Consider the following 57671-nt stretch of genomic DNA (forward strand, 5'->3'; position numbering starts at 1 on the left):
CTCTCCCTATACCTCCACCATCGTCTTCCTGGTGCGCAAGGACAATCCCAAGCAGATCAAGGATTGGGGCGATCTGGTGCGCAAGGACATCGCCATAGTGACGCCGAACCCCAAGACCTCCGGCGGGGCGCGCTGGAACTACCTGGCGGCCTGGGGCTATGCCCTGAAGAAGAGCGGCAGTGAGGAGGGCGCCAAACAGTTCGTCGGCGATCTCTACAAGAACGTGAAGGTGCTGGATTCCGGCGCCCGTGGCGCCACCACCAGCTTCATCGAGCGCGGCCTCGGCGACGTGCTGCTGGCGTGGGAAAACGAAGCCCTGCTGGTGCTCAATCAGCCCGGCAACCGCGACAAGTTCGAGCTGGTGGTGCCGTCGGTTTCCATCCTGGCAGAGCCGCCGGTGGCCGTGGTGGACAAGGTGGCCAAGAAGCACGGCACAGAAGCGGTCGCCAAGGCCTACCTCGAGTACCTCTACTCCGACGAGGGACAGCGCATCATCGCCAAATACCATTATCGCCCCAGCAATCCGGCGATCCTGAAGGAGACGGCGGCCCAGTTCCCGCAACTGACCCTGTTTACCGTCAAGGATCTGGAAGGGGATTGGGACAAGGCCCAGAAGAAACACTTCGCCCAGGGTGGCCTGTTTGACCAGATTTACCAGCCGGGCGGCTAAGGCGCCCCGCTTCCTTGTGGCATGTTCACCCCGCACTGGCCCCTGTGCCAGCTGATAGGAGCACCAAGATGAACAAGATCCTCCTGGTTCCCGGTCTGCACAACAGTGGGCCGGATCATTGGCAGAGTCGCTGGCATCAATATTTCCCCCACTGGCAGCGCATGGTGGGCCTGCCGTGGGACAAGCCGGACCTGACGGTCTGGAGCGCCAAGCTGGCGAGCAAGCTGCGCAGCCGGCGCGGCCGGGCCCATCTGGTGGCTCACTCCTTCGGCGCCCTGGCGGCCATCACGGCGGCGCGCCAGCAGCCCGACAAGGTGGCCTCGCTGTTTATCGTGGCGCCAGCCGATCCGGCCCGTTTCGGCTTGCCTGACGAGCTGCTGGCGGGCTCGCTCAAGGTATCGGCCCAGCTGATCGCCAGTCGCAACGATCCCTGGATGAGCTTCGAGCGGGCCGAATACTGGAGTCGCCAGTGGCAGGTGCCGCTGTTCGATGCCGGCGAGGTGGGCCATATCAATGCCCAGTCCGGCCATGGGGAGTGGAGCCAGGGGCTCAACCTGCTCGGCACCCTCTACCGGCGGGCCGAGATGGTGGTCGAACCGGCGCCGGCCGTGTGGGAGCGGCGCGCGGCCCTCAGTTTCCGTTGATGTTTTCGCTGATCCAGTTCAATACGCCGACAAGGAGAGAGATAGCACCCGACACCACAACAGTTGATTTTTGATGGCTTGGTACATTGCACGACGCTCCATTTTTTAGGTCTTTTATTTATATAAAAGACCTTTTTTTCATTTTATGGCTCTAAAAGCCTGATCCGCCGTTGTTAGATAAAAAAGTGCTTAGCAAAGGCATTATTGGTGTTTGTTGCCCCTAACTGGAATGCGCAGAATCGCTCTATCGAATGTTTTTCATAACAAACGGAAGCGTTATGCGATTTGGTTCTTACTCCGTCCTGCCGGGCTTTGGCCCGACCCTCGGCTTCAGCCTGCTCTACCTGGGCGTGCTGGTGCTGCTGCCGATCTCGGCGCTGGTGCTGTTCGCGGTGAACAACCTCACCCTCGCCGAATTCTGGCAGGTGATAGGCTCCCCGCGGGTGCTCGCCTCCTTTCGCCTGAGTTTCGGGGCGGCCTTTATCGCGGCGCTGCTCAACAGCCTGTTCGGCCTGATCCTGGCCTGGGTGCTGGTGCGTTACACCTTCCCCGGTCGCCGGCTGGTGGATGCGCTGATCGATCTGCCGTTCGCCATGCCCACCGCCGTCTCCGGTATCGCCCTGTGCGCCATCTTCGCCCCCAACGGCTGGATCGGGCAGTGGGTCGCCCCGTTTGGCATAGAGCTCGCCTACAACCCCATCGGGGTGGTGATTGCCCTCACCTTCATCGGTCTGCCCTTCGTGGTGCGCACCCTGCAGCCCGTGCTGCGGGAAGCCGAGACGGAGCAGGAAGAGGCCGCCGCCAGCCTGGGGGCTGACCGCTGGCAGACCTTCCTGCGGGTGCTGTGGCCGACCCTGGTCCCTGCGCTGATCACCGGCTTTGCGCTGGCGTTTGCCCGCGCCGTGGGGGAGTACGGCTCCGTCATCTTCATCGCCGGCAACCTGCCGATGGTTTCCGAGATAGCGCCGCTGATGATCATGAGCCACCTGGAGGAGTACGACTATGCCGGTGCCTCCGCCATCGCCGTGGTCATGCTGCTCATCTCTTTCATTCTGTTATTGCTGATCAACAAGCTGCAGGCCTGGAGCTGGGCCCGTATCGGAGGGAGCCGCATATGAACGCCTCACATTCAAGCCTGGACCTTGCCCTCGACGTGGCACAGACCACCCCGGTTCGCCATCCCCCGGTGACCCGTGAACCCGTCTGGGTCAAGTGGCTGCTGATCTCCCTCGGGCTGGGCTGGTTTGCCGCCCTGCTGCTGCTGCCGCTGGCCACCGTCTTCATTCAGGCGCTGAGACCCGGGCTGGCCTTTTTCTGGCACGCCATCAGCGAGCCGGATGCCCTGAGTGCGCTCGGGCTCACCGCCCTGGTCACGCTCTGCGCTGTGCCCCTCAACCTGCTGTTCGGGATAGCGGCGGCCTGGGCCATAGCCCGCTTCCGCTTCCCCGGCCGGCAACTGCTCATCACCATCATAGATCTGCCGTTCTCGGTCTCGCCGGTGATCGCGGGGCTGATGTTCGTGCTGATGTTCGGCAGCCGCGGCTGGTTTGGCGACTGGCTGAGCGAGCACGACATCAAGGTCATCTTCGCCACACCTGGCATCATTTTGGCGACCACCTTCATTACCGTGCCCTTCGTGGTACGCGAGCTGCTGCCCCAGATGGAGGCGCGCGGCCCGGAAGAGGAAGAAGCCGCCATCATGCTGGGGGCGAGCGGTTTGCAGATGTTCTGGCGGGTCACCTTGCCAGGCATCCGCTGGAGCCTGATGTATGGCCTGCTGCTCTGTACCGCCCGGGCCGTGGGGGAGTTTGGTGCCGTCTCCGTGGTCTCCGGCCATATTCGCGGCCAGACCAATACCCTGCCGCTGCATATAGAGATCCTCTACAACGAGTACCAGACCGGCGCCGCCTTCGCGGTGGCCAGCCTCCTGGCGCTGTTCGGGATCTTCACCCTGCTGGGAGAAACCCTGCTGGCCCGGCTGCGTGGGCAGCCCACCAAGTCCCATTGATGTTATTGCGACACGGATCTGGCTGCGCAGTCAGCCCGATCCGGATACCCCATTGATATGGATTGGGGTGTGATGGCGAGCAGGACCGGCCGTACGGACTGGCCAGCTCGGAGACTCCATCCATCCCGATTTAACGGTTCAGAGAGGCAGCCATGAGCATTCAGGTTCAACAACTCAACAAGCATTTCAATCAGTACGCGGCCCTGGCCGACATCAACCTCGACTTTCACGACGGCGAGCTGGTGGCCCTGCTCGGCCCCTCCGGCTGCGGCAAGACCACCTTGCTGCGGATCATCGCCGGGCTGGAGCAGGCCGACAGCGGCAGCGTCATCATCCGCGGGGAAGATGCCTCGGATCTGCATGTGCGCGAGCGCAACGTCGGCTTCGTGTTCCAGCACTACGCCCTGTTTCGCCACATGACGGTGTTCGAGAACGTGGCGTTCGGCCTGCGGGTCAAGCCGCGCAGCGAGCGTCCGGCCGAGGCGACCATCCGCGCCCGGGTCAAGGAGCTGCTGGATCTGGTGCAGCTCAGCCACGTGGCCGAGCGCTATCCGACCCAGCTCTCCGGTGGCCAGCGCCAGCGGGTCGCCCTGGCCCGCGCATTGGCGGTGCAGCCCAAGGTGCTGCTGCTGGACGAGCCTTTCGGCGCCCTCGATGCCCAGGTGCGCAAGGAGCTGCGCCGCTGGCTGCGCGAATTGCACGACGAGCTGCACGTCACCAGCCTGTTCGTGACTCACGATCAGGAGGAGGCGCTGGAGGTGGCGGATCGGGTGGTGCTGATGAACGCCGGCCGGGTCGAGCAGATAGGCACCCCGGCCGAGGTCTATGACCATCCCGCCAGCTCCTTCGTCCACAGTTTCCTCGGCAGCGTGAACCTGTTTCGCGGCCGGGTGGCGGAGCAGGGCTTTGGCATCGGCGAGCAGCTGCTTGGCGGCCCCATCAGTTCCCATCAGCTGGCTCAGGGCAGTGCGGCCATCGCCTATGTGCGCCCCCACGAGCTGGAGATACTGCCGGCGGATGCGCCCGGCGGGATCAGCGCCACCATCACCCGTCTGCTGCCCATGGGGCCGCGCATCCGGGTGGAACTGCGTGGCAATGGGGATACAAACGGTGCACACTTCGAGGCCGAACTGAGCAAGGAGGCGGCCAAAGCCTTCGCGCCGGGGCAGGGGGTGCGACTGGTCGCCAAACAGGCTCAACTCTATCCGGACTATCAGATCTGACGGCCATCGCCGCTTGAAATGAACAGATAGGATGGCGGTGTGAGCCCGCCTGGGATACAAGGGTGTCAGGCCGTTGCCGGACTCGATGAGGAGTCCGGCCAGGCAGATAACAAGAAAACGGCGGCGGGTAACCCCCGACCGGCCAGTCAGCGCAGGAGGCGATGACGTGAATTTTCAGCAGTTACGTATTATCCGGGAGGCGGCGCGGCGGGATTACAACCTGACCGAGGTCGCCAATGCCCTGTTTACCTCCCAGTCCGGGGTCAGCCGCCATATCCGCGAGCTGGAAGAGGAGCTGGGGATAGAGCTGTTCATCCGCTACGGCAAACGGCTGCTCGGCATGACGGAGCCGGGCAAGGAGTTGCTGGTGATCGCCGAGCGCATCCTCAACGACGCCAACAACATCCGCAAGCTGGCCAGCACCTTTGCCAACCGCGAGTCGGGCCGGCTGCTGGTGGCGACTACTCACACCCAGGCCCGTTACGCCCTGCCGAGGGTGGTGAAGGCGTTTCGCGAGCAGTTCCCGCAGGTGCAGCTGGAGCTGCGCCAGGGCAGCCCGGAGGAGATAGTGCGGCTGGTGCAGACCGGCGAGGTGGATATCGGCATCAGCAGCGAGCAGCTCGACAAGAGCGAAGGCGTGGTGGCGTTTCCCTACTACCGCTGGCACCACAATATAGTGGTGCCCGAGCAGCATCCTCTCACCGCCGAACGGGAGCTGACCCTGGCGGCGCTGGCGAACTGGCCCATCATCACCTATCAGGCCGGACTGACCGGACGGGCACGGGTGGATGAGGCGTTTGCCGAGGCGGGAATTGCGCCGCAGATCCTGCTGACCGCCCAGGATTCCGACGTCATCAAGACCTATGTCGAACTGGAGATGGGGGTCGGCATACTGGCTGACATGGCGTTCGACACCCAGCGCGACAAGGGGCTGGTGCAGCTCGACGGCAGCCGGCTGTTTGCGCCGCACACCGCCTGGATCGGCCTCAAGCAGGGGCAGTTCCAGCACAACTTCGCCTGGCAGTTCATCCAGCTCTGCAACCCCGAGCTGGCGCTGGCAGACATCCAGGCTCGCGCCATGGGCGGCGAGCCCGCCCTCGACTTCCAGATCTGAGTCCTGCTGCGAGATAAAAAACAGGGAGCCATGGCTCCCTGTTTTGTTTACAGGCTCTGGATCAGTTCACGGCAATCCAGGCATCCTGCCAGTTGGAACCCACGCCGGGCTCATACTGGGTCGCTGTGCTCGACCAGATGGTGCACCAGCCACTGTAGGGGAAGGGCTTGCACTGATAGACCTTGCCGTTCTTGGGCTGCAGCACCTTGGTGCCCTTGGTGTAGGACTTGAGCCCCTCCGGGAAGCTGAACTGGTAGTCACCAGAGGACGGATCCTTGAGCATCAGATCCAGGGTCTGCTGCAGGGCTTCGCCACCCGCCTTCGGCTTGCCTTCGATCACCAGCTGATGATGACCGGCACTGAGCCCGGTCAGCGGCATGGTGAAGCTCTGGCTGCTGTCCTTGATGTCGGCGGAGGACTGGCCTTTGGCCACGCCACCGTGGTCATACAGGGTGTTGGTGACGGCAAGATCCCCTTGCGCCGTGACGCTGAAGTTCAGGGTGACCTTGCCGTTGTCGAGCAGGTATTCGCTCTCCAGACCGCTCACGCTGATGTCGTTGCCCACCGGCGGTTGCAGCTGTTCGAGCTGGATCTCGACCCGCTCCAGCGCGCTGCCTGCCTTGAGGTAGACAGGGTTCTGGCCGTAAACGGGGTTGAACTGGCCGTCGGCGTTCTGCTGACCGGCGCGGATCTGGCTCTGCTCTGCATTGATCTTGCTGGCCAGGGCATGAGCCCAGTTGTTCTTCTGGCCCTGCTCCGTGGTGGTGATGGTCAGCTCGGTCTGCAGATCGGGACGCACGCCATTGGCGTCGAATACCAGGGCTCTGGCCTTGTCACCGGCCGCCAGATCGGTGGAGGGATAGATGGTGCCGCCCTGGCTCCAGTTCAGCGGTGGCTGGGTGCCACCCTTGAAGTTGGCATCGATCAGGTTGTAGAAGCTGTTGCTGGTATCACCCACTTCCCACACGCCGAGGATCAGCTGATAGCCGGTGCGCTCTGGCAGGGTGCACTGGTGAGTGACCTGCTTGGGCGGCTGTACCATGTTGCCATCCACCACGCAGAAGGGGGTGAGATCGAAGGCGGCGCGGGTCAGCGGCTGGTTTGGATTCCAGTCCTGCTTGGTGAGGTAGTAACGCCAGTTGCTGGTCACGTGGTTGGCGGTGAAGGTCCAGCTGATGGCGAAGGGGCCGGCCTGCACTTCCCGGCGGGTCCAGCGATCGCTGGTCTGGGCATTCAGCTCGCTCCAGCGGGTGCTGCCCGCCGAGGCTATCTGACCATCCTGGGGGCCGGATTGCGGGAAGCCCGAGGGGCCTTCCACGCTCTGGGGTTCATACTGCACAGCACCACACTGGCTGTTGCCGCCGGTCTTGCACAGGTAGTTGCGACTCTCGGGCTGGCTGATGTAGCCGTGGGCGAGCACGCCGCCACTGGCCAGCAGCGCCAGCGCCGCCGCGACGTGATTGAGTTGGATTTTTGCTGCCATACATTCCTCTGTTCGATAGATGTGGGCAGTCAAGTTGGCAGGGGAGTTCCCCGATACACACTTGCGTGTGGCAACCCCGCTATCCTGGACGACGTGTCTTTAGACCGGAGGCTTTGCGTCCTGGCCTTTCAACCAGTTTGCCAAATGACTACATAAAGGGTCATGGTGTCGCGTTTGACGACAATCCCATCATGACTAGTTTTGATTAAATAATTAAGTGTAAATGTTTACAGCTTGACCTCATCGGAGTAGTGCAAACACTTAACTTTATGTTTTTTAATGTATATTTAATCTACGCACCTTGCTGAACATCCTTGGTTATGTCGATAAAATGCAAAAATACGACATTTTTTATCAATAAAAAAATCCCTGCCAGCCAGGCTGGCAGGGATGGTCGTTGCGACAGGGCGGGACGGATCAGTGGCGAGCGCGGGGGCGTTCGGCCTGATGGCTCTGCCGATGCAGCGGTGCCAGCCGCTGTTCCAGCTGTTGGTCGATGGCGCTGCCGAGCTTGAACACCGCCAGCCGCTCGTCCAGGCTGCGGGATAGGCCGGCCAGCAGCTCGCTCTCCCGGGCCAGTTGCGAGGCGGATTGGGACATCTCCAGCGCCGAGTCGTTGATGCCGCTGACGTTGCGGTTCATGTCCTCGGCCACCATGCTCTGCTGTTCGGCGGCTGTGGCTATCTGGGTCGCCATGTCGCTCACGTGCTGGATGTGGTTGACGATGAGGGAGAGATCCTGCCCCGCCTTCTCCGACTGGCTGACGCTGCTCTCCGCCAGCTTGCGGCTGGCATCCATGGCGCTGGCGGCGGTGACGGCCCGCTGTTGCAGCTGGGCTATGGTGCTCTGGATCTCCTCGGTGGACTGGCGGGTACGGCTCGCCAGCTGGCGCACCTCGTCGGCCACTACCGCAAACCCGCGTCCCTGCTCCCCGGCGCGGGCCGCCTCTATGGCGGCGTTGAGGGCCAGCAGGTTGGTCTGCTCCGAGATGGCGCTGATGACGGCGGTCACCTCGCTTATCTGCATCACCCCCTCCTTGAGTTGATTGACCTGCAGCGTGGCCTGCTCCACCTCGGTGGCCAGCGCCTGTATGCCGTGCACGCTGGCATGCACGTCCCGGTTGCCGAGCCCGGCCTCGCTGGTGGCATCCTGGGTATCGCGGGCGGTATTTTCCGCGTGGCCCGCCACATCCGAGATGGTCGCGCTCATCTCGTTCATGGCGGTGGCGAGCTGAGCCAGCTGATCCCGCTGGCTGTTGACCGCCTGATTGGTCTGCTCGGCAGAGGCGGCGATGCGCAGGGCGGCATCCGCCACGTTGCGGGCACCCTGGCTGGCCTCCAGCAGGGCGTGGCGAATGGCATCGAGCCCCTGGTTGGTGCAGGTGGCGACGACCCCCAGCTCATCCTTGCCGCGTATCGGTATGCTGACCACCAGATCCCCGGCCGCCACCTGCTGCATGGCGCGCTTGATCTCGGCCAGCGGATTGACGATGGAGCGGCTGATGGCAAACCCCAGCAGCCCCATCAGCAGGATCACCAGCAGGGTGGCGCCCCCCATCAGCTGGTACTGGGACCAGATGGTGGCCTCTATGTCCTGCAGCAGCACGCCGGAGCCCAGGATCCAGCCCCAGGGCTGGTAGCCCGCCACCAGCGACATCTTCTGGGCCGCCTCACCCGTGGGGGTAATCCATTGATATTCCAGCCGGCCATGCTGGCCCCCCTTGCCAAGATCCACCATGCGTTGCCAGTGCGCCCCGGCGGTTGCGCCGCTCTCTCCCATCTGCTGACCGACCAGCTCAGGCTTGGTGGGGTGTACCACCACGTGGCGGGTCTCATCGATCACGAACAGATAGTTGTCGCCATCGAAGCGCATGCTGTTGAGCATGGCCTTGGCTTCGGCCTGGGCCTGGGGGGCGGGCAGCGTGGTAGCGAGGGCCTGGATCCGGCTCATGGCGAGATCCAGCACGGCCTGCAGCCGTGCCTCCCGCTCACTCATCAGATTGCGATTCAAGGCACTGGCCGAGATGAGCAGCAGTGCGATGAAGCCGACCAGTGCCAGTGAGAGCAGCAGCATCAATTTGCGGCTCACGGAGATATCACCGAGCTTGAACATAATATCTTCCTTCTTTCCCGTGCGGGTCTGGTGGTGGCCAGTCATGACGATGGCCCTGATTATTTCATCATTAACATTTAATTAACTTTCAATAACTTGTGGTCACTAAACGCTAATTGAGTATTTTGACAACCAGTATAGCCAGCAGACAGAAACCCTCACTTTTGGTAGCGTGGTCGTGCGCATCCCGGCGCACCATTTGCCGTACAATTTGCAGAAAATGTGAATGAGTTGGCATTTCACCAAAAAAGGAGTGGGCGCCCCAGGGGGCAGCCCCATAACAAGAGGGAATTTATGAGTTCCATTGCCAGGAATTACTTGAACCAGCTCAACGCCGACTACCTGCAGGTACACAGGCGCAAGGAGGACTTGTTCTGGTCCACCTACATGGGCACCAGCGACGATCAGGCCGGCTTCACCGCCGCCGAGCAGGCCTACAAGGCCTTCTGTGCCGATCCTGCGCGCCTGCCGGTACTGCGGGAGATGCAGGCCCTGGCCGAGGAGACGGAACTCAAGCGGGGTCTGGGGGGCTGGATCGCCTTCTTCGAGTGCAACGTCATCGAGGATCCGGCGGCGGCCGCCCTGATGGATGAGCTGGTGGCCGCCGAGGCGGCGCTGTTCGCCCGTCGCCGGGAGCTGAAGCTGACGTTGCTGGACGAGCAGGGCCGCCAGGTGGCCGGCAGCCTGCCCGCCGCCAGCACGGCACTGGCTGCCAGCGCCGATGAAGCGGTGCGCCAGAGCGCGCTCGCCATGTTCCATACCCTGGAGCAGTGGGTGGTCGACAACGGCTATCTGGAGATAGTTCGGCTTCGCAACCGCTTCGCCTGCGCCATGGGCTATCGGGACTACTTCGATTACAAGGTGCGCAAGAACGAGCAGATGAGCCCGGCGCAGCTGTTCGGCGTGCTGGATGATTTCATCGCCCGTACCGAACAGCGGCTGCACCAGAGCCTGGCGGAACTCAAGGCGGCCAAGGGGGAGGCGGCGCTGCTGCCCCACAACCTGCGCTACAGCGTGAGCGGCGACGTGACCCGCCAGCTCGACCCTTATGTGCCGTTTTCACGGGCGCTGAAGGACTGGGTCGAGAGCTTCCGCCGGCTCGGCATCCAGTATCGGGACGCGACCCTGACCCTGGATCTGCTGACCCGGGAGGGGAAATACGAGAACGGCTTCTGCCACGGCCCGGTGCCGAGCTTCTGGCAGGAGGGCCAGTGGGTGCCCGCTGTGGTCAACTTCACCAGCCTGGCGGATCCGGCTCAGGTGGGCAGCGGCTGGAGCGGCCTCAACACCCTGTTCCACGAGGGGGGCCACGCCGCCCACTTCGCCAACGTGACCGGCAACGCCCCCTGCTTCTCCCAGGAGTTTCCGCCTACCTCCATGGCCTATGCCGAGACCCAGTCCATGTTCTGCGACAGCCTGCTGGACGATGCCGACTGGCTCAAACGCTATGCCAGAAACGCCGCGGGGGAGGCGATCCCCGATTCGCTCATCAAGGCCATGATAGAGGCGCGCCAGCCGTTTCGTGCCTTCAACGAGCGCCAAATTGCCCTGGTCTCCTACTTCGAGCGGGATCTCTACGCCATGGCCGATGGCGATCGCACCCCGGCCGCCGTGCTGGCGCTGGCCCGCCAGTGGGAGCGCAAGATCCTGGGGACAGAGAGCCCGCGTCCGCTGCTGGCCATCCCGCACCTGCTCAATCAGGAGTCGGCCTGTGCCTACCACGGTTATCTGCTGGCGCTGATGGCGGTGGAGCAGACCCGCGCCTACTTCCTCAGGCGCGATGGCTATCTCACCGACAACCCGCGCATCGGGCCGGATCTGGCCGCCCACTACTGGGGACCGGGCAACGGCATGACCCACGACCAGACGCTGCAGAGCCTCACCGGCGAGGGCTTCAGTGCCGCCCCCCTGGCACGGGCATGCAACCAGAGCGTGGCCGAGGCGTGGCAGCAGGCAGAGGCCTGCATGACGGCGGCACAGCAGCGGCCGCCGGCAGGCGAGGGCACGCCGCTCAATGCCCGCATCCGGGTGGTGCACGGGGATCTGCTGGTCGCCGACAACAGCCAGTCGGAGGCGGCCATGCTGGCCGACTTCGAGGCCTGGATCCGGCGCCATGGCGAGACAGAGCCCGCCACCCTGGGTTAGGAAACCCCGCCTGCAAAAGAGCCCTGCCAATTGGCAGGGCTCTCTCTTTATATGACGAGCGGGTCAGTCACATCTTCAGCAGGCTCACCGGCTTGCCCTTGAGGGCGACCAGCAGCTGCCTGCCCGGCAGCTTGTGGCCATCGATCATCATGCTGCTGTGGCTGAAGTTGGCCACCAGCCGGCTGCCGTCGGAGAAGCGGGTCTCCTGCACCCGGCCCACCCCGTCCCGCCAGCGAAACTCCACCAGCGCCTTGTCCCACAGCGCCTCGTGCAGCGGGCCGAACTGGCTGTTTAGCCTCACCAGCTCCGGCAGGCGACTGTCCAGCGTGCTGCGGCTCAGGTTGACCAGCGGCGGCGTGTTGTAGAGCAGGCCGAGCAGGGTGCGCTCCTCCTTGATGCCCGGGAACTTGAGGTTGTCCAGCAGCCAGTGGTGGCTGTTGAGCACAGAGTCGTGGAACACCGCCTGGTAGAGAGGTAGTCGGTCCGCCGGGTTGAACACGGTTTTCAGGTAGCGCGGCTTGAGCCGGGCGGGCTGGAAGAAGACCTGCGGCGCCTCGTCCGGCCACCACTTGCCGAGGTAGTAGGGTGACTTGGCCTGCTTGCGCATGGCGGCATCCTCCCAGCCGAAGCCCCAGCTCTGGATGCCGTGGGCAAACATCAGCGGCTTGCTGGTGAGGGCGTTGCCATCCTCCGAGCCCAGCACCAGCCCGAGCCGCTCCCCTACCCAGCTCATGCGGGCGTTGCGGTCGGCGATCATGGCCTGGCTGCCTTGCTGGTGGGCCGGGTTGTAATCGTTGGAGGCCATGGCGGTGCCGTCCACGTCGAGGAACAGGCTGTTGATGCCGCTGGCCTTGGCCAGCTCGCTCATGCGGCTCTTGGCAAACGGCAGGGTGCAGCCCGGGTTGAGGTAGACCCCCTCGCCGCCGAAGCCCGGCTTGGGTTTGCCATTGGCCTCGACGATGGCGCAGCGCTTGCCGATCTCGATCGGCAGCTGGGCGGTGAGCCAGCTGTCGTTGCTGCCGGGCGCGATGGCGGTATCGTAGGAGTCATAGCTGCCCACCAGATAGCCCTGGCGCTGGGCGGCGGTGAGGGCATAACCCTGCTGCAGGGCTGCCGTCCACTGCGGGGTGCCGAGCCAGAGCTTGCGCAGCCCCGCCTGTTGCAGCGCCTCGACCACAGGCAGCGACAGCCCCTGGCCCCAGCGCTCCTGCGCCACCAGCTGCTCGCCGAACCGGCCCTTGGCCCACTGCTGGCGCAGGGCCAGCACCTTGCTCTGGGCCAGGGGGCCCTGCTGGGCGGGCAGCGGCAGCTGGCTGGCAATCAGCCGGTTGAGGCCGGCCATGATCAGGGCCTGCTGCCAGGGCTCGGGTGCCTTGGCGGCCAGCGCCTCCCGCTCCTCGGCGTGAAAGTTTTGCAGCCACTCCGGCTTCTGCCCGAGTTTGGCCTGCAGGCCGGGCCAATCCGTCACGTCCTGCCGATCGAGCAGGGCATCGCCCCACAGATAGACATGGCTGGCGCCGATCAGCCGCCGACCGGCCGGGATGCGGGCAAACTTGTCGGCCAGGGACTGCCAGGCGCCTTCGCCCTGCAGCCACTCCCGGTAGCGGCGGGCGCCGGCCAGCCAGTCATCCCCCGCGCTCAGCCGCACCACCATGGGCGCCTGCTGGTTGAAGCTGCTGAACTCGTGGCGGGCGCTCAGCTGCAGCCGCCCCCCCTTGCGGGTGAAGCTGAGCTGGTTGTCGTAGGGGGTCTGCAGGATCCAGCTGTAGGTCTGCTTGCCCGCGTCCTGGCTCCAGAGCGGCAGCTTGAGGTCGTAATGGGTGTTGAGCTCGGCCAGCTCGTCGCCGACATAGCCGAGCCAGTCGCTGTCGCGTACCGAGAAGCGGCTGCCCTCGCCAAAGGCCAGCGACAGGTGGGTCTGGTTTTTCGGCAGGCTGTACCAGGCCAGCTGACGGGGACTGTCGCTGACCAGTGTCAGCAGCAAGTCATTGCCGTCCAGCTTGACCTCCACCCTGGCGTCCTGGGCTGGCCAGTGCCAGCTGGCCTGCTGTTCGCCTTGTTGCAACTGATCGACCTGGCGGGCGGGCTGGCCGGCGCTGACCGGGATCTTGTTGACCGAAATGGCCAGGGTGTCGGGATCTATGCGATAACTTTGCGTCTCACCCTGCAGCGTCAGGGGGGCGGCGGCCAGCGGCGCCGCCAGCAGTGAAATCAGCAGCCAGCCCAGTGCTGGCGCCTTTGTCTGTGAAGCCTTCATTCAACATCCTTGACCTGATTGATGGCATCAGGGTACGCCGTCGTCCGCTCTCCGGTACAGCCAAATCTGCTTAACCCATATGGGGTGAATGGCATCATGCCAGTCCTTTTTGGGGCCATTTTCATGTGCCAAAAAAGCATCATTCGAACCCTTTCTCAGCCCCCGCCAGCACTGGTTTCAGCGACTCGCCCAGAGGGCGTGAACGTCTACCTCCCATTTTTCGACGCCCCATATAGGGGGGTGTCAGCCTGCCCGTCGGTTTCTAGCATGCCCGCTCACTTTGAATGCAATTAATTGTTTTATAAGGATTGTTTTTGGCTGGAGTATCAGTATGAAGAGAGCGAAATGGGGGCTTTGGCTGGGATTGCTCGCCCTCTTGGCCGGGGTGATCGGCGGGTACCTGTGGCCGCAGCCGGCGGCGCCGGACCTGGAGGCCGGCCACAGCGGCGAGCCGTTGGCGGACTCCCCCGGGCAGATAGAGCCGGCTCAGCTTGCCGTGATGCCGACACCCGAGATCAAGCCTGCGCCGGCAGAGGCAGCCGCCAAGCCGAGCCGGCTGCGTGAGGACGGCAGCCAGCAGCTGGATGCCCCCTGGCAGGCGGCCGAGGTGGATGCCGACTTTCCGCTGGCGGAGCCCGGCGAGGGGGCCGAACAGCCCCAGCCGATCGCCCTGCAGGGCGGCGAGCTGGGACAGGCCCAGGTCGGCGACAGCGTGACCCTGCCGCTGCCGGATGGCAGCACGCTGGAGGCCAGAGTGACCAGGGTGGAGCTGCAGCGGGGCGGGGAGCGCAACTGGCAGGGCGAGATACGGGTCGACGGTGACAGCTATCCGGTCAATTTCACCGTTGGCAAGCAAGCCACCTTCGGGTTCATCGGCACGCCGCAAGGCAGTTACTCCGTCGAGACCCAGGGGGGCAAGGGCTGGGTTTACAAGAACCCGCCACTGGATCTGGGTCATGGCGGCAGCGATGCCCTGATCCCGACTCATCAATAACAACAGAAGAAGGAAAATCACATGCAGAAAACAACCTTGGGGATCATGATCGCGGGTCTGCTCGGCGCCACGCCCGTGCTGGCGGAAACCATAGATCTGATGGTGCTGCACAGCCCCGGGCTGGCGGCCCGTTATCAGGGGGATGCCCAGACCCGGATCCAGCACATGATCAACGTCACCAACCAGATCTATGCCGCCAGCGGCCTGGATCTGACGGTGCGGGCCGTGCACAGCCAGCAGGTGAACTATCCGGATGGCGGCACGGACGAATCCGCGCTTAATGCGGTGACCCATCAGAGCGACCAGGCCTTCAAGGCGGTGCCGACCCTGCGTACCCGCTATGGCGCCGACATGGTGGTGCTGATGCGGCCCAACACGGGTGACCACGGCAGTTGCGGGCTGGCCTGGGTGGGCGGTTCAGCCACCTATGCCGATGGTCGCAAGGCGTATGCCGACGGGGATGTTTCCAAGGAAGCCGGCAACATGTTCAGCCATGTCACCGCCACCGGCTGTGGCGACGTCGTGCTGGCACACGAGCTGGGCCACAACATGGGGCTCAACCACTCCCGGCTGCAGGATGGTACGGGCGGCACCTACCACTATGCGTTGGGGCACGGGGTGCAGGGCTCCTTCGCCACCGTGATGGCCTATCCCTCCAGCTTCGGGGTCTACAGCCATGAGTACAAGTTCTCCAGCCCGGATCTGGTCTGCAAGGGGCAGCCCTGCGGCGTGGATCACAGGGATCAGGCCAACGGTGCCGATGCGGTGCGGGCGCTGCGGGTCACCACGCCCCAGATCGCCAGCTTCTACCCCACCATGGTGACGGAGGCTATGCCGGATCTGGGCGAGCTGGAACACTCGCTCGAGGCGCGTCGTCAGGATCTGGCGACGGCCCAGGCCCACTACCGCCAGCAAGTGACAGCCAGTACCGCGCTGCAGGATCGGCAGCAGGCGCTCAAGGCCAACTTTGATCGCTACGATCGCGAGCTGAGAGCTCTGAACCAGCGCAACAGGCAGACGGTGCAGGAGATCAACCGGCTGGTGCAGGAGCACAACAGCTACAACGGCAGCTACAGTCCGGACGAGTATCGCCGGATCCGCGCCATCCAGGCGAGCCTGAGCACCCGCATCGATCAGCTGCACGATGAAAACAATGCCCTGATCAGCCAGTCCAACGAGATCAGCCGGCGCTTTAACGCTGAGGTGGCCGAGTACAACGGCAGCTGGGATCGCTACAACCAGCTGACGGCGGCGGTGAAGGGCGCCGAAGGCAAGGTGAACGAGGCACGCCGCGAGCTGGAGCTGGCCGAACACAGGTATCAGCTGGCGCTGGCCCTCCAACCGGGCGAGACGCTGCCGGCCTGATATGAGCCGCGCCCCTGGCTGCACAATGTCAGGGGCGTGTACCTACCTGTCATATCTTCGCCATTCTGCCATGGCGAAACTGCCCTCCTGATCCTGAGCTACCCCTCTGTCCCCACGGTACAGGCTGTATTGTTCCATTGTCCCGCTCCGGCCTGCCTTTCACCGCCGGTCTGTGGGTCAGCACTGGTGGGTTCGATCAAGTTTCGATGGTTATCACATGGATCTTTTTTGTGGTGGTGACGCTACTTGTCGTAGTCAGCAGGGAGTGGGTTCCGGGTGCGTCAAAGTTGGCGGCATGAACCTGCCTGGCAAGGAGAGGGACACAGTCTGCGGTGGACCTCTGATGCAGACCTGTCAAAACGGCGCCCAGCTCCTTTATTTGTCATGTAAAAGCGGCCGTCATGAGCAGAGTGGTGATGCCTCTGGCAGGGCGTTAGCGAGAATGGCTCCCATCTGTCTCGATTGACTAACTTGTTCGCCGCTTCACTATTGCTCACCTTGCCACCCCCGATGTGAATCGGGTTCGGAAAGTCACAGGTCTCCTCTTGGAGACAGCTGGACCGCGCATTGAGGAAGGCATCGGTTCATCCCTCGCCTTTCACCATCACAACGGCACATCCGTCAGGAAGTTACCCTGCTTTGCCATGGCAGCAGGGTCAGACACATGTGCGTAGCCGTCGGGGCATTCAAGGAGCGAGCTGCCCGATGGGTGTCAAAGGTGGAATGTTGCGAATGTATCGTATTGTGTTGTTGTTCACTCTGCTCCCGTTGCTGGCCCTTGCTGGCAGTGTGGATCAAGAGCGGGAAAACTGGGTCATCAAGGCGAGAGCGGGGGAGCTTGACGCTGCTGCGCAAGGACTGGATGCCCTCTATCGACAAACCGGCGACGGCAAGGTGCTCGATGACCTGATCGCTGTGCAGCTGTGGCGGGGGGATCGCAAGGGGGCGCTGGCCGCCTGTGAACCGTGCGAGTTCAGCCCCATCAGCAACAGTACGCTGGAAGCGGTGGCTCGTGCCGCCCGCGATGAAAAGCGTTATGCCGAGGCGATCAGCTATTACCGTATCTTGCAGGGGCGCGATCCCGCCAACCCCAATGGCTGGCTCGGGCTGTTTCTTACCGCCAGCGATCAGGGCAACCGCGAGTTGGCTCGCCGCGCAGCGGGTGAATATGACGCCCGTTTCGGCCGCGATCAGGCGATCCTTGATGCCCGCATCTATGCCGCTCGTCAGGGTGAAGATCCCATGGGCGAGCTGCTGGCCCGGCAGCAGTGGCTGGCGCTGGAGCCGGACAACCATGAGCAGGTGCTGGCCCTCTATCGAGTGGCGGTGAGCCTGGGAGCGGGGCCGGCGGCAGCGGATCTGATGAGCCGTTACCCCAAGCTGTTCAAATCGGTCGATCGGCTCTGGCTCGACTACTACCAGGCGGTCAATCTGCTGCGGATCTCGGCCCAGACCGAGGATCCTGTGCTGGCACGCCGCTCCCTCACTCACACACTGGCGTTGCAGGACAGGATCCTGGCTCGCGCGCCTCACGATCACGTGCTTTACATCAGCGCCCGCCGTGATCTGGTAGTGACCCTGGTGGCCCTCGGCGACGTTGCCCGGGCCGAACAGGAGTCCGCTGCGCTGCAGGGCGAGGGGCCGCTGCCCGATTATGTGCTGGAGGCGCGAGCCGATGCGCTGGCCGGGCTGGGGCGCGTGGATGAGGCCTCCCTGATTTACCGGCAACTGGCGACCCCGGCGCGAGCCAAAGACAAACGGCTGCTGGAGAAGCGCTTTTACGCCTATTCGGATGGCGAGCGCTATGGCGCGGCGCAGGGGCTGCTGGCCGGTTGGCGGGAGCCGCCGACTCGCTGGGATTTCACCGGCAACATGCGGATGGAGAATGATGACTACGAGAAGGTGTTGCAGCTGAAAACCCTGCTGCAGGCCTGGCGTGGTGAGGCGGGCGCGGCAGAGCAGCAGCTGGAAGGCTGGCTGAAAACCGCGCCAGCCAACCCCTGGCTCTGGCTGCAACTGGGGGATATCCGCCGCTGGCGTGGCCATCCCGATGGTGCCGGGCAGGCCTATCAGCAGGCCGTGCGCTGGTTGCCTGCCGGACGCACAGTGCTGGCCGAGCCCGGTCGCCTCAACGCCCGGCTCGACAAGGGCGATTGGCAGGGCACGCCACAGGCCGTGCGCGCCCTTGGCAACCTGACCCGGGATCGTCAGGAGCTGCAGCAGCGGCTGACCCTGGAGCAGGCTCCCCAGTTTGTCACCGAGCTGACCCATGGCCGAAGCGAAGGGGGCTCGGTGCAGGCCAGTCGTGACTGGCAGTACGACAGTCGTTTTTACAGCGGGCGCAGCGATGGCGGCGATCGGCTGTTTGTCCGTCGTCAGGGCAGCTTTGGCGAGTTCGACCAGCAGCCTGAGCGCGCCGCCTATACCGGGTTGGGGGCCGAGATCTCCTTCTATCCGCTGCAATTGACGCTGGAGGGGGGCTCGGGCAGCGAGCTCAACCACAAAGGCTATCTGTGGAGTCGCCTCGACTGGCGGCTGGGCGATCACTGGACGCAGGGCTTTGCCATCAACCTCAACAGTGCCGACACCCCATTGCGGGCATTGGCGCGCGGCAACTACGCCGATCAATACCAGCTCGATCTGGGCTGGCGTCAGGATGAGACCCGCGAGGGGGCGCTACGGCTGGAGCGGATGGATCTCAGCGACGGCAACCGGCGGCTGACGGCCTCCGGCTGGCTGCGTCAGGATCTCTGGCGCCGGGATCGCTGGTGGTTCGATACCACCTTGCGCGGCGCCACCTCCCGCAACGAGGCGGTGGAGGTCGACTACTTCAATCCCCTGCAGGATCGCAATCTGGAGCTGGAGCTGGCTGGGCGTTACCGGCTACCGCTGGATGGCCGTCGCGCCCTGCTGCAGAGCCTGATCATGAGTGGCAACCACTACTGGCAGCAGGGTTATGGCAGCGATCAGGGGTGGCAGCTCAGCTATCGCCACGACTGGATACTCTCCCCCACTCTCAGCCTGGGCTATGGCCTTGGCCGCCGTCAGGCCATCTATGACGGCAACCCCGAGTTCGGAAATTTCATCTTCGCCAATCTGCAATGGAGTTTCATGTAATGAGACGCTGGCTTGCTTCTTTCGTTCTACTGCTTGCACTGCTGCCTTCATTGACGCAGGCGGCCCGGCAACCCGATGACTATGTGGTGCTCTGCTACCACGACATCGTCGATCTGAAATTGACCCCCAACCTCAAGCTTTACCCCCAGACCATCCGGCGCGATACCCTGATCCGCCACTTCAACTGGATCAAGCAGCAGGGCTATCACCCGGTCAGCTTCCAGCAGATCCTGGATGCCAAAGCGGGCAAGACACCGCTGCCGGAGAAGGCGATCCTGCTCAGCTTCGATGACGGTTACGAGAGCTTCTACCGGCTGGTCTACCCGCTGCTCAAGCTCTACAACTACCCGGCGGTCTTTGCGCTGGTGGGCAGCTGGCTGGACGTGGCGGATGACAAGATGGTCCCGTACGGCAATGACAAGCTGCCGCGCAGCTACTTCGTTGGCTGGCCGCAGATCCGCGAGATGCAGGCCTCCGGCCTGGTGGAACTGGCCTCCCACACCTTCACCTCCCATTACGGGCTGCTCGCCAACCCTCAGGGCAACGTGCAACCGGCGGTCACCACAGCTGGCTGGAGCCAGAATGGCTACGAGAGCATGGCCGGCTACCGGGCACGGATAAAAGCCGACTTCGATGCATCGGCCAGTCAGCTCAGGGAGCAGACCGGTCGGGCGCCACGGATCCTGGTCTGGCCCTACGGCGCCTTCAACCAGGCCGCGCTGGAGCTGGCAGATGCGGCAGGGATGCCCTACACCTTCACGCTGGATGAGGGGCTCAACAAGCTGAGTGACTCGGGCAGCACTGTGCGCCGCTATCTGCTGGAGGAGGACACCAGCCTCGAAACCCTGGATGAGATCATGGGGGGCAATACCTGGGATCGGCAGGTGGAGCGGCTGGTGCACGTGGATCTGGACTATGTCTACGACCAGGACCCGCAGCAGATGAACAAGAACATCGACATGCTGCTGGACCGGATCAAGGGCTACGGCATCACCACCGTCTATCTGCAGGCCTATGCCGATGACAATGGCGACGGGGTGGCGGAGGCGCTCTACTTCCCCAACCGCCATATGCCGGTCAAGGCGGATCTCTTCAACCGGGTCGCCTGGCAGCTCAAGACCCGGACCGGGGTCAAGGTGTATGCCTGGATGCCGGTGATGGCCTACGACATGGGGCCCAATCACGCTTATGTCACCGACAGACGCACCGGTGCCCCCGCCAGAGGACAGTATCTGCGCCTTTCGCCCTGGGATCCCGCCAGCCGTCAGCTGCTACTGGATATCTACGAGGATCTCGGCTTCTACACCAAGTTTGATGGCCTGCTGTTCCACGACGACGCCTTCTTCAGCGACTACGAGGGGCCCATGCTGCTGGCACGCACCCCGGATGCGCTGCAGGCGCAAGGAGAACAAAAAACGGATCTGCTGATCGACTTCACCATGGCGCTGCGCGATGCCGCTACCCGTTACCGTCAGGGGGGCGCCGGCGAGCTCAAGACTGCCCGCAACATCTATGCAGCGCTGGTGACCGAGCCGCAATCCCAGCAGTGGTTTGCCCAGAGCATGGCGGCGTTTGCCAGGGCGTATGATTACACGGCCGTGATGGCCATGCCCTACATGGAGCAGGCGGAAAACCCCGATGAGTGGCTGGCCAGACTGGCAGAGGATTCACTGGCACAGGTGCCAGCTAATCGGCTGGTGTTCGAGTTGCAGAGCCGCAACTGGCGTACCGACCAGCCCATCCCTGATGCCGAGCTGGCGCGCTGGATGCAGATCATCCAGCGCAAGGGGGTGACCAACTTCGGCTACTACCCGGATGATTTTCACAACAACCAGCCGGATCCCGCCGTGCTGAAACCCGTCTTCTCGGTACAGACCCAGCCTCAGCCAGCCCAGCAGTCAGTGGCCCAGGTCAATCCGCTGCCCCTGAGCGCCACCCCGGCCACACGGGAGGCGTTACAGTGAGCGCCTTTCTCTCAGGTATTGCCGTCTTCACCCTGGCCTATCCGAGCCTGATGGCACTGGTGTGGATCTGTGGCGGCCTCTATTACTACTTCCAGTGGGAGCAAGGGGACATCACCCTTGCCAGAACCGGGCTGGTGCTGCCTCACTATCCCAAGGTGACCCTGATGGTGCCTTGCTACAACGAGGGAGCCAACGTGGAGGAGACCATCAGCCACCTGCTGCGCCAGCGTTATCCCGATTTCGAGGTGCTGGCCATCAACGATGGCAGCAAGGATGACACAGGCGAGCGGCTGGATCGGCTGGCGGCCCAGAACGGGCGGCTGACCGTGCTGCACCAGCACAATCAGGGCAAGGCGATGGCGCTCAACAATGGGCTCAAAGTGGCAACGGGGGAGATACTGGTCGGCATAGACGGCGATGCGGTGCTCGATCATGACGCTGTGCGTTGGATGGTGAAGCAGTTCATCGAAAGCCCCAGGGTGGGGGCGGTCACCGGCAACCCGCGGGTGCGCACCCGCTCCACCATCATCGGCAAGATCCAGACCGGCGAGTTCAGCTCCATCATAGGCCTGATCAAGCGGGCCCAACGCATCTACGGCACCGTCTTCACCGTCTCCGGCGTGGTGGTGGCGTTTCGCAAGGCGGCGGTCGAGGCGGTGGGAGGCTGGAGTACCGACATGGTCACCGAAGACATCGACATCAGCTGGAAGCTGCAACTGGTGGGCTGGCGGATCCATTATCAGCCCCAGGCACTCTGCTGGGTGTTGATGCCGGAAACGGTGCGCGGCCTCTACAAGCAGCGGCTGCGCTGGGCGCAGGGGGGCGCCGAGGTGTTCTTGCATTACGGTTTGCAAGCCTTGCGCTGGCGCAACCGCCGCTTCTGGCTGTTGCTGCTGGAGTATCTCTCCAGCGTTGCCTGGTGTTACAGCATCTTGCTGCTGGCGCTGATCTGGCTGACCCGGCCCGATCTGAGCGGATTGGCCGGGGGACATCTGTTCCAGTGGACCGGGGTCATGATGACCCTTATCTGCCTGCTGCAGTTCGGGGTCAGCATCTTCATCGACAACCACTATGACAAGACCATGGCCCGCAGCTTCGTCTGGTGTATCTGGTATCCGCTTATCTACTGGCTGCTCAATCTGGTGACGGTGATCGTTGCCGTGCCCAAGGCGATCCTGCGTCGACGTGGCCAGCTTGCCGTATGGGAAAGCCCTGACAGAGGAGAGTCCTTCCGTGACAAAACATAAGCTCGGCCGCGAGATGATCATTCGCAACGGAGCCCGGCGCAGTTGGCAATACAAGCTTCGGGATCTGTTGATCCTGCTGGTGACCTGGATTGGCTGGCTGTTTCTGGCGTTGCAGCCGGTGCTCAACTATCTGGACAACCAGGAAGGCGAGAGCTTTATCGGTTCGCTGGATGCGAAGAGCGCGGGGCAACTGTTCCTGGCCCTGCTGCTCGGCATCTTCCTGCTGATCCACTCCTGGGCCAACTACAATCGGTTGCTCTATCGCCTGATGCGCAGGCGGGCATTGCGCAAAGGCGGTTAACTATGGGGCCATAAGGCCCCATTTTTGTATCTCCTCTCTTGTCACACTCTGTCACCAAGTCGCCTGTGGCTGGCAACGTCTTGTCATGGCACTGGCGTGTAATGGGGCAAGGATACCGGCGTGGCCATCGAGCGAGCCGGATGAGCAATGCATGATATGACGGGACAAGGAGCAACAAATGGTGACCAAGCGGGCGTTATGGCTGCTGCCGGTGCTGGCGACAGTGATCTGGTGGGCGGGATATGCAGGAGATGCCAACGGCGTCTGGCCCTGGCGCCATGAGATGTTGCTGCTGACCGGCTTGCTGGGGCTGGGTTACATGGCGCTGACCCTGTTGCTGGCACTGCGCCTGCCGAGACTGGAAGTCTGGTGTGGCGGGCTGGATCGCATGTTGCGATTCCATCGTCACAGCGCCATGGCCGCGACCCTGGCCCTGACCAGTCACTGGTTGCTGGTGGAAGCGCCCAAGTGGGCAGTGACGGCCGGCTGGTTGACCCGGCCGGCCCGTCGGGGGGCTGGCAGCGGGGCCGGAGCGGGTGCCGGTAATGGCCTCTCCCTGCATGCCCTTGGCAATACGCTGGGGGAGTGGAGCTTCTATCTGCTGATCGCCCTGGTGGTGGTGAGCCTGTTGTCACTGGTGAGTTATGGCCGTTTTCGGCTGATCCACCGTCTGGCACCGCTCATCTATCTGGCTGGGTGGATACACGGTCTTTGCCTGTTGCCCCAGGTTGGCCTGCTGACACCCGTGGGGCTCGGAATAACTCTGCTGGGTGGCGCAGGGGCTGTGGCTGCCATCTACTCCCTGCTGGGCTTGACCGGTCAGCGGGAGCGTCATCAGGGCCGCATAGTGGCGCTGCGCACCCTGGCGGACAGTACCCGTGAATTCACCTTGCAGCTGGAGACGCCGTTGTCGCACTACAGGCCAGGCCAGTTTGCCTTCTTCGAGTTTGATGCGAGTGAGGGCCCTCATCCCTTCACGCTGGTGCGGGTGTCGCCCGACAAGCGTCAGCTGGTGATCGCGGTGCGGGCGCTGGGAGACCATACCCGTCAGCTGGTCGAGGCGGCCCGGATCGAGGATGCAGTGACCGTGACAGGGCCTTATGGCGCCTTTGTCTGTCCCGCTCGACATGGGCAGTCGCTCTGGCTTGGCGCCGGGATCGGCATTACGCCCTTCGTCGCCTGGCTGGAGGGGTTGGTAGCCCGTGGTGAACGAGGGGAGGGGATCACCTTGATCCAGTGTGCACCGGATCTGGCCGGCGCCGTCTATCACCAGCGATTGGCCGAGTTGTGTCAGCGTACCGGGGTTCGCTATCAGCTGCATCTGGACAAGCAGGCGGGGCGGCTGGACTTGGCCAGCCTTGCGCAGAACAAGCCCGCAGACGTCTGGTTCTGCGGGCCGGAAGGGATGGCAGACGCCCTGGCCCGGCTGTTGCCGGGTGGGCGCCTGCACCGCGAGCTATTTCGCTTTCGCTGACAACTGGGCGAGGGCGGCCTGCACCGCGGCTTCCAGCTGGGGATCGCGCCCCGCCAGCATGTCGGCCGGGGTCAGTGCCACCTGCACGTCCGGGATCAGCTCCTGATTTTCGTAAAGCGTGCCGTCCGGATTGCGCAGTCCCAGGGTCGGGATGCCGTAGGCAAGCCCCGGGATCAGTCTGGATTCGTGGCCATAGACCATGGTGCCCGTGCCCGGCACTGGCTCGCCGATGATGGGACCCACCTTGAGGGTGCGGTAGTACTGGGGGAAGGCCGAGCCTTCCGAGTAGCTGCCCGCGTTGACCAACACCACGGAGGGCTTGGTCCACTGGCGGGTGGCGGCGTCCGTCTCCCCCTTGCCGAGCCGTGGCCAGCTGCGGGCCATCCCCTTGGCGCTGCCGTTGCCGGTCAGAAACTCCACCAGGGTGTTGGCCAGGTAGCCGCCCTTGTTGAAGCGCACGTCCACTATCAGTGCCTCGCGATTGCGCTGACGGCCGAGGGCATCGGCAACCATCTCCTCATACACGGCGCTGCTCATCTCCGGCAGATAGACGTAGCCGACTCGACCCTGACTCAGCTGCGCCACCTGGGCGCGGCGCTTGGCGACCCAGCCATCCAGCTGCAGGCGATACTCCTGCGGCAAGTCCATGGCGGTGACATCGAGCTGCACCGGATCCTTGCTTCCCTTGGGCAGCAGGGTGAGGGCCAGTCGCTGGCCTGCCTGGTGATTGAGCAGGGCATCCAGCTCGTTCAGGCTGTGCAGCTCTGCGCCGTTGATGGCCAGCAGGCGGGCGCCCGGCACCAGATCCGTCTCCTGATCCAGCGGGCCGCCGGCCAGCAGGGCCGTCAGTTCGACCCCGTGTTTGTCTTCGCGCCAGTAGCCGCCGAGGCTGGCGGTGTCATCGGGCAGCCGCGGGAAGGGCGCCGGGCCATAGCCCCAGGTGTGGGAGACGTTCAGCTCGCCGGCCAGCTCCGCCAGCAGGTTGCCGAAGTCCCGACCATTGCCGATGCCGGGCAGCTGGCGGCGATAGGCGGCCACATAGCCATCCCAGTCCACTCCGTTCATGTCGGCCCGATAGAATTCGTCCCGGGTGAGCCGGGTGATCTGGTCAAAGGCGGCCGTCATCCGAGCCTGCCAGCGCCCGCTCTGCAACAGGGCGAAGGGGTGAGGGGTCGCCTCGCCGGAGGCCATGTCTATCAGGGTCACTTCCCCCTCCCGCACCAGGGTGGCGAGGCTGGCGTCGTCATTGAGGCTGGCCAGCGCCGGGCCAGGCTGCTCGGCGAACAGCAGCTTGGTCTCCCCCTTGCGCAGCTCCTGGGCGTAGCCCTTGATCTCGCTCTCGCCATTGGCATCCGTCTCCTCCACCAGATAGATCAGGTGATCATCGACGATGCGGCTGGCGAGGACGGGGCCGCGTGGTTGCAACTGCAGCGCTTCCCTGTGTGCCAGCTTGTCGCTCTCGAAGCCGTAACCCGCCTTGGGGGGCGCCTGTTCGGCGAGGAAGTCGCTCTTGGCGGCGCGGCTGCTGTAGAGGCCGAGCAGGCTGCCATCCAGTGGCTCGCCGTCGGCGCCGAGCTTGCCGTACTTGGCGGATTGCCAGTAGAGGATGCCGCCATCCTGACTCCAGGCCGGGCTGCCATCCTGATAACCGTTGAGGCTGACGTTGACCGGTTTGGCCTTGGCGTCCCAGGTGTCGATGACGGCGATCTCCTGCTGGGCCGAGTCGGGCTGTAGGGTCAGCGCCAGATGGCGGGAGTCGGGGGCGAAGGCCAGCTCCACCGCATGGCGGGAGGGGTTGAACTCGGCGGCGACCAGCGGTCGCTGCTTGCCGCTGGCCAGATCCAGCAGGTGCACGGCCTGACCGTCCACCACGAAGGCGAGCTGCTTGCCGTCGGGGGAGAGGGTCGGCTTGCTGATGGCAATGCCCGGCATGGCCAGCAGCTTCTCCTCGATGAGGGGGCCGGGCTCGCTGAACAGCCGGTCCGGCTGCGCCTTCTTCAGGCGATAGAGGGCGGCCGGGCCATGCTGCTCGGAGAGATAAATGAGCCCCTGTTCCTTGTCCACGTAGCGCGGCGATGACTGCTCGCTGGGGTGGCGGGTGAGCTGGCGTACCCGCTCGCGGCGCGTGTCGACCGCAAACAGATCCCCCTGGCTCACCAGGATCACCTCCTCCCCATCCTGGCGGACGAGGGCCTCGTCGATGACGACCGGGGTGTCGCTCTGCTCGTCGGGAGCCTGGGCCGAGAGCGGCCGGATCGTCAGCTTGCGCGGCGTCTCGCTGCCGGCATCGAGCCGGTAGAGCTCACCCTGCCAGGACCAGACCAGATCGCCGTGGCGGGAGGCACTGAGGCCACGCACCGGATGGCCCTGATAGTGGGTGAGCTGGCGATCCTGACCGCTGGCCAGATCCCGTTGCCAGACGTTGAAATCGCCGCTGCGCTCACTCAGGTAATAGAGCTTCTCGCCCTTGTCATCCCAGACGGGATCGCTGGCGGCGACCCTGTCTTCGGTCAGCTGGCGATGCTGTTTGCCATCGAACAGCCAGAGGCGAGAGACGGCAAAGGAGCGCTGGTGCTTGCGAAACGGCTGATCCATGCCCGGCATCTGATAAGCCAGCTGGCTGCCGTGGGGGCGGGCCAGGGTCGCGGGCAGGGGCTGGGCCGGAGTCAGGGCGCCGCCATCTATGGGGGTCCAGTAGAGGGCGCTGGCCTGCAGCCCCTCTGCCACGAAGTGATCCGCCTCCGGACTGGTCAGGCGCTGGCTGCTCAGCAGCAGCTGTTTGCCATCGGCGCTGAATGCCTGGGGCAGGTCGGGGCGCGAATCCCGGGTCAGCCGCACCATCTCGCCCCCCTCGCTCGGCACCACGAACACGTCTTCATTGCCATAGAGGTTGGCGGCGAAAGCAATCTGCTTGCCATCCGGTGACCAGAGCGGGCGCTGGCTCAGGTAGTCGCTGCCGGTGAGCGGCGTGGCGAGGCCGCCGTCCCCCGCACTCAGGTAGATGCGGCTCTGCCAGGTGAACGCAAGCTGCTTGCCATCGGGGGAGAGCGCAGGCTCGCGCAACCAGCGCGGCTCGGCGGCCTGCAGAGGGGCGCAGATCAGCAGGATCAGCAAGGAGAGTCGGTATCGCATCGTGGAGGTTCCTGAGGGGTGAAAAGCGCCTTATCTTCCCCCAATCCCCCGCGGGGGACTATCCCGAGATAGGGGGGGTATCCCGTTGTTTTGGCAGTTAATTGTAACAATCTATAAAAGATGGCGCGGGATATGTTTCTCTGGATATATTGAGTATTGATGGCGATCCAATATGATGGCGCTCGCCCGCCACTCGGGGCGGTGCAGTTCAGATGATTTGGTAACAAGAAAAGCCCTTACCAGAGGCTTGTCGAGGGATGGAATGAGAGCCGTATTACTGTGTTTGCTGGGGCTGTGGCCCGCACTGAGTTTTGCCACCTTGTCGGCCGACATGATAGTGGTGAAGAAGTCTTCCTATAGCCTGACCCTGATGAAGGATGGCAAGGAGGTCAAGCGCTACTGGATCGCTCTGGGGCCGGCCCCCAAGGGTCACAAGCAGCGGGAAGGGGATCAGCGTACGCCGGAAGGGCGCTATATCCTCGACTACAAGAAGACCAACTCCAACTATTACAAGGCCATCCACATCAACTACCCGAACCTGGACGACATCAAGACGGCCAACGAGCTGGGTGTGCGACCGGGTGGCATGATCATGATCCATGGTCAGCGCAACAGCATAGGCAACACCCGCTTGCAGCCGTCCAACTGGACCAATGGCTGCATCGCCATGCTCAACAAGGATCTGGACGAAGTGTGGAACGCCATCGAACCTGGCACCCCCATCGTCATTCAGCCCTGACCCTCTGCAGCGCGCCACCTCCGGGTGGCGTTCTGCTTTTCGGCTCCCCCTGTTCTGTCTCCATCCTCTCTTTATCCGCAGCCCCTTGGTATCTGTCCCCCTGCTGTGCTAGTTTTTCCGGCTCGCCGTGGATGCAACAAGGATGATCCCATGCCGTCAGCAACAAGCTCCCAGCCCGTCGGGGCCGAGAGTAGCCGCGCGCTCTGGTGGCGCGCTTCCATCGATATTCTGCCGCTCTCTATCTCCGTCATTCCCTGGGGGATCCTGTGTGGCGCCCTGGCGCTGCAGGTAGGCTTGAGCCCGCTGCAGGCCCAGCTGATGTCGCTGCTGGTCTATGCCGGCGCCGCCCAGCTCTCGGCCACCACCCTGTTCGGGGCCGGTACGCCCCTGCTGCCCATCATGGGCTCCACCTTCGTCATCACCTCCCAGCATCTGCTCTACGGCTTCACCTTTCGCCGCGACGTGCTGCCGCTCTCCCTGAGCTGGCGCGCCAGTCTGGCCTTCTTCCTGACCGACGAGATGTTCGCGGTGGCGCTCAAAGACCGGGAGCGCAGCGGCCGTTTCGATCCGGCCTACGCGCTCATTGCCGGCTTCGTCTTCTATCTGTTCTGGAATGCGGCGACCCTGCTCGGCATCGCCGCCGGTCAGTACATAGACGGGCTGGACAAGATGGGGCTGGACTTTGCCATCGCCGCCACCTTCATCGCCATGACCATACCCGCCATGAAGAACCTGCCCATGGTGGCGGCGACCCTGGTGAGCGGCGGCACTGCGCTGCTCACCAAGCCGCTGCTGGCGGAGATCCATATCATCATATCGGCGCTGGCCGGCATGCTGGTGGGCTACGTGCTGCACCGGATGAGGAGATGACCATGAGCTGGCTGATGATAGGCCTGCTGGCCCTGATTACCTTCTTCAACCGCTTTGCCTTCTTCTCGCGGCTGACCCGCTATCAACCGGGCGCCGAGATGGGGGCCTTCCTCAGCTTTTCGGCCCAGTCGGTGTTGACCGCCATCTGGCTGCCCATCGTCTTCAGCTATGAGCCGGGCAAGGGACTGACGTGGGATCCGGACTACCTGGCCGCCACCCTGTTGGTGACGGCGCTGACCCTGTTGCGGCTGCCGACCCTGCTGGTGGTCGTGGTGGGCATGGGGGGCTTCTTCCTGCTGCGCTGGCAGGGGGTGCTGGCGGCGCTGCTGCCCTGGTTTGGCTGAGCCGTGATCCCGCATGGTGGATGTCTTTTATGGATATCCGCCATGTTGTGAATGTCACTTCAAAAAACACCTCCCAAGTGTGAGGATTTAGGGACCATCCGCCAAGGAGCTCCCCCATGTCTTTCACCGAAACCTGTCAGCGCATAGTGCGTGATCACCACCTCTCTGCCGCCCAGAAGAGTCATGCCCTGGCGCTGGCCGCCGAAAATGCGCTGCCTTACCCCGAGCTGCCCCCGGCGGTCGCCGAGGCTAGGGTGCAGGGTTTTCTCTGTGACATGTTCGAGGGGCATGCCCCCTACAAGCCGCGTTACGTGCTGCCGGATTATGCAAAGTTCCTGAGTCAGGGATCTGCCTGGCTGGAGCTGGCGCCGCCGCAGGATTTCGACGAGGCGCTCGATGCCCTGCGCATCCTCTATCACCATGTGCCCTCCGTCACCGGCATGCCGGTCTGGCTGGGGCGGCTCGATCATCTGCTGCTGCCCTTTGTGGGCGAGCTGGATGACGAGACCCTCCATCGCAAGCTGAAGGGGTTCTGGATCTACCTGGATCGGGTGCTGCCGGATGCCTTCATGCACGTCAACATAGGCCCCGATGACAACCGTCTCTGCCGCCTGATCCTGCGCATCGACGGCGAGCTCAAGCAGGTGGCGCCGAACCTGACCCTGTTCCACGATCCGGCGCAGACCCCGGACAGCCTGCTGATGCTGGCGGTGCAGAACATAGCCAGCTGCAGCAAGCCGCACATCGCCAACTACCCGCTCCATAGCAACACCTTCGATGAGCGCGGCTTTGGCATCGTCAGCTGCTACAACGCCCTGCCCCAGGCCGGGGGGGCCAATACCCTGGTGCGGCTCTCCCTCAAGCGGGTGGCCGAGCAGGCCCATGGCATAGACGACTTCATGGGCTGTCTGCTGCCCCACTACTGCCGTCTCGCCTCCCAACTGATCGAGGCGCGCGCCGCCTTCCTCCATCAGGAGTCCGGCTTCTTCGACAGCTTCCTGGTCAAGGAGGGCTTGCTCGATGAGGATCGCTTCGTGCCCATGTTCGGCATCTATGGCATGGCGGAGGCGGTCAATTTGCTGATGGACAAGGAGAATCTGCCCGAGCGCTACGGCCGTGACGAGGAGGCCAACCAGCTTGGCTATCGCATCTCGGCCCAGCTCTCCCGCCATGTGACCGAGACGCCACAGGTACACGCCTGGGGCGGTCGCGCCCTGCTCCACTCCCAGGGCGGGCTCAGTGTGGATCGCGGCGTGACGCCCGGAGTGCGCATCCCTTACGGCCAGGAGCCGGATCCGGCCAGCCATGTGCTGGCGCTGGCGCCGCACCACGGCTTCTATCACTCCGGGATCAGCGAGATCCTGACCCTGGATCCCACCATACGCCAGAACCCGCAGGCGTTGTTGCAGCTCTGCAAGGGAGCGCTCGCCATCGGCATGCGCGAGTTCACCGCCAACGTGGCGGACAGCGATCTGGTGCGGGTGACCGGCTACATGATCCGCAAGAGCGACGTGGCCCGTTTCGCGACCGAGGGCTCGCGGCTGCAGACCACTTGCCTCGGCGCCGAGGCGAGCGAGCTGACCGGGATCCGCCAGCGGGCGCCGCGGGTAGTGGGGCGCGAGGCGACCCTGTGTGACTACTGAGTACGGCAGCCGGGCAGAGGCGGCGGCGCGCACCGCGACGGTCAGCCGCTGGCTGCCCTTCTCCTGCGTGGACGGGCCGGGCAACCGGCTCGTGCTCTTCCTGCAGGGGTGCAACTTTCGCTGCCCCGGCTGCCACAACCCGCACACTATCGGCATGTGCGATCACTGCGGTGACTGCGTGCCGGCCTGTCCGAGCGGGGCCCTGACGCTCGTCGAGGGCAGGGTACGTTGGCAGGCGGCGCTCTGCACCGACTGCGATCGCTGCATCGACGACTGTCCGCGCCATGCCAGCCCCAAGACCAGCCAGATGTCGGTGGCCGAGGTGCTGGCCCTGCTGCGCCGCTACGGCCCGCTGCTGACCGGCATTACCGTCTCCGGCGGCGAGGCCACCACCCAGCTGCCGTTCGTGATTGCCCTGTTCACGGCCATCAAGGCAGCGCCGGATCTGGCTCACCTCAGCTGCCTGCTCGACAGCAACGGCTCCCTCGCCGAGCTCGGCTGGCAGCGGCTGCTGCCGGTACTCGACGGCGCCATGCTCGATCTCAAGGGGTGGCGCGACTCTGTGCATCATAAGCTGACCGGCCATGGCCGCGAGCGGGTGCTGGCCTCGCTGCAACTGCTGGCAAGCCACGGCAAGCTGGCCGAGCTGCGGCTGCTCCATGTGCCGGGACGCAGCGATTTTCTGGATGCCGATGGCAAGCTGGAGGCGGGCCTGGCCAGCTTTCTGCAGAGCCTGGGGCCAGTCCCCATTCGCCTCAACGGTTTTCGCCATCACGGGGTGCGCGGGGTGGCGACGAGCTGGCAGGAGGCGGACAGGGAGGCCTTGACCCGGCTTGCCGCCGAGCTGAGGGAAAGGGGGCTGGGGCCTGTGTCCCTGCCTGCGATCTGCTGAATGGCTAATCGATGCTAATCAATTGATCGAAAAGGTATTTTGTGTTGTTTCCTGGTCGATATCCGGCGAGCAGGCGGCAAGTTTGTGGCCTGGCTCCGGGTTTTGGGCTCTGTGAGTCTCAAGATGACGTAACTGTGATTGCTGTCTATTTGAGCTCTGGGAAGGGGCGGCTAGAATGGGGCATTCGCCCACCATCAACAGACGAACATGAGTGAATCCAACGCCTTATACCGAGTGCAGTTCATTTGTCACAACGAGCGTTACGAAGTCTATGTCAGGGAAGTGAGCCAGGGTCAGCTGTTCGGCTTCATCGAGATAGCGAACTTCGTGTGGGACACCCACACGGCGCTGATCGTCGATCCCAGCCACGAGAAATTGAAGAGTGAATTTGCCGACGTCAATCGCACCATGATCCCCATGCACCATGTGCTGCGGGTCGATCAGGTACGCAAGCAGGGGGCTGCCCGCATCACAGAGCTGGGCAACAACGTCGCTTCCTTTCCCAGCCCCATCTATACCAAGAAGCCCTGAGGCTTTCTCCTCTCTGCGAGCCTTGCCATGGGGATCCCGCTGGCGAGGCTCTCTTCTTTTCTCTCCTCTTCGGATCGGTAATGCCTGGGTGCGCTAACCCAGTTCCCGGGCCAGTTGCAGGATCCGCTGGCGGAACCAGCGCCGCGCCGGCTCTTCACCGGCCGGGCCGTACCACACCAGGCTGTGGGTGACGGCGCCATAGTCGAACGGGACCGGGCGGATCACCAGATCCCGGCTCATGGCCTGCTCGGCCCAGCCTTCGACGGCGGTGAGGATGAGATCGCTCTGGCGCAGCAGGGTCGCCGCGCTGCCAAAATCCGGCAGGGTGGCGCTGATTTGGCGGCGCACCTGCAACTGGGCCAGGCTCTGCTCGAAGAAGGGGTTGGCCAGCTCCTGATCGCGAATGGCGATATGGCGCCAGCTCAGGTAGGCATCCAGATCCCAGGGCTTGTCCAGCGCCGGGTGGCCCGCCCGCAACAGGCAGACCAGCTTGTCTTCCCGCAGCGTCTCCCATACCAGACCCGGTTGGCGGGGCAGGGGCTGGCTCTGATCGTGGGGCAGGATCACGAAGTCGAGCTTGCCCGCCGCCAATGCCGCCAGCCCCTGTTCATCCTTGTTCCAGATGTCGGGCACCAGGCCGGGCACCTCCCGCATCAGCTGGCCGAGAATAGGGCCCATGGGCCAGACCATGCCGCTTTCCCGCAGGGCGAATTTCAGTTGTCCCTGCCAGGTGGCGGGGTCGAAACCGCCCTGGCTGGTGAGGCTGTTCAGCTCGCTCAGCAGCCGATGCAGGGTGGGGCCGAGTCGCTCGGCAAACGGGGTCAGCAACAGCTGGTTGCCCTGGCGGTAGAGCAGCTGATCGGCGAGCAGATCCCGCAACTGGTTGAGGGTCTTGCTGACGGTGGAGGGGGTGGTGCAGAGCCGCTCGGCTGTGCGGGTGACGCTCTGGCTGTCGAGCAGCAGGTGCAGGGTGACCAGATGGCGGCCACCCAGCCGGGACAGGGCAATCAGATCCATAGAGACTCCACAAGCGAGACAAGTGCGGGCAGGGGCGGTCGATTGACCCGATGGCGACCCCTCACAGTTACACATGACAGTGCAATCAGGTCCATGGCGGCTCCATAAAATCGGGACAAACAAAAAGCCCCGCCGAGGCGGGGCTTGAGCGGATTAGCCCTTGAGCACGGCGGCCATGGCATCGGCCACGTAGTCGACGTTGCGGCTGTTGAGGCCCGCCACGCACATGCGACCTGAGCGCACCAGGTAGACGGCGAACTCTTCGCGCAGGCGGTCAACCTGCTCTGGCGTGAAGCCGGTGTAGCTGAACATGCCGCGCTGGCTGATAAAGTAGCCAAAATCGCGGCCAGGCACCTTGGCGCTCAGCACCTCGAACAGCTTCTGGCGCATGGCCTTGATGCGGATGCACATCTCGCCCACCTCGTCGACCCAGAGGGCGTGCAGACTGGCATCGTTCATCACGGCCGCGGTGATTTGGCCGCCGTGGGTGGGGGGGCTTGAGTAGTTGCGACGCACGGTCGCCTTCATCTGACCCAGCACCCGGCTCGCCTCTTCGGCATCCTTGCAGATGACCGACAGGCCGCCGCAACGTTCGCCGTAGAAGGAGAGGTTCTTGGAAAACGAGTTGCTGACGAAGAAGCTGACACCGGCGGCCACCATGGCGCGGATGGCGTAGGCATCCTCTTCCAGGCCGTCACCGAAGCCCTGATAGGCGATGTCCATGAAAGGAATGAGATTTTTCTCGACCACCAGCGCAATGACCCTGTCCCACTGGGCAGAGGAGAGATCCACGCCGGTCGGGTTGTGACAGCAGGGGTGCAGCAGCACTATGCTTTTCGCCGGCAGGCTGCTCAGGCAGTCGAGCATGGCATCGAACTGGACGCCGCTGGTGGCTTCATCGTAGTAGGGGTAGTCGTGCACCTTGATGCCGGCCCCCTCGAACATGGCCTTGTGGTTGTCCCAGGTCGGATTGCTGACCCACACCTCCGAGGTCGGGAAGTAGCGCTTGAGCAGGTCGGCGCCGATCTTGAGCGCGCCCGAGCCGCCTATGGTCTGGATGGTGGCGATGCGGCCGGCCTTGACCGCCTCATGCTCGGCGCCAAACAGCAGGTGCTGCACCGCGGTGCGGTAGTTGGCGGCACCCTCCATCGGCTGATAGGGGCGCGGCGCCGGCGCGGCGGCGCGTTGGGCTTCTGCCTGCTGCACCGAGGCCAGCAGCGGAATGCGGCCCTGCTCGTCGTAATAGAGGCCGATCCCCAGGTTCACCTTCTGCTCGCGGGTGTCTTTGTGGAAGGTCTCGACCAGGGTCAGTATGGGGTCGCCAGCGTAGGCATCGACGTGTTCAAACATGGGGGGTCCTTGCGAAGTGGAATCCAGGGTAAGGCGATCAACGATCGGCGGTCATGATGGCGTAAAGCGGGCGAGGGCTCAAGTCTGAAACGGACCTGGGATGCCCGGCCGGCCCAGCCCGGCTGTCAAGCGGCCCGCGCTGCCGACGCGTTTCACCGCAGGCATGCAGGCTGGCTGCCAGCGGGCAGGCGGGGGATCCCTTACTTCAGATAGGATCTCAGCACCCGCACCACCTGATCCAGATCCTCCAGCCGCTCGGCCGGGGTGGCCTCCTCGGCGCCCAGATGTTCGCGCATATGGCCCTCAAGCACCTCCAGCATCAGGCCGTTGACGGCGCCGCGGATGGCAGCTATCTGCTGCAAAATGGCGGCGCAGTCACCTTCCTGCTCCAGCGCGCTTTCCAGTGCGCCTGTCTGGCCCTTGATGCGGCGCACCCGCGCCAGCAGCTTCTTTTTGCCGTGAATGGTGTGTGACATGCAGGATCCTCTCGATCAATAAAACTATACTGGGGTATAGTATATTGCATTGTCGCCCTCAGGAGAAATTCATGTCATCCCTCGTCTCATCCCATTGCCATCAACCCGTCGTACACCAGGGCAATCCGCTGGCCGAACAGAAGACCCGCTGGGCCGTGCTGCTCACCGTCATCATGATGGTGGCGGAGATCAGCGGCGGCTGGTTCTACAACTCAATGGCGCTGCTGGCCGACGGCTGGCACATGAGCTCCCACGCGCTGGCGCTCGGTCTCTCGGTGCTGGCCTACCGCGCCGCCCGCCACTTCGCCCGTGACCACAGATTCAGCTTCGGCACCTGGAAGATAGAGGTGCTTGGCGGCTTCACCAGCGCCCTGCTGCTGGTGGGAGTGGCGGCTCTTATGCTGTTCGAATCTGTGTTCCGGCTGCTGGATCCCAGCCCGATCCACTATCAGCAGGCCATCGTCATCGCCATCGTCGGCCTGCTGGTGAATCTGGCCTGTGCCTGGCTGCTGAAGGACGATCATGGTCATCACCACGGTCATGACCATGGCCATCATCATGATCATCACGGCCACGATCATCATGACCATGCCGACCACCAGGGCCATCAGGATCTGAACCTGCGTGCCGCCTACATCCATGTGCTGGCGGATGCGGCCACCTCGGTACTGGCCATACTGGCGCTGGTGGGTGGCATGTGGTGGGGGGCCGACTGGCTGGATCCCCTGATGGGCATAGCGGGCGCCGTGCTGGTGGCAGTGTGGGCCTGGGGTCTGCTGCGCGACTCGGGCCGGGTGCTGCTGGATGCCGAGATGGATACCCCGCTGGTGGCGGAGATCCGCGAGGTGATAGCCGAGTTGCCGGAGGCCGAGATCCGCGATCTGCACGTCTGGCGGGTGGGGCAGGAGCAGTATGCCTGCGTGCTCTCCCTGCTGATGGCGGCCCCCATGCCTGCCCGGGAGATCCGCGAGCGACTCGCCATCCACGAGGAGCTGGTGCACGTCACCATAGAGATTGCCCAGCCCTGATCATGCCCGGCTGGTCGCACGAGACATGAAGAAGGGGCCCAGGCCCCTTCTTGTGGTTTGAATCAGTGGTGCTGGCCGTGATCATCGTCCGGCTTGTGCTGCCAGATGGCCCCCAGCAGCAGCTTGAGCAGCAGCTGGGGCGGGTTGTCCAGCAAGGATCCCGACTCCAGCTGCAGGTGGCCATCGGCCCGAAAGCCCAGGCTGGCGTGGACTGTGCCATCTTCGCTGCCCACCTGGATGAGACCGCTCAAGGTGCCACGCTCCCCCGGCTGGCAGCGCAGGCGCAGCTCGCGCGGCTCACCCAGCAGGGTGAAGGCCCGGCAGAGGGGCGGTGTGTCTTCATAGTCGGGCCAGTTGAAGAAGTGGTACTGCTCGGCGAGCACGCCCGCCTGCTGGCAAAATTGGTCAAACAACTGCGCGATCGCCTGATACTCCTGATCCAGCCGTTTGGCCTGTTCCTCAATTCGCTTCATATGCCGTGACTCCTTCTCTATCCACTTGATCGGAAATTGATTTTTCCGGTATGGACTCGTCTGTCTGCTGGTATGGGCCGAAAGTGAGGCCGGGTCTGTGAGCCCGATCCAACTTTCGTTATGAAAACGTTATCTTGTTGAAAATGGTTGGTTTTTTTGCCCTGCTGCTCACATTTGAAACGATTGCCGCTGATTAATATGACACCGCTCGGCAATGACCGGGTACTCGACTATCGAGACTAACTACAGCGGGAATTATAAAAAAATGGATATGAAAAAGACCAAAGTGGCGCTGGTAACAGCCTCACTGCTCGCGCTTTTGTCCGGCTGCAATGACAACAGCTCCTCCCCCACCCCTGACCCCACTGACGGCCCCGTCGCCCGTCTGCCCAATGTGCAACCTCCTGCCGAGCAACTGGTGGCCGGGCCCGATCAGGCGGTGATCGCCCTGGTGGATACCCAGACCAGCGCGGCGCGCGGGGTGGATGGCCCCTTCGCCAACTACAGCCTGCACCTGTGGAACAACGACGCCTGCAGCGCCACCGCCGAGAGCGGCCTCAACGCGGGCTGGGATGACAAGGTCAATACCCCGGCGGCGGCCGACGGCTTCGGCCCCAGCTGGGTGGTGCCCCTTAGCAAGCTGGAAGGCTGCATCAACTTTATCGCCCGCAACGGCGATCTGGCCAACCTGACCGGCAGCGACATGAAGGTGGTCTTCAGCGATCACCCGGATCGCACAGTGGCCATCGTCGCGGGCAAGAGCGAGGTCTTCGGCAGCCGTGCCGACGCCTTCACCGCCGCCTTTGGCGTGGCGGGGGCCAGTGCCCACCTGATCGACGGCAACACCCTGATCTGGCAAGGGGGCAAGGACAAGCCCCATGTCCGCCTCTATTACACAGAGTCCGGCACCATCAAGGCCAATGCGGAAGGGGTATTCGACTTCCCCTACATCACCCTTACCCCGACCAGCCTGACCGCCGAACAGCAGGCCAAGTATCCGCACCTCAAGGATGCCGCCGCCTTCGCCCTGCCGGCAGGCAAGGACCTCAAGCCCCTGCTCAAGGGCGAGCTGGTGGCCATAGGCACAGATGCCGACGGCATACTGCAGGGGGCAACGCTGGTGCAGAGCGCCGGTGCCCTCGATGCCCTCTATGCCGACGCTGCCGCCAAGCTGGCCTATGGCGCCGTGGTCGAGGGGGGCAATGTCACCTTCCGGCTGTGGGCGCCGACCGCCAAGTCGGTCAAGCTGGCACTGTTCGATGACAAGCACAGGGCGCTGGGCGAGCGCACCATGACTCGGGACGAGGCCAGCGGCAGCTGGAGCGTGCAGGGCGGCAGCGAGCTGGTAGGCAAGTTCTACCGCTACGACATTCAGGTTTATCACCCGGTCAGCCGCAAGCTGGAATCCTATCAGGTGACAGACCCCTACTCCCTGAGCCTGGCGATGAACTCAGAGTTCAGCCAGGTGGTGGATCTCAATGATCCGGCCCTCAAGCCGGAAGGGTGGGACAGCCTGAAGGCGCCCCACAGCCAGCAGAACCCTGCCGACATCACCATCTATGAGGCCCATGTCCGCGATCTGACCGGCAACGACGACTCCACCTTGCCTGCACACCGCGGCAAGTTCCTGGGGCTGACCGACAGCGACAGCGTGCCGGTCAAGCACCTGCAGGCGCTGGCCAAGAGCGGCGTCAGCCACCTGCATCTGCTGCCCGTGTTCGACATCGCCACCGTCAACGAGGATCCGGCCAAGGTGGCCAACATCAGCGACGACTTCAGCAAGCTGTGTCAGGTCAACCCCGAGGTGCAGAACTCCAAGTTCGCCAGCCATTGCGGCGGCGGTCAGACCATAGAGGCCGTGCTCACCGATCTGCAGGGGGCCGACAGCAAGGAGAACCTGCAGGTGCAGGAGCTTTACGGCTATCTGCGCGGGGTGGACTCCTTCAACTGGGGTTATGACCCTTACCACTACACGGCGCCGGAAGGCTCCTACGCCACCAACGCCGAGGGCAGCCAGCGCATCCTGGAGTTCCGCGAGATGGTCAAGGCCATCAAGCAGAACATCGGCATGAACGTGGTGATGGACGTGGTCTACAACCACACCAACGAGGCAGGCCTGGGTCCCAAATCGGTGCTCGACAAGATAGTGCCCTGGTACTATCAGCGCCTCAATCCGGAGACCGGCTCGGTGGAGAACTCCACCTGCTGCTCCAACACGGCGCCGGAACACGCCATGTTCGCCAAGCTGATGGATGACTCCCTGGTCACCTGGGCCCGCGACTACAAGATCGATGCCTTCCGCTTCGACCTGATGGGCCACCACCCGAAAGATCAGATGGTGCAGGCGCTGGCCGCGGTGAAGCAGGTCAACCCCGAGATGTACTTCTACGGCGAGGGCTGGAACTTCGGCGAGGTGCAGGATGACAAGCGCTTCGTGCAGGCGACCCAGAAACACCTGGGCGGCACCGGCATAGGCTCCTTCTCCGACCGGCTGCGGGATGCGGTGCGCGGCGGCAGTCCGTTTGACGGCGGCGACACCATTCGCAAAACCCAGGGCTTTGGCAACGGCGCCCTGGTGGATGCCAACGAGATGGACGGCGTCGAGCTAGCCACGGCGCTGCACCAATCCGACCTGGTTCGCCTCGGCATGGCCGGCAACCTCAAGGATTTCGTGCTGACCGACAAGGATGGCATGCCGAAGAAGGGCTCCGACATCGACTACAACGGTCAAGCTGCGGGTTATGCCCAGGATCCGACCGAGATCCAGAACTATGTCGACAAGCACGACAACCAGACCCTGTTCGACAACCTGATCTACAAGGCGCCGGAAGGAGCCGATCTGGTGCGGATGCAGGGGGTGTCGCTGGCCACCGCCATGCTGGGGCAGGGCATTCCGTTTACCCACGCCGGTGTCGAGCTGCTGCGCTCCAAATCCATGGAGCGGGACAGCTACGACTCGGGTGACTGGTACAACAGAGTCGACTACACCCTTGCCGACAACAACTTCAACAAGGGGTTGCCGCGCAAGGACAAGGATGGCGACAACTATCCGCTGATCGAGCAGGTGCTCGACAAGCACGTCAAGCCGAGCGGGGCCGACATGGCGACCATGGTGGGCTTCTACCAGGAGCTGGCCGAGCTGCGTCAATCCTCCCGTCTGCTGCGTCTTGGCAGCGGTGCCGAAGTGATCAAGCGGGTTGATTTCCGCAATACCGGGCCTGACCAGGTGCCGGGGCTTATCGTCATGACGGTGGATGATGGCGTCAACGCCGGTGCGGATCTGGATCCCGCCATCGAGGGCCTGGTGGTGATGATCAACGCCACTAACCAGCCCCAGAGCATCGGCGACTTCCGTGACGGCAATGATCAGCCCATCGATCTGAGCACGCTGCAACTGAGCCCGGCCCACCATGCCGGTAGCAGCATAGCCCGTGATGCCGCCGTCAATGGCGGTACCCTGACCCTGGGGGCCTGGTCCGCTGCCGTGTTCGTCAAGCCGCAGGCCGGTGCCCAGGGCGCGGGTCTGCCGGTGAGCAAGAAGACAGATCTGAGCACGGTTCCGCCGTTTGGTGACACAGATGTCTTCGTGCGTGGTTTCCTGAACCAATGGGATCCGGTCAACAAGATGATCTTTGGCGGCAACTTCACCTACGAGTTCACCACAGAAGTGACGGCCGACAAGCTGGGGATGACCCAGGTGAAGATTGCCGGTAGTGACTGGGGCGGTTCGATCAACTACGGCAAGTGCAGCAACACCGACCAGCTGGCGGTAGGCCAAATCAGTGTGCTCTGTGCCAATGGCGGTGATTTGCCGTTCAATGCTGACAAGGCGGGCAGCTACAAGTTCGTCTTTACCGCCATGAACAAGGAGAAACCAAGCTTGAGTGTCAGCTTTACCGCACCCACTGCGACCAAGTAAGCAGCCCCATCGAGCCCGGGGCTGGCTCGGCAGCCCAGGGTTGAATTCCACCTTGCCAAGGGTGGGATAACGCCGAGAGCGTAAGCAAAGCGCGACTGCCAACCGGCAGCCGCGCTTTTTCTTTGTCGTCGTGGGCGAGGCAATAAAAAAGCCGCCCCACTGGGGCGGCTGTTGGCTGTGCCGTTAACGGCTGGTTTAGCGCTTGCGCAGCAGGCGCAGGGCGTTGGCCGTCACCAGGGCGGTGGCGCCGGTATCCGCCAGCACCGCAATCCACAGACCCGTGATGCCGAGCAGACTGGTGACCAGGAAGATGGCTTTCAGTCCCAGCGCCAGCGCTATGTTCTGGTGGATGTTGGCCAGCGCCGCCCGCGACAAGCGGATCATGGCGGCGATGCCGCCGAGCTGGTTGTGGGTCAGGGCGGCATCGGCCGTCTCCAGCGCCACGTCTGTGCCGCCACCCATGGCGATGCCGATGCTGGCGCGCTTCATGGCGGGGGCGTCGTTGATGCCATCCCCTATCATGGCGACCTTCTGGCTGGTGGCCAGCTTGGCTATCTCCTCCACCTTGCCCTCCGGCAGCAGGCTGGCGCGCCAGCCCATGCCGAGTTCGTTGGCAATCGCCTCGGCGGCGCGCGGGTTGTCGCCGGTCAGCATTATGCTGCGCAGCCCCAGCCCCTTGAGCTCCGCCAAGGCTGCTGCCGCTTCGGGCCGGATCTGATCCCGCAGCGCCAGCAGGGCCGCCGGCGCGGCACCCGGCTGGCCGAGCACCACTACCGTCTTGCCCTGCTGCTCCAGGGTGGCTATCTGGGCGTTGAGGGCATGGCTCAGCGAGTCAATCCGGCTCGGCGCCAGCAGTTGCCAGAGGGTGCCGTCGATGCGCCCCTCCACCCCCATACCAGGCAGGGCGCGCAGCTCCTGAGCCGCGGCCAGACTCAATCCCTGCTCGGTCGCTTTGGCCACCACGGCCCGGGCCAGCGGGTGGTGGGAGCCCTGCTCTATGGCGGCGGCCAGTGCCAGCAGTTCGGCCTCAGGCCGGCCATTGAGGCTGACCAGCTCGGTCAGCTGCGGCTTGCCCAGGGTCAGGGTGCCTGTCTTGTCAAACGCCACTGTATCTATGTGGGCCAGTCGCTCCAGCGCGGCGCCGCCCTTGATCAGGGCTCCCTGCCGGGTCGCCGCCGCCAGGGCGGAGGTGACAGCCGCCGGGGTGGAGATCACCAGGGCGCAGGGGCAGCCGATGAGCAGCAGCGCCAGTCCGCGATAGACCCACTCGTCCCAGCTCTGACCGAAGGCCAGCGGCGGCACTATCACCACCAGCAGGGCGACCAGCATCATGGCCGGGGTATACCAGCGGCTGAAGCGGTCGATGAAACGCTCTATGGGGGCGCGCTGGGTCTCGGCCTCCTCGATCAGGTGCAGTATGCGGTCGATGGCGTTGTTGCCGGGCTCGGACACCACCTCGAGGCGCAGCACCCGATCCGCCGCCAGACTGCCGGCGGGCACCTTGTCACCCTGGCGACGCTCCACCGGAATGGATTCACCGGTCAGGGCGCTCTCATCAAAGGCGCCGAGGGCGTCGAGCAAACGGGCATCCGCCGGCAGGCGGGCGCCCGGGGCGATTTCGATGATGTCGCTGGGACGCAGCTGGTCGGCCGCCACCTCTTCCCGCACGTCACCGTCGACCGTGGTGCGGATCCGCAGCGCCTTGTCGGGCACCAGCGCCATCAGGGCCGTGACCCCGGCGCGGGCGCGGCCGGCGGCATAGGCCTCCAGATGTTCCCCCAGCATGAACAGCAGCAGCACCATGGCCGCTTCGGCGGTTTCACCGAGGAAGAGGGCGCCCAGCGCCGCCACCGTCATCAGGGTCTCGATGGCGAAGGGGGAGCCGCTCTTGGTCAGGGCCCAGGCCTTGCGGGAGATGGGCCACAGGCCCCAGAGAGTGGCCAGGGTAAACAGCGGCTGACCGAACTCTTTCGGCAGCAGGGCCGCTACCAGCATCAGGCCGGCCAGCGACAGCGGCTGCCAATATTTGGCGAGCAGGCTCATCTGCGGGCTGCGCCGTCTGGCGTTGTCGTCCCCGGGCTGAGTTGCGCCCTTGAGCCGGAAACCCGCGGCCAGCACGGCGGCGGTGACGGGATCGGGGGAGAGGCCGGGGGCCAGATCCACCACCAGCTTCTCGGTGGCAAACAGCACCCGGGCCTGCTGCACGCCAGCGACCCGCCTGACGGCTGTCTCGATCTTGCGGGCACAGCTGGGGCAATCCATCCCCAGCACCTGCCAGCTGTGACGACGGCTGTCCTGCTCCGGCGCGATTAACGGCTCGGCGGTTTGCTCATGGTGATCATGCTCATGATGGTCATGGTCATGGTCATGAGGCGGCTGCGGGCTGCAGCAGCCCTGGCTGTGACAGCCTGCTCTGGGGGGCTCTTCATCCCCCGGCGATTCACTCACCCCCTGATCCTGATGATCATGGGGGGCCTTGCTGGCACAGCTGCTGATCGGCGTGGCACTGTCACAGCAATGGCTGTCGTGCTGATGCTCGTTCTGACTGGTGGCAGACTTGCTGACGGCCTTGATGGGGGCGGCGGCAGCTTGATGGCTGCAGCAGGATTTGCTCATGATGAGTCCCTCTTGGATGGATCCCGCCGGTGCGAGATCTTCGATGACTGAGCCGAGTGTAAACCTTGGTGTTAAGTCCAAGGTCAAGCTCCTTTATCTTGCTGACTGAGCCGGCAGGGGCTAGCTGTCCGGGTCAGGATGAAGCGCCCTTATATCCTTGTGGTTGGCGGGTGTTTGTCACCGCCCGGCGCGCCTATACTGGGGAGCCCTATCCTCCCTCGATAATCAAGGACATAACATGAGCAATTCCGTTACCCTGCAAGGCAACCCCGTCTCCGTCGCCGGTCACTTCCCCGTTGCCGGTGAGCAGGCCAAGCCCTTCTCCCTGGTTGCCAAGGATCTGTCCGACCTGACCCTGGCGGCCTACGCCGGTCAGCGCAAGATCCTGAACATATTCCCGAGCGTCGATACCCCGACTTGTGCCACCTCAGTGCGCAAATTCAACGAACAGGCCAGCGCGCTGGAGAACACAGTCGTGCTCTGCATCTCCGCCGATCTGCCGTTTGCCCAGTCCCGCTTCTGCGGCGCCGAAGGTCTGGACAAGGTGGTGACCCTCTCCACCCTGCGTGGTGCTGCCTTCCTGCAGGACTACGGCGTGGCCTTCTCCTCCGGTCCGCTGGTTGGCCTGGCCGCCCGCGCCATAGTGGTGCTGGATGCAGACAACAAGGTACTGCACAGCGAGCTGGTGGCCGAAGTGGCCGACGAGCCGAACTACGCCGCTGCCCTGGCCGCGCTGTAAGTTTGTGAGTGCAAAAATCCCGCCACGGCACGCCGTGGCGGGATTTTTTATGGATGGCGTCTGGTCATCAGGGCGTGCTGGATGACGCCGGCGGGGCCAATGGTTCTGGATGGGGCTGCCACACCTCATAAGGGCGATGCAGCCTGGAGTAGATCTCGGCCAACTTGCCGGATGCGGCCAGCCGGTCGATGGCCGTGCTGAGGAAGTGATCCATATCATCACCCGCCGCCCCCTTGGCGATGATGAAGACATCCTCGAAATCACCGAAGTGTTCCCGGTGGATGTTGGTCAGCCCCAGTTGGCGCAGCACCAGGTCGGCTTCCTCCTGGGCCCAGATGAAGGCATCGATGCGACCGCGTGAGAGCTTGCGCAGCGACTGCTCTATGCTCATGGACCTTTGCAGCGGGATGGGCAGAAAGCCCGGAGTGGCTTCGATCAGCAGATCCCGTTGGGTAGGCTCAACCCCATAGGCCATGTCGGTGGTGACGGGGTGAGCCGTATTGCTGTAGATGACATGGGTGACTTTGCCAAAGCTGCGGGTGCTGAAGCGATAGGGCAGCATGTCCGCATCGTGCAGATTGCGGATCGCGGGCAGGCTGAAGTCGGCCTTGCCTGCGATGACACCGGCCATGGCACGGGCAATGGGGTATATGGTGATACGGATGCTGACCTCGGGAGACTGCTCATCAATCGCCCGCACCAGATCAACGAAGGGGCCCGTCTTGTCGGCGTTGATGAGGCCCGGCAGCTCGCCAAGATGGGCGTTGAGGATGCGAACCGGTTTGTCCGACGGCGTGCCTGCCAGGGAGAGGCTCAGGGTGGTGACCCCCAGCAGGCCGAGCAGGAGAAACAGCAAGATGCAGGTATGTCTGGTCATGATCTGGTCACACCCTTGGGAGATGGTTCCAGAAGTGTAGTCAGAGCCGCTTCGGCCAGATCGAACCGGGCTTGCCTGCAGGGCCGCGATGGATGGGGTTTTACTTATCGCTCCCTGCTCACTAGACTTCGCCTCCCACTTCTTTATTCAGCCGATATCTGCGTAGCCCCATGACCTTTAGCGAACTCGACCTCAATCCCGCCCTGCTGGCGGCCCTGCCTGCCAGCCTGCACACCCCGACCCGCATCCAGCAGCTTGCGATACCCGTGGTATTGGCGGGGCAGGATCTGCTGGCGCTGGCCCAGACCGGCAGCGGCAAGACGCTGGCATTCGGGCTGCCGCTGCTGCAACGGCTGGATCCCGCCTCCAGTCTGGTGCAGGGGCTGGTGCTGGTGCCGACCCGCGAGCTGGCCACCCAGGTGAGCGCCGCCTTGCAAGGGGTCGCCGAGGCGCTGGGGCTGCGCGTTTTGACCCTGTGCGGCGGCGTGGCGCAGGAGCGGCAACAGGCCGAACTGGCGCTGGGGCCGCAGCTGCTGGTGGCGACGCCGGGGCGGCTGCGGGATCTGCTCACTCAGCAAGTGCTGGGGCTGGATGGCCTGCAACAGCTGGTGCTGGATGAGGCAGATCGCCTGCTGGAGATGGGCTTCTGGCCCGACATCCAGTGGTTGATGAATGAGATGCCCGCCGAGCGTCAGACCCTGCTCTTCTCCGCCACCCTGCCTGCCGAGCTGGATGAGCTGGCGACCGGCCTGCTGACAGAGCCGGCCCGCATCGAGGCCAATCCCCTCAACAGCCTGGTGAACGAGATCGAGGAGCGGCTCTATCTGGTCAACAAGAGCAGCAAGGTGCCGGCGCTGATCAGCCTGCTCAAGGAGCAGGCCTGGCCGCAGGTGCTGGTCTTCATCAGCGCGCGGGACGATGCCGACGGCGTGGCCAGGAAGCTGGCCAGGGCGGGGATCCCGGTTGCCGCCCTGCATGGCGAGAAGGAGCAGGCGGTGCGGGATCAGGCTCTCGACGATTTCAAGGCCGGCAAGGTACGGGTGCTGGTGGCCACCGACCTGATGGCGCGGGGCATTCACGTGGAGGCGCTGCCGCTGGTGATCAACCTGGACCTGCCCGCCAGCGCCCCTGTCTATGTGCACCGCATCGGCCGCACCGCCCGCGCCGGGCGCGAGGGGCTGGCCATTTCGCTGGTGTGCCACGGCGAGAGCGATACCCTGGCGGCGATCCGCACCCTCACCGGCCGTGAGTTGCCGCTGGCGGAACTCGCCGGTTTCCCGGTGACCGACCTGCCCGCCAGCGGGGAGGGCAAGCGCCCCCCACGCGACAAGCAGGCGAACCGCCGCACCGCCAACAAGCGCAGCGTCAAGCAGTTCAAGGGCAAGGCCTGATTCAAGGATGGACTGCCCGCTTGGGCAGTACCAAAGGACGCCGGTTTCACTATGCTCCATGGGTTCAACCACGGAGGGATAGGCAATGGCGAGTCTGGTAATGGGGCCCCTGCTGGGGCTCGAAGCTGAGACGCAATACAGCATCTGTTTTCTGGCAGGGCCCGGCTGCAAGGGCGCCAGCATCAGGATCAACGGCAGCCTGTTGCCTGCCGGCAAGCAGGCGGATACCCCAAAGGGCGGCTTCTGGCGGGCCAACTGGACGGCCAACCCGGCCGCCGGGGGGGCGAGCGTGGAGTACCAGATCCTGCTGGATGGGGAGCCCGCCCGGGATCTGGCCGGGGACGACCACTGGCAGTTTCATCTGCCGGGGTCGGCGGAGCAGGTGCGCATCGGTTATGCCTCCTGCAACGGTTTTTCCGACTTCAAGCTGCTCACCTCCACGCCTCAGCCCTATGTGATGTGGGATCGGCTTGCTGCCGAGCACACCGCGCATCCCTTCTCGCTGTTGCTGATGGGGGGTGATCAGGTCTATGCCGACTCCCTCTGGACCACAGTGCCCAGCCTCAAGGCCTGGAACGAGCTGGACAGGACGGAGAAGGTCAAGCGCAAGGCGACCCGCACCATGGAGGAGCAGCTCGATCGCTTCTATTGCGATCTCTACTGCAAGCAGTGGGGACGGCCCGAGGTGGCCCGCCTGCTGTCCCGGGTGCCAAGCGCCATGATGTGGGATGACCACGACATCTTTGATGGCTGGGGCAGCTATCCCGAGGATCTGCAGGGCTGCGATGTCTATCGGGTCATCTATGCCGCCGCCTCCCGCTATTTCCGGCTGTTCCAGCTGCGCAGCGGCGCCAATGCCTCCCTGCTGGACCCGGTCAACTTGGCCCATTACTCCTGGCTGCTCAGCTTTCGGGGCTACCGGATCCTGGCGCTGGACAACCGGGCGAATCGCACCCAGGCCCAGGTGATGAGCCAGTCCCAGTGGGATCAGGTCAACGGCGCGCTGGCCTGCTGCAACGCGGGCCACCTGCTGGTGATGGCGGGCGTGCCCGTGGTCTACCGGGACTTCTCCTTCACCGAGGCGGCACTGGATGCCACCCCCTGGGAGGAGGAGCTGACCGACGATCTCAAGGATCATTGGCGGGCCAAGGCCCATCAGGGGGAGCGGGCCCGGCTCATCATGCGGCTGCTGGACAACGCCCGAGTACGGCGCCAGCACAAGACCCTGATCCTCTCCGGCGACGTGCACGTGGGCTGCCTTGGCGTCATTCAGGACAAGCGTGAAGGGGTCACCAATGTGCACCAGCTGGTCTCCTCCGGCATAGTCCATCCCTGTCCCACCCAGTTCCAGTGGATGGGGATCCTCGCCATGACCAACGACAATCCAGAGTACCTCGACGAAAACCGCTCGATCCGCGCCGAGCTGATCAAGCCGTTCGGCGCCCCCGTCTACCTGCGCACCCGCAACTTCGCCACCCTGCTGATGGGCAGCGACAACAAGCTGTGGGCCAACTGGCATTGCGAGAACGGGCTGGCCGCCAGCTACCCGCTGGCCTGAGGGGCTGGCAAACGCAAAGGGCCCTGACGGGCCCTTTTTCTTTCCAACGTCAGGCTCCCCGGGCCGTTTCCCGCTCAGGGCTTGCCCTGTGCCTGGGCGAAGAAGTCGCGCCTAAACTGGCCGAGCACCTCCTCCCTGTGCTGCTGCCAGCGCTCGGGATCCATGTTCCCCTGACTGGCCGCCAGCTGCTGCTCCAGCTCGGCCAGCTGCTGCTGGTAGTGGCCGCGTTGATCCAGCTGCTGCTGTCGGCTGGCAGCAAACTGCACGGTCGCTTCGGCCTGCCCGGCCGGCAGAAAGTGGCGAGCCAGGGTCGCCAGCTCCTCGTCCCCCCACAGCTGGCGCGCCTGCTGCAGGCGGGCGTCCGGGTTGAACAGATCCGCCGCCAGATCCGGATGATCCGCCGCCCACTCATCCTGCAGCCGGGTCAGGGCGGCCAGTCGCTCGGCCAGCGGCAGTTGCTCGTGCTCCTGCGCCAGCTGCTCGAGTGCCAGGGCGTAGCGCCCCTGCAGCCGAAACAGGCTCTCCCCCTCGCTCAACCATTGGGCCTCTATCGCCTCCAGATTGGCGAGCCGCTCGGCCAGCGGCTGCTCGCTGTCGCTCACCTCGCTGGCGAGCTGCTGGCTCAGCTCCTGCGGCATCTCCCGCCAGCTGGGGTGCGGATCTGTGGGCTGGCTCCCGCTGGCAGCCGGGGTGAGCCGGGTCATGAGGGCCGTCATAGGGGGGGCTGGTGCCTGCTGTGGCTGACGTGCCCCGTGCAGGCTGGCCTGTGCGTCGGCCGGCGTCTGCGGCGGTTCATACTGCCAGCCGAGGTTGAGCAGCAAGAGCGAGAGGACCGCCAGGGCCAGCAAGCCGTAGCGGCGCTTCATCGGCTGATCTCTCCCTTGACCGGGAAGTGATCGGAGAGGTTGCTGGCGGGCCAGAGGCTGCCATCGCTGGAGCGCGGGATCCAGACGCTGTTGAGGTTGTGACTGGCTGCGCCGTACTCCCGGCTCACCACCAGATAGTCGAGATACTCGACGTTGGCGCCGCCGGAGAGGGGCCCGCCGGCGTAGGGGTTGAGCCTGGGATCGAAGGTGGCCTCGGTGTAGCCGCCATAGCTGGGCTCATGAGCGTTCAGGTTGGCCAGCATGCCGGCGTAGTCGTCGGCAAACTTGCGCTTGTTGACGTTGAAGTCGCCGCCGTAGATGACGGTGTCGCTGGTCGGGATCTTGAGGCTGGCGGCCAGGGTGCGCATCTGGCCGAACTGGATCTGGCGCAGCCGTCTCGCCTCGTCGGTGTCGAAGCTGGCGGTGTGGGTGGCGAACAGGTGCCAGGCCTTGCCCCCCTTGATCACCTCGGCGTACATGACCCCCTTGTCGGCGAAGCAGTCGGTGCCTGTGCACTGGGGATAGACCAGCTGGGCCTCGCGCACGATTGGGTAGCGGCTGACGATCACTACGCCGCCGTCATGGATGTTGACCCCCGGCTTGTCGAGCACCTTGGTCTGATAGGGATACTCTTTCGCCAGCGCCTGCAGGAAGCCCTCGCGGCGGCCATCGAACACCTCCTGCAGCAGCAAGGCGTCATAACCCTTGAGGTGCTCGGGCAGCAAGGCCAGCCGCTCGCCTATGCTGGCGGCGATCACCGGCAGGGCCCAGACGTTGTAGCTGGCGACCTTGAGCTTGCTCTCCGCCGGTTCTGGCTGCTCCCGCTTTTGTGGCGGCGTCAGCATATAGTGCAGATCGTCGTAACGGCCGGTGAACTTGGCGGCGAAGGCCAGCTCCTGCGGGCCCTGGGTGCGATGCAGGGCGCGATCGCTCTGCCAGCCCGAGCTGGCGGTCGGGGTGTCGCCACCGTGCTGCAATGTGGTGTTCCACCAGGTGCCCTCCATCAGCTGGTTGAGGCGATAGGTGTCGCCCCCGGCCGTGGTGACACGGGTTTCGAACAGATAGCTTTTGCCCGCCTTCACCCCCTCGTAGCGGTTGAAGCTGAGCACCATGGCGCTCTCCCAGGGGCCCAGCTCCGTTCTGTGCTGGATCCACTGGCTGCCCGCCTGCAACTGGCCGCTACCGCTCTGGCGGATCTCCAGCTGCAAGGGCTCTGGGCCGTTGTTGGTGAGGTAGACATCGGTATCGGCCAGCGCCTGCAACGGAAACTGGCTGGCCAGCAGCAGGGCGGCATAACTGAGAGGCTTGTGCATCATTAAGTCCTTTTGGTTGAGGCACGATGGAAAGTGACTGTTATGGCGGGCACAGAGGTCATTTCATTTACATTTTTGTTACAAATAAATGAAAGGCCCCATATGGGGAGAGGGGGCATTGAGGGGAGGGAGCTGTGCCCCGCCCACGTGGAGGGCAGAGCAGGCTTGGCAATCAGGGGCGCGCGTGCCGGCCGGCATGCGCGCCCTTGTTACGGGTCAGTGGCGGAACTGGTTGATCAGGCGGGAGAGGGCATGCAGCCGCTCCACCAGCAGCGTGATGCCGTCCAGGGCCTGTCTGCTGTTGTCGGCTGTGTGGCTGGCCAGCTGGTGGATCTGGTGGATGCCATGATCCAGGGTGCTGGTGACATCCGCCTGCTGGCTGACGGCCTGGGCTATCTCGTCGCTGGTGTGGGTGACCTGAGCCAGCATGCGGTTGATCTGGTTGAGCACCTCGGCTGTGGTGCTCACATGCTGCTGGCAGCGCTCCGAGGTCTGGGCCCCCAGGGTCATGCCATCGGCCAGCTGGCGGGTGGTCTGCTGCAGCGCCTGGATCATCTCGTTGATCTCGCCGGTGGAGCTGCGGGTCTTCTGGGCCAGCGCCCGTATCTCGTCGGCCACCACAGCAAAGCCGCGCCCCTGCTCACCGGCCCGCGCCGCCTCGATGGCCGCATTGAGGGAGAGCAGGTTGGTCTGATCGGCGATCTGGCTGATCACCGCCAGGATCCCGCTGATCTTCTGGCTGTCGCCGGTCAGCTGCGCCAGTACCTGATGGTTGGCGTCTAGCTCCTGATGGAGCTGGTTGACCGATGCCTGGGTGGTCGTCAGCGCCTGCAGCCCCTCGGCCGACACCTGTTGCACCTCGCCCACCAGGGCATTGGCCTGATGGGCGTTGCTCGCCACGTCGCGAATGGAGTGGCTCAGTTGTGTGATGGCGGCGGCCAGCTGCTCGCTCTGGGCCCGCTGCTGTTGCAGGTGGATGTCTATGGTCTGGATATTGCCCCTGTCATCCTCGGCGGCCTGCAGTATCTGCTGGTTGGTGTCGGCGCTGCGCCCCACCACCGCCTTGAGCTCGGCCCGCTTCATGCGCAGGGCCAGCTCGAGAGCCGCCAGTGTGTCTCGCCGTTTGGTGTAGAGCACCTGACAGAGCGGGGTGCCCATCTCCTCGCCAGCCGTGACGGCCAGCCGGTTGAGCCTCTGTTGCAGCCGGCGGCCGTGGATCATCTGGGCCAGCAGCGCCGCCGCGCCGGGCGCTCCCCACAGGGGATTGCCGGTGGCGAGGGCCGCCAGCAGGGCGAGCAGGGCCGTGCCGGAGAGGAGCAGGGTGAGCTGGCCCGGCTCCAGGGTGAGCCGGCTGAGCCAGGGCAGCGCCTTGCCCGCCCGGATGCGGGCGTAGAGCTGCTCCGCCCAGGCGATGTCCTGCTCGCTCGGGCGGGTACGCACCGACTGGTACTCTATGATCTGCCGCTGTTCGTTGAGAATGGGGGTGACGTAGGCGTTGACCCAGTAGAACTTGCCGCTCTTGGCGCGGTTCTTTACCAGCCCCATCCAGCTTTTGCCCTGTCGCAGTCGTTGCCACATGTCGGCAAAGGCGGCCTTGGGCATGTCGGGGTGACGCACCAGATTGTGGGGGACCCCCTCCATCTCGTCGGCGTTGTAACCGGCCACCTCGCAGAAGTGCTGGTTGGCATAGGTGATGTGGCTGGCGGGATCCGTGGTCGAGATCAGTGATAGATGGTCGGGGAAGCGTATCTCCCCCTCCCGTTGGGTTGTTGTCATGTGAGCATCCTGAGTGAGCCAAGTAACTGATAGTTTTGTTTTTATTTTTTGTGATGGTTACCGGCCATTTTATGGGGCAAAGATGACGCTATCTTGGCTTGGGTCAATTAATCGACACGCGAGCCTGGCAAAAAAGTGCAAATAGAAAGTCTATATCGAGCGGGCAGGCCGCAGGCAGGGGGCAGAGGAGGGGAAACAAGGGCGCCCCGGGCGGGGCGCCCGGGATCAGCGGCTGGCCAGGGGGTAGGTAAAGAGGGCCAGATGGGCGAAGTTGAACAGGAAGTGGATCGCGATGGCGACGCTCAGGCGACCACTGAACTGGAACGCCAGGCCGTAGCAGGCGCCCGCTAGGGCGGCAAACAGCATCAGCAGCGGGCCGCCGGCCAGGTGGGCTGCGCCGAACAGCAGGCTGGCCACCAGGATGCCGAGCCAGAGCCGGCTGCGGGCGGCCACCCCCTGCTGGATGAAGCCGCGAAACAGCGCCTCTTCCGCCACGCAGGTGAACAGCAGGTTGTTGAGGGCAAACAGCCACCACCAGTGGGGCAGGCCAGCTTCGGGCTTGAGGGCCCCCAGCTGCCAGGCGGTGATCAGCAGGGCCGCCAGCGGCAACAGCAGCAGGGCCAGCGCTCGCCAGCGGATCGCACCGCCCTGGCCGAGCAAGGCGGGCCAGGCCAGCAGCAGGCCGAAGAAGACCAGCGGCTTGTCCAGATTGAGGTACATGTTGAAGGGCACGCTGGCGGGGCCGGCCTGCACCTGATCCAGCACCTTCAGATTGCTGAAGCCGGGGATGAGGTGCAGCATCAGCGCTATGGCCCACAGCAGCATCAGGGTCAGGGCGGCGCCACGCCAGGGCTGGGGCAGGCTGGGGGTGCGCCAGGCCAGCAACAGGCCCGCCAGCGTGATCAGCAGGGCGAAGGGGCTGAGATGGTTGAGGTAGAGGGCGGCCAGCAGGGCGACCCCCAGCAGGATCAGGCCGGGCAGGCGTTGCCGGGCCAGACAGAGCAAGACGGCCAGCGCCAGTGCTCCCCAGATGAGCGAATCAGGTAGAGGTAACATTGAGTCTCCAAGGCCGATAAAAGTCCCGCACCTTAACAAGTCGTCACATCATGACACAAGGCTTAATAGGCTGGTCGGATCCCTGCAAGGGCGAGTCCGCGGCGGGGCGCCGCCATGAAAAAGCCGGAGCTGAGGCTCCGGCTTTTCTGATACGGCATTGCCAGGTTTGGGGCGTTTTCGCGGCCCGCCCCGGCAATCACCCGGGATTTATCGACCGGATTCGGCGATGACGCGGGCTATGATGTCGGCACGCTTGGTGGCTTCCAGCTCGCCCAGGGCGATGAGGCCGGCCTTGAAGATGACGTTCTTCGGCAGGCTGACGTCGTCCAGGGTGGTGATGGCTTCGACGTGCAGGCCGTTCAGACGGCTGGCATCGCGCGGGCTCAGGTTGACCTGAGTGTTCATCACCTGCTTGCCTTTCTTCTTGGCAGGCACGGCCTGTTTGGTCTGGTCCTGCTCGTCTTCCGGCTGTTCTGGTTGTTCGCCGTCAAAATCGTAAATAGACATAGTCAATCCTGTTGGGTTGCAAGGGGCATGCTCGCCCGAAATGTGGGTATTCAGCCCATATCCTCGTTGCGGATAAAGGCGCGCCAGGAGCCGAGCACCTGGGCAAAGTCTTCCAGTCCGCACATGGCCAGCTGCTCATCATCGTAGTAGGCGAGATCGTCGAGATCCTCATCCAGCTCGATATTGAGGACGTTGGCTTTCACCTCGGCCTCCTCATGGGTGAGCAGCAGTGAATAGTCACCGCCGTGCAGCAGGTATTCAGTGCGGGTGCGATTGGACAGCTGGTCGATGATGGAGAAGAGCTCGTCGAGCTTCTCCTCATCCTTGCCAACTTCATCGATCAACCACTGACCGATGGCCTCATGGCCCATGGAGAACCGAGCGCGATAGCCACCGAACGGGTCGCGGCGAAATTCATAGTCCATAGCGGAGTCCATATCGGAAGGATGAAGCCACCACGCCACACAGCGGCATAACGCCAGATCCATGATCCATGGTGGGGCACATATAGCGTAAAGTGACCTATTCTAGCGATCCCTCCCGCGCTTGTCTTGATGATGTGGGATCTTTGCACGTCGGCCCCTGTGATTGTGGGCCACCAGGCGTCATGCCAGCTTGTTGTCCGGAGATGTTATGCAGCTAAACGATACCCTGGCCCGTCAGATAGTGAGCCGGGCGATGAAGATATTGTCGTTCTCGGTCAACGTGATGGATGAACACGGTTTGATCATCGCCTCCGGCAATCCCGAGCGCCTCCATCAGCGCCACGAAGGGGCCGTGCTGGCGCTGACCGAGAACCGGGTGGTGGAGATAAGCGAGGCGACCGCCCAGCAGCTCAAGGGGGTGCGTCCCGGCATCAATTTGCCCATTGCCTATCAGGGGGAACTGCTCGGGGTCATAGGCATCTCGGGTGATCCGGACATCGTTCGTGCTTACGCCGAGCTGGTGCGGATGACGGCCGAACTCATTCTGGAGCAGGCGGCGCTCACCGAGCAGTTGCAGTGGGACAAGCGCCACAAGGAGGAGCTGGTATTGCAGCTCATTCGCGGTGAGGGGCGGGTCGATCAGCTGCAACAGGCGGCCCGTTTCCTCGAGCTGGATCTGGACCAGCCTCGGGTGGTGGCCGTGCTAGCGCTGGAGGAGGCGGATCCCGCCCGCCTGCGGGAGCTGGTGCATCTGCTGGAAAATCCGGAGCGGGACAATCTGGTGGCCATCAACGGCCTCGACGAGATAGTGGTGCTCAAACCGGCCCAACTGAGCGAGGGTGTCTGGCAATCGGAGCAGGAGCGCAGCCGCATCAAGCAGTTGCTGGCCCGCATTCCCCACTTCAAGGTACGGATTGGGGTGGGTGATTACTTCGGCGGCATAGATGGTCTGGCACGCTCCTACCAGACGGCGCGGGATACTCTGCGCCGGGGCATGCGGCAGGCTCCGCGCAAGCAGGTCTACTTCTTCGAGGATTACCGGTTGCCGGTACTGCTCGGCAGTCTGGCGGACTCCTGGCAGGCGGATCAGCTGCGGGCCCCCTTGCTCAAGCTGGCGCAGGAGGACACAAAAGGAACGCTGCAAAAGACGCTGCGCCAATATTTCTTGCAGGATTGTGATCTGCATCCCTGTGCCGAAGCCCTGTTCATTCACCCCAATACCCTGCGCTATCGGCTGACCCGGATCGAGCAGATAACCGGTTTGAATTTCAACAAGTTAGACGACAAGTTCCTGCTCTACCTCGGGCTCAATCTCGACAGCTGATTTGTTGTAACGAACAAAAAACCTCTCTTTAAAGAGACCTTATTTGGCTTTTCAGCCAACGCATTCCGATCCCGGATCACCATAATGGCCACCACTCACTCCCATTCAAGGTGCCCGTCATGATCCCTGTATCCGCGCTCGGCGCTCTCGCCGCGCTCTCCATCGCCATCTTCCTCATTCTGAAGAAGGTGCCGCCCGCCTACGGCATGATAGTCGGCGCCCTGGCCGGTGGCCTGATCGGCGGGGCCGATCTGACCCAGACGGTCGCCCTGATGATAGGTGGCGCCCAGGGGATCACCACGGCGGTGATGCGGATCCTGGCGGCCGGTGTGCTGGCGGGCGTGCTGATCGAATCGGGCGCGGCCACCACCATAGCCGAGACCATAGTCAAGAAGCTGGGCGAGACCCGCGCCCTGCTGGCGCTGGCGCTCGCCACCCTGATCCTGACTGCGGTCGGCGTCTTCGTGGACGTGGCCGTTATCACGGTTGCCCCCATAGCGCTGGCCATAGCGCGCCGTGCCGACCTCTCCAAGGCGGCCATACTGCTGGCCATGATAGGCGGCGGCAAGGCGGGCAACGTCATGTCCCCCAACCCGAACGCCATAGCCGCGGCCGATGCCTTCCACCTGCCGCTCACCTCCGTCATGGCGGCCGGCATCATACCTGGCCTGTTCGGGCTGGTGATGGCCTACTGGCTGGCCAAGCGTCTGAACAACAAGGGCAGCAAGGTCGCGGCCGACGAGGTGGTGAGCTTCAGTGGCAGCAAGCTGCCTGGCTTTGCCGCCGCCATCAGTGCGCCCCTGGTTGCCATACTGCTGCTGGCCCTGCGTCCGCTGGCCGGTATAGTGGTGGATCCGCTCATCGCCCTGCCCCTTGGCGGCCTGGTCGGGGCCCTTATGATGGGCAAGTTCAGCAAGGTGAACCAGTTCGCGGTCTCGGGTCTGGCCCGCATGGCGCCGGTGGCCATCATGCTGCTGGGTACAGGTACCTTGGCGGGCATAATCGCCAACTCGGGCCTGAAGGATGTGCTGATCAGCGGCTTGACCGCCTCCGGTCTGCCCTCCTACCTGCTGGCCCCCATCTCGGGTGCCCTGATGTCGCTGGCGACCGCCTCGACCACGGCCGGGACTGTGGTGGCTTCCAACGTGTTCAGTTCCACCCTGATTGAGCTGGGCATCAGCAGTCTGGCGGGGGCCGCCATGATCCATGCCGGTGCTACCGTGTTTGACCACATGCCCCACGGCTCCTTCTTCCATGCCACCGGTGGCAGCGTCCACATGGGCGTGGGGGAGCGCCTCAAGCTCATCCCTTATGAAACAGCCGTCGGTCTGACCATAGCAGCCGTCTCCACCCTGATGTTTGGCGTGTTTGGTCTCGCCTGAGGAACTGATATGAAAATTGTTATCGCACCGGATTCATTCAAGGAGAGCCTGAGCGCCATGGCGGTGGCTGATGCCATCGAGGCGGGTTTCAAGCAGGTGTTGCCAGAGGCCACCTACATCAAGTTGCCCATGGCCGATGGCGGCGAGGGCACAGTGCAATCCCTGGTGGATGCCACGGGCGGCAGCATACTGCCGTTTTATGTGACAGCGCCGCTCGGCAACCAGGTGCAGGGCTTCGTCGGCCTGCTGGGGGATGGCGAGCGCGCCGTCATCGAGATGGCGGCGGCCTCCGGCCTGCACCTAGTGCCCCCCGAGCTGCGCAATCCGCTGCACACCTCCAGCTTCGGTACCGGCGAGCTGATCCTGGCAGCCCTCGACATGGGCGTGAAACACCTGATCCTCGGCATAGGCGGCAGTGCCACCAACGATGGCGGTGCCGGCATGATCCAGGCGCTCGGCGGCAAGCTGCTGAGAAGTGATGGCACCCCCATAGCATCGGGCGGCGCCGGGCTGGCGGAGCTGGCCACCATAGATCTGAGCGGGCTGGACTCCAGATTGGCCAGGACCACCATAGAGGTGGCATGTGATGTGGACAATCCGCTGTGCGGGCCGAAAGGCGCCTCCGCCGTGTTTGGCCCGCAGAAGGGGGCCAACGCCGACATGGTGGCCCAGCTGGATGCCAACCTCTCCCACTACGCCGACCGCATCGAGCATTCCCTCGGCTGCCAGGTGAAGGCGATCCCGGGGGCCGGCGCCGCCGGTGGCATGGGCGCGGCCCTGGTGGGCCTGCTCGGTGCCGAGCTCAAGCCCGGCATCCAGATCGTCATAGCGGCGCTGAAACTGGCCGAGGCGGTGGCCGATGCGGATCTGGTCATTACCGGTGAAGGTCGTATCGACAGCCAGACCATTTATGGCAAGACGCCAATCGGTGTCGCACGCTGTGCCAAGCAGTTTGGCAAGCCGGTGATAGGTATTTCGGGTTGCCTCACCGACGATTACGGTGTGGTGCACGAACACGGACTGGATGCGGTGTTCGCCGTGGTCAACCGCGCCATGTCCCTGCCGGAGGCGTTGGCCACCGCCACCACCAACCTGCAGCTCACGGCCCGCAACGTGGCCGCGCTCTATATGCTGCGCAGTTAATCCTTTTCTGGCTGGTGCCTGGCACCGGCCAAACCCTGCCCCGTGTCGCGGTGATGACCGGCATCCACTGCCGGTCTGCCCGAAACACCTTGCCGATCTGTCGATCGGCTTTTTTCATTATCCTGCTGTATCCCCACCACTTTTCTGCGGTTTCTGTGTTCCGGTT

General features: G+C 63.9%; 44 protein-coding genes and 1 riboswitch (1 of these 45 only partly in view). Of the genes, 28 read left to right on the top strand and 16 right to left on the bottom strand.

From position 1 onward, the window contains the following. The 6 genes from BN1118_RS18615 to cbl all read left to right on the top strand — a co-directional run. Positions 1-670 carry the 3' portion of a sulfate ABC transporter substrate-binding protein gene (locus BN1118_RS18615; RefSeq protein ID WP_043557463.1) on the top strand. Its footprint begins 332 nt before the window's first position, so 670 of the gene's 1002 nt are visible here — the last part of the coding sequence; the start codon falls outside the window, past its left edge; the stop codon is at positions 668-670. Between the two features lie 68 nt (positions 671-738). Then, the gene (locus BN1118_RS18620; protein ID WP_043557464.1) at positions 739-1314 is read left to right on the top strand and encodes an RBBP9/YdeN family alpha/beta hydrolase; all 576 of its coding nucleotides are present in this window, start codon (positions 739-741) and stop codon (positions 1312-1314) included. A gap of 278 nt (positions 1315-1592) precedes the next feature. Continuing rightward, positions 1593-2432 (top strand): sulfate ABC transporter permease subunit CysT, encoded by an 840-nt coding sequence (cysT, locus tag BN1118_RS18625; protein ID WP_172955206.1) that lies wholly within the window; start codon positions 1593-1595, stop codon positions 2430-2432. Then, positions 2429-3322 (top strand): sulfate ABC transporter permease subunit CysW, encoded by an 894-nt coding sequence (gene cysW / locus BN1118_RS18630; protein WP_043557466.1) that lies wholly within the window; start codon positions 2429-2431, stop codon positions 3320-3322. Before cysT ends, cysW begins: the two co-directional genes overlap by 4 nt. Positions 3323-3474: 152 nt before the next feature. Next, entirely contained in the window at positions 3475-4545 is a 1071-nt protein-coding gene (locus BN1118_RS18635; RefSeq protein WP_043557467.1) for a sulfate/molybdate ABC transporter ATP-binding protein, read from the top strand. A gap of 166 nt (positions 4546-4711) precedes the next feature. Continuing rightward, positions 4712-5659 (top strand): HTH-type transcriptional regulator Cbl, encoded by a 948-nt coding sequence (gene cbl / locus BN1118_RS18640; protein WP_043557468.1) that lies wholly within the window; start codon positions 4712-4714, stop codon positions 5657-5659. Positions 5660-5720: 61 nt separating this feature from the next. Here cbl and gbpA read toward each other — a convergent pair whose 3' ends face one another. Together gbpA and BN1118_RS18650 are read right to left on the bottom strand one after the other, a co-directional pair. Beyond that, positions 5721-7142 carry an N-acetylglucosamine-binding protein GbpA gene (gene gbpA, locus BN1118_RS18645; protein ID WP_043557469.1) on the bottom strand — a complete coding sequence of 474 codons (1422 nt, stop codon included), beginning with the start codon at positions 7140-7142 and terminating at the stop codon, positions 5721-5723. Positions 7143-7208: 66 nt separating this feature from the next. Further along, positions 7209-7294, bottom strand: a riboswitch (cyclic di-GMP riboswitch). 265 nt (positions 7295-7559) lie between these two features. Then, on the bottom strand, positions 7560-9254 hold the full coding sequence (locus tag BN1118_RS18650; RefSeq protein ID WP_043557470.1) for a methyl-accepting chemotaxis protein: 1695 nt from the start codon (positions 9252-9254) through the stop codon (positions 7560-7562). Positions 9255-9548: 294 nt separating this feature from the next. Between BN1118_RS18650 and BN1118_RS18655 the strand changes: the two genes are divergently transcribed. Then, complete coding sequence (locus BN1118_RS18655; protein WP_043557472.1) at positions 9549-11399, top strand: M3 family metallopeptidase; 1851 nt, start codon at positions 9549-9551, stop codon at positions 11397-11399. 67 nt (positions 11400-11466) lie between these two features. Here the strand turns inward: BN1118_RS18655 and BN1118_RS18660 are convergent, their stop codons facing one another. Beyond that, positions 11467-13656: a glycoside hydrolase gene (locus tag BN1118_RS18660; RefSeq protein ID WP_043557473.1), complete on the bottom strand. Its 2190-nt coding sequence runs from the start codon at positions 13654-13656 to the stop codon at positions 11467-11469. A 331-nt stretch (positions 13657-13987) separates the two neighbouring features. Here BN1118_RS18660 and BN1118_RS18665 point away from each other — a divergent pair, with 331 nt between their 5' ends. The 7 genes from BN1118_RS18665 to BN1118_RS18695 all read left to right on the top strand — a co-directional run bounded on the left by BN1118_RS18665 (position 13988) and on the right by BN1118_RS18695 (position 24118). Next, entirely contained in the window at positions 13988-14650 is a 663-nt protein-coding gene (locus BN1118_RS18665; protein ID WP_043557474.1) for a hypothetical protein, read from the top strand. 21 nt (positions 14651-14671) lie between these two features. Beyond that, positions 14672-16015, top strand: a complete 1344-nt coding sequence (locus tag BN1118_RS18670; RefSeq protein WP_043557475.1) for a reprolysin-like metallopeptidase — start codon at positions 14672-14674, stop codon at positions 16013-16015. A gap of 732 nt (positions 16016-16747) precedes the next feature. Further along, positions 16748-19132 (top strand): poly-beta-1,6 N-acetyl-D-glucosamine export porin PgaA, encoded by a 2385-nt coding sequence (gene pgaA / locus BN1118_RS18675; protein WP_244463644.1) that lies wholly within the window; start codon positions 16748-16750, stop codon positions 19130-19132. After that, positions 19132-21096: a poly-beta-1,6-N-acetyl-D-glucosamine N-deacetylase PgaB gene (gene pgaB / locus BN1118_RS18680; protein ID WP_043557477.1), complete on the top strand. Its 1965-nt coding sequence runs from the start codon at positions 19132-19134 to the stop codon at positions 21094-21096. The genes pgaA and pgaB overlap by 1 nt, the downstream gene beginning before the upstream one ends. Then, entirely contained in the window at positions 21093-22343 is a 1251-nt protein-coding gene (pgaC, locus tag BN1118_RS18685) for a poly-beta-1,6-N-acetyl-D-glucosamine synthase (protein ID WP_043557478.1), read from the top strand. Before pgaB ends, pgaC begins: the two co-directional genes overlap by 4 nt. Next, the gene (locus tag BN1118_RS18690; RefSeq protein WP_043557479.1) at positions 22330-22644 is read left to right on the top strand and encodes a hypothetical protein; all 315 of its coding nucleotides are present in this window, start codon (positions 22330-22332) and stop codon (positions 22642-22644) included. The genes pgaC and BN1118_RS18690 overlap by 14 nt, the downstream gene beginning before the upstream one ends. Positions 22645-22822: 178 nt before the next feature. Continuing rightward, a complete protein-coding gene (locus BN1118_RS18695; RefSeq protein WP_043557480.1) occupies positions 22823-24118 on the top strand; it encodes a ferredoxin reductase family protein in 1296 nt (431 codons plus the stop codon). On the opposite strand, the gene BN1118_RS18700 is transcribed toward BN1118_RS18695, so the two are convergent. Then, on the bottom strand, positions 24101-27250 hold the full coding sequence (locus BN1118_RS18700) for a S41 family peptidase (protein WP_043557481.1): 3150 nt from the start codon (positions 27248-27250) through the stop codon (positions 24101-24103). The genes BN1118_RS18695 and BN1118_RS18700 overlap by 18 nt on opposite strands. A 262-nt stretch (positions 27251-27512) precedes the next feature. Between BN1118_RS18700 and BN1118_RS18705 the strand changes: the two genes are divergently transcribed. The 6 genes from BN1118_RS18705 to BN1118_RS18730 all read left to right on the top strand — a co-directional run bounded on the left by BN1118_RS18705 (position 27513) and on the right by BN1118_RS18730 (position 32269). Next, positions 27513-27989, top strand: a complete 477-nt coding sequence (locus BN1118_RS18705; RefSeq protein ID WP_042869032.1) for a L,D-transpeptidase family protein — start codon at positions 27513-27515, stop codon at positions 27987-27989. Positions 27990-28139: 150 nt separating this feature from the next. After that, positions 28140-28859 carry an AzlC family ABC transporter permease gene (locus BN1118_RS18710; RefSeq protein ID WP_043557482.1) on the top strand — a complete coding sequence of 240 codons (720 nt, stop codon included), beginning with the start codon at positions 28140-28142 and terminating at the stop codon, positions 28857-28859. 2 nt (positions 28860-28861) lie between these two features. Further along, on the top strand, positions 28862-29203 hold the full coding sequence (locus tag BN1118_RS18715; RefSeq protein WP_043557483.1) for an AzlD domain-containing protein: 342 nt from the start codon (positions 28862-28864) through the stop codon (positions 29201-29203). A 116-nt stretch (positions 29204-29319) separates the two neighbouring features. Beyond that, positions 29320-30846: a YjjI family glycine radical enzyme gene (locus BN1118_RS18720; protein ID WP_043557484.1), complete on the top strand. Its 1527-nt coding sequence runs from the start codon at positions 29320-29322 to the stop codon at positions 30844-30846. Further along, positions 30836-31738: a YjjW family glycine radical enzyme activase gene (locus BN1118_RS18725; protein ID WP_052449214.1), complete on the top strand. Its 903-nt coding sequence runs from the start codon at positions 30836-30838 to the stop codon at positions 31736-31738. The genes BN1118_RS18720 and BN1118_RS18725 overlap by 11 nt, the downstream gene beginning before the upstream one ends. 207 nt (positions 31739-31945) lie before the next feature. Further along, on the top strand, positions 31946-32269 hold the full coding sequence (locus BN1118_RS18730; protein ID WP_043140690.1) for a DUF1820 family protein: 324 nt from the start codon (positions 31946-31948) through the stop codon (positions 32267-32269). 93 nt (positions 32270-32362) lie between these two features. Here BN1118_RS18730 and BN1118_RS18735 read toward each other — a convergent pair whose 3' ends face one another. The 3 genes from BN1118_RS18735 to BN1118_RS18745 all read right to left on the bottom strand — a co-directional run bounded on the left by BN1118_RS18735 (position 32363) and on the right by BN1118_RS18745 (position 35112). Next, positions 32363-33286 (bottom strand): LysR family transcriptional regulator, encoded by a 924-nt coding sequence (locus BN1118_RS18735; protein WP_043557486.1) that lies wholly within the window; start codon positions 33284-33286, stop codon positions 32363-32365. A 153-nt stretch (positions 33287-33439) separates the two neighbouring features. After that, positions 33440-34636, bottom strand: a complete 1197-nt coding sequence (locus BN1118_RS18740; protein WP_043557487.1) for an amino acid aminotransferase — start codon at positions 34634-34636, stop codon at positions 33440-33442. Between the two features lie 200 nt (positions 34637-34836). Beyond that, complete coding sequence (locus BN1118_RS18745) at positions 34837-35112, bottom strand: metal/formaldehyde-sensitive transcriptional repressor (RefSeq protein ID WP_005313657.1); 276 nt, start codon at positions 35110-35112, stop codon at positions 34837-34839. A gap of 71 nt (positions 35113-35183) precedes the next feature. On the opposite strand from BN1118_RS18745, the gene dmeF reads away from it, so the two are divergent. After that, entirely contained in the window at positions 35184-36140 is a 957-nt protein-coding gene (gene dmeF, locus BN1118_RS18750; RefSeq protein ID WP_043140698.1) for a CDF family Co(II)/Ni(II) efflux transporter DmeF, read from the top strand. Positions 36141-36202: 62 nt separating this feature from the next. Here dmeF and BN1118_RS18755 read toward each other — a convergent pair whose 3' ends face one another. Beyond that, a complete protein-coding gene (locus BN1118_RS18755) occupies positions 36203-36613 on the bottom strand; it encodes a hypothetical protein (RefSeq protein ID WP_043140700.1) in 411 nt (136 codons plus the stop codon). 265 nt (positions 36614-36878) lie between these two features. Between BN1118_RS18755 and pulA the strand changes: the two genes are divergently transcribed. Further along, positions 36879-40532, top strand: coding sequence for a pullulanase-type alpha-1,6-glucosidase (pulA, locus tag BN1118_RS18760; RefSeq protein WP_244463645.1), 3654 nt, complete (start codon positions 36879-36881; stop codon positions 40530-40532). A gap of 195 nt (positions 40533-40727) precedes the next feature. Here pulA and BN1118_RS18765 read toward each other — a convergent pair whose 3' ends face one another. Next, the gene (locus tag BN1118_RS18765) at positions 40728-43148 is read right to left on the bottom strand and encodes a zinc/cadmium/mercury/lead-transporting ATPase (RefSeq protein WP_043557488.1); all 2421 of its coding nucleotides are present in this window, start codon (positions 43146-43148) and stop codon (positions 40728-40730) included. Positions 43149-43386: 238 nt separating this feature from the next. Here BN1118_RS18765 and tpx point away from each other — a divergent pair, with 238 nt between their 5' ends. Next, positions 43387-43887, top strand: coding sequence for a thiol peroxidase (gene tpx, locus BN1118_RS18770; RefSeq protein ID WP_043140547.1), 501 nt, complete (start codon positions 43387-43389; stop codon positions 43885-43887). Between the two features lie 67 nt (positions 43888-43954). Here the strand turns inward: tpx and BN1118_RS18775 are convergent, their stop codons facing one another. Beyond that, complete coding sequence (locus BN1118_RS18775) at positions 43955-44764, bottom strand: type 2 periplasmic-binding domain-containing protein (RefSeq protein ID WP_043557489.1); 810 nt, start codon at positions 44762-44764, stop codon at positions 43955-43957. Between the two features lie 170 nt (positions 44765-44934). Here BN1118_RS18775 and BN1118_RS18780 point away from each other — a divergent pair, with 170 nt between their 5' ends. After that, entirely contained in the window at positions 44935-46155 is a 1221-nt protein-coding gene (locus tag BN1118_RS18780) for a DEAD/DEAH box helicase (RefSeq protein ID WP_043557490.1), read from the top strand. 85 nt (positions 46156-46240) lie between these two features. After that, positions 46241-47713 carry an alkaline phosphatase D family protein gene (locus BN1118_RS18785; protein ID WP_043557492.1) on the top strand — a complete coding sequence of 491 codons (1473 nt, stop codon included), beginning with the start codon at positions 46241-46243 and terminating at the stop codon, positions 47711-47713. Between the two features lie 74 nt (positions 47714-47787). On the opposite strand, the gene BN1118_RS18790 is transcribed toward BN1118_RS18785, so the two are convergent. The 6 genes from BN1118_RS18790 to BN1118_RS18815 all read right to left on the bottom strand — a co-directional run bounded on the left by BN1118_RS18790 (position 47788) and on the right by BN1118_RS18815 (position 53656). Beyond that, on the bottom strand, positions 47788-48579 hold the full coding sequence (locus tag BN1118_RS18790; RefSeq protein ID WP_043557493.1) for a F0F1 ATP synthase subunit delta: 792 nt from the start codon (positions 48577-48579) through the stop codon (positions 47788-47790). Continuing rightward, a complete protein-coding gene (locus BN1118_RS18795; RefSeq protein WP_043557494.1) occupies positions 48576-49892 on the bottom strand; it encodes a sphingomyelin phosphodiesterase in 1317 nt (438 codons plus the stop codon). Before BN1118_RS18795 ends, BN1118_RS18790 begins: the two co-directional genes overlap by 4 nt. Before the next feature lie 216 nt (positions 49893-50108). Continuing rightward, positions 50109-51668, bottom strand: a complete 1560-nt coding sequence (locus BN1118_RS18800) for a methyl-accepting chemotaxis protein (protein ID WP_043557495.1) — start codon at positions 51666-51668, stop codon at positions 50109-50111. 225 nt (positions 51669-51893) lie between these two features. Beyond that, positions 51894-52724 (bottom strand): CPBP family intramembrane glutamic endopeptidase, encoded by an 831-nt coding sequence (locus tag BN1118_RS18805; protein ID WP_043557496.1) that lies wholly within the window; start codon positions 52722-52724, stop codon positions 51894-51896. Positions 52725-52931: 207 nt separating this feature from the next. Further along, a complete protein-coding gene (locus BN1118_RS18810) occupies positions 52932-53231 on the bottom strand; it encodes a hypothetical protein (protein WP_005313598.1) in 300 nt (99 codons plus the stop codon). A 50-nt stretch (positions 53232-53281) separates the two neighbouring features. Further along, a complete protein-coding gene (locus BN1118_RS18815; RefSeq protein ID WP_042038777.1) occupies positions 53282-53656 on the bottom strand; it encodes a YacL family protein in 375 nt (124 codons plus the stop codon). A 208-nt stretch (positions 53657-53864) separates the two neighbouring features. On the opposite strand from BN1118_RS18815, the gene BN1118_RS18820 reads away from it, so the two are divergent. From BN1118_RS18820 to BN1118_RS18830, 3 genes are all read left to right on the top strand, one after another. Beyond that, positions 53865-54980: a sugar diacid recognition domain-containing protein gene (locus tag BN1118_RS18820; RefSeq protein ID WP_042869078.1), complete on the top strand. Its 1116-nt coding sequence runs from the start codon at positions 53865-53867 to the stop codon at positions 54978-54980. 119 nt (positions 54981-55099) lie between these two features. Further along, a complete protein-coding gene (locus BN1118_RS18825) occupies positions 55100-56362 on the top strand; it encodes a GntP family permease (protein ID WP_043557498.1) in 1263 nt (420 codons plus the stop codon). A 9-nt stretch (positions 56363-56371) separates the two neighbouring features. Then, a complete protein-coding gene (locus BN1118_RS18830) occupies positions 56372-57505 on the top strand; it encodes a glycerate kinase (protein WP_043557499.1) in 1134 nt (377 codons plus the stop codon). Positions 57506-57671 lie beyond the last annotated feature (166 nt).

The organism is Aeromonas bestiarum (assembly GCF_000819745.1).
GTDB classification, from domain to species: domain Bacteria; phylum Pseudomonadota; class Gammaproteobacteria; order Enterobacterales; family Aeromonadaceae; genus Aeromonas; species Aeromonas bestiarum.

Excerpts from the sequence above, each read along its gene's own strand:
- BN1118_RS18620 (WP_043557464.1), top strand. The coding sequence starts at position 739 with ATGAACAAGATCCTCCTGGTTCCCGGTCTGCACAACAGTGGGCCGGAT.
- cysT (WP_172955206.1), top strand. The coding sequence starts at position 1,593 with ATGCGATTTGGTTCTTACTCCGTCCTGCCGGGCTTTGGCCCGACCCTC.
- cysW (WP_043557466.1), top strand. The coding sequence starts at position 2,429 with ATGAACGCCTCACATTCAAGCCTGGACCTTGCCCTCGACGTGGCACAG.
- BN1118_RS18635 (WP_043557467.1), top strand. The coding sequence starts at position 3,475 with ATGAGCATTCAGGTTCAACAACTCAACAAGCATTTCAATCAGTACGCG.
- gbpA (WP_043557469.1), bottom strand. The coding sequence starts at position 7,142 with ATGGCAGCAAAAATCCAACTCAATCACGTCGCGGCGGCGCTGGCGCTG.
- BN1118_RS18650 (WP_043557470.1), bottom strand. The coding sequence starts at position 9,254 with ATGTTCAAGCTCGGTGATATCTCCGTGAGCCGCAAATTGATGCTGCTG.
- BN1118_RS18655 (WP_043557472.1), top strand. The coding sequence starts at position 9,549 with ATGAGTTCCATTGCCAGGAATTACTTGAACCAGCTCAACGCCGACTAC.
- BN1118_RS18660 (WP_043557473.1), bottom strand. The coding sequence starts at position 13,656 with ATGAAGGCTTCACAGACAAAGGCGCCAGCACTGGGCTGGCTGCTGATT.
- BN1118_RS18665 (WP_043557474.1), top strand. The coding sequence starts at position 13,988 with ATGAAGAGAGCGAAATGGGGGCTTTGGCTGGGATTGCTCGCCCTCTTG.
- BN1118_RS18670 (WP_043557475.1), top strand. The coding sequence starts at position 14,672 with ATGCAGAAAACAACCTTGGGGATCATGATCGCGGGTCTGCTCGGCGCC.
- pgaA (WP_244463644.1), top strand. The coding sequence starts at position 16,748 with ATGTATCGTATTGTGTTGTTGTTCACTCTGCTCCCGTTGCTGGCCCTT.
- pgaB (WP_043557477.1), top strand. The coding sequence starts at position 19,132 with ATGAGACGCTGGCTTGCTTCTTTCGTTCTACTGCTTGCACTGCTGCCT.
- BN1118_RS18695 (WP_043557480.1), top strand. The coding sequence starts at position 22,823 with ATGGTGACCAAGCGGGCGTTATGGCTGCTGCCGGTGCTGGCGACAGTG.
- BN1118_RS18700 (WP_043557481.1), bottom strand. The coding sequence starts at position 27,250 with ATGCGATACCGACTCTCCTTGCTGATCCTGCTGATCTGCGCCCCTCTG.
- BN1118_RS18705 (WP_042869032.1), top strand. The coding sequence starts at position 27,513 with ATGAGAGCCGTATTACTGTGTTTGCTGGGGCTGTGGCCCGCACTGAGT.
- BN1118_RS18710 (WP_043557482.1), top strand. The coding sequence starts at position 28,140 with ATGCCGTCAGCAACAAGCTCCCAGCCCGTCGGGGCCGAGAGTAGCCGC.
- BN1118_RS18715 (WP_043557483.1), top strand. The coding sequence starts at position 28,862 with ATGAGCTGGCTGATGATAGGCCTGCTGGCCCTGATTACCTTCTTCAAC.
- BN1118_RS18720 (WP_043557484.1), top strand. The coding sequence starts at position 29,320 with ATGTCTTTCACCGAAACCTGTCAGCGCATAGTGCGTGATCACCACCTC.
- BN1118_RS18730 (WP_043140690.1), top strand. The coding sequence starts at position 31,946 with ATGAGTGAATCCAACGCCTTATACCGAGTGCAGTTCATTTGTCACAAC.
- BN1118_RS18735 (WP_043557486.1), bottom strand. The coding sequence starts at position 33,286 with ATGGATCTGATTGCCCTGTCCCGGCTGGGTGGCCGCCATCTGGTCACC.
- BN1118_RS18740 (WP_043557487.1), bottom strand. The coding sequence starts at position 34,636 with ATGTTTGAACACGTCGATGCCTACGCTGGCGACCCCATACTGACCCTG.
- BN1118_RS18745 (WP_005313657.1), bottom strand. The coding sequence starts at position 35,112 with ATGTCACACACCATTCACGGCAAAAAGAAGCTGCTGGCGCGGGTGCGC.
- dmeF (WP_043140698.1), top strand. The coding sequence starts at position 35,184 with ATGTCATCCCTCGTCTCATCCCATTGCCATCAACCCGTCGTACACCAG.
- BN1118_RS18755 (WP_043140700.1), bottom strand. The coding sequence starts at position 36,613 with ATGAAGCGAATTGAGGAACAGGCCAAACGGCTGGATCAGGAGTATCAG.
- pulA (WP_244463645.1), top strand. The coding sequence starts at position 36,879 with ATGGATATGAAAAAGACCAAAGTGGCGCTGGTAACAGCCTCACTGCTC.
- BN1118_RS18765 (WP_043557488.1), bottom strand. The coding sequence starts at position 43,148 with ATGAGCAAATCCTGCTGCAGCCATCAAGCTGCCGCCGCCCCCATCAAG.
- tpx (WP_043140547.1), top strand. The coding sequence starts at position 43,387 with ATGAGCAATTCCGTTACCCTGCAAGGCAACCCCGTCTCCGTCGCCGGT.
- BN1118_RS18775 (WP_043557489.1), bottom strand. The coding sequence starts at position 44,764 with ATGACCAGACATACCTGCATCTTGCTGTTTCTCCTGCTCGGCCTGCTG.
- BN1118_RS18780 (WP_043557490.1), top strand. The coding sequence starts at position 44,935 with ATGACCTTTAGCGAACTCGACCTCAATCCCGCCCTGCTGGCGGCCCTG.
- BN1118_RS18785 (WP_043557492.1), top strand. The coding sequence starts at position 46,241 with ATGGCGAGTCTGGTAATGGGGCCCCTGCTGGGGCTCGAAGCTGAGACG.
- BN1118_RS18790 (WP_043557493.1), bottom strand. The coding sequence starts at position 48,579 with ATGAAGCGCCGCTACGGCTTGCTGGCCCTGGCGGTCCTCTCGCTCTTG.
- BN1118_RS18795 (WP_043557494.1), bottom strand. The coding sequence starts at position 49,892 with ATGCACAAGCCTCTCAGTTATGCCGCCCTGCTGCTGGCCAGCCAGTTT.
- BN1118_RS18800 (WP_043557495.1), bottom strand. The coding sequence starts at position 51,668 with ATGACAACAACCCAACGGGAGGGGGAGATACGCTTCCCCGACCATCTA.
- BN1118_RS18805 (WP_043557496.1), bottom strand. The coding sequence starts at position 52,724 with ATGTTACCTCTACCTGATTCGCTCATCTGGGGAGCACTGGCGCTGGCC.
- BN1118_RS18810 (WP_005313598.1), bottom strand. The coding sequence starts at position 53,231 with ATGTCTATTTACGATTTTGACGGCGAACAACCAGAACAGCCGGAAGAC.
- BN1118_RS18815 (WP_042038777.1), bottom strand. The coding sequence starts at position 53,656 with ATGGACTATGAATTTCGCCGCGACCCGTTCGGTGGCTATCGCGCTCGG.
- BN1118_RS18820 (WP_042869078.1), top strand. The coding sequence starts at position 53,865 with ATGCAGCTAAACGATACCCTGGCCCGTCAGATAGTGAGCCGGGCGATG.
- BN1118_RS18825 (WP_043557498.1), top strand. The coding sequence starts at position 55,100 with ATGATCCCTGTATCCGCGCTCGGCGCTCTCGCCGCGCTCTCCATCGCC.
- BN1118_RS18830 (WP_043557499.1), top strand. The coding sequence starts at position 56,372 with ATGAAAATTGTTATCGCACCGGATTCATTCAAGGAGAGCCTGAGCGCC.